Consider the following 57,671-nt stretch of genomic DNA (forward strand, 5'->3'; position numbering starts at 1 on the left):
TGTTGTAATCTTTTTTTTATGCTATCATTTATCCTTTGACTTTTGATTTGACCTTTGAAAATTTTGTCTCTCTCCGCCGCACTGTTTTTTAAATCCCGGGCAAGTTCAATCCTGATTTCCAATTCTTCTGGATTGAACTGGTGTTGTTTCCAAAGGGATTTTACAATCTGCATTGTTTCATTTGCTAACTGCGATACGATTGGGTTTCTTAGGTTTCGCTCTGCGTATTTTATATCGTGATAGTCTTTAATCTGAGGCTTTATGTTTTCTTGAGTATGTCTGCCGTATACCAGTGAACTCGCAAAAGCATACATAAAACCACCTGTTTGGAAGGCGTTTGGATTGTTTTTCACAAAACTGATAACATAATCCTCCAAGAGATTGTCATCTAAAATTTCTCCTGTCTCTATAAGATGTTCTATGTTTTCAAAATTTGCTTTTACTCTTTCTGTAACAGCAGAAGGATTTAATTGCATCAAAGGCAATATATTGATAATTGCTTTTTCAGAAAGGCTGGAATACTTTCTTGGAAATTTAATTGTCTGAGCTATTCTCAAAGCCATTTCCGTTACAAGTTCATTATTGTTTAAAGGCTTCAAAACTTCTATAATAGAAGAAACCTTTGGACTTTTGACATCGTATTCATTGCCATTATTGGCATTATCGAAAATAGCTTTCCATAGGTTATTTACGATAAAATTATCTTGTAAATAAAGTTCATCAAAATGTTCTCCCAGAGCTTTTTTAATAGTGATTACAGTATCGCAGCCTTTTAGCTTGGTTTTGGCATTCAATCCGTTCAAATATTCTGTTTTATCACTTTTCAGGTTGATGATTTTTGCTACATCAGAAAAACTGACTTGTTTTTGTATTTGTAGTCTTTGATAAATCTGCTGTTTTTGCTCTGTTGTTAAGAATCGGTCACTATATTGAAAAACGGTTTTGCCTTTTCTTTCATTCCATACTTCTTGCTTGGAAGTGATATACATTCTGTTAATCTGGTCCCAACATCTGAACTCTTGAAACAATGGGTGCGAATTAGGTAAAACTGTTTCTTCTTTCTCAAACTGACACTTGCTGATTAATTCCGTTTGTGGTTTTAAGGGGCGCTGATAATAAATTACCTGATTTTTGATGATGTATTTTAATCCTCCGTTAATAGCTTCTTTTCTTAATCTTCCTTGTGATTCACTTTTTCCTGGAAACAGGTAATTGGCAATTTTTTCCAATTTATCTTTCGCACAATCATTTAAAAAGGAGTAGTAATTACTTTGTGTTTTCCAAATGGCATCAAATTCCTCCTGATAGCGATTGCGAAGGATAACCCGGTTTCTGATTTTTGTCCATTTGTTTTGTTCCAAATCTTTTACAAATAACTGGCTCACCAAAAGATTTGATTGTTTTAAATCCTCCTCTGTTTTTTCCATTTGTTTGCGCCAGTTTGTTTTTTGGGGTAAGGCAAATACAACCGAAGTAGTTTCTGCTTTTTTGTTTCTTCTGATGCGGATTTCTAATTCTTCTTCCTGATTGATTTTTTCGCTCAAATTTTGTAGTTCCGTTTCCCCTTCCAATTCTTCGTCATCCAGTAAAACGGTTACATTGAATTTATTAAACTCTAAATCTTTATTTTTTCCCCTGCCTTTAAATTTTGTGTCTGATAGCTCTACGTTTTGAATGAGTACTTTTTGGGTTATTACTTCATATTTTTTTACACTTTCGTTTTCATCATCGAAATTGTCTTCCTGCTTATTCTTAGTGTTTTCCTCATTATTGCCTCCTGAGTATCCCCTAAGCTGATTAAACTGATATAATATTTTCCCGAAATCTTTAATATCAATAACATAATCAATTGCATTCGCTCTTAATTTGTAATGAGTAAGTGAATCCAACTGCAGCATTCCTTTCTTGATAGGCAATAATTCTAACTCCTGGATTTTGTTGGGTTCGGGAATACCATTTTTAAATTGAAATTGCTCTGGTAACATTTCCAATTCGTGAAGAATATAGAGTAGTTTATTACGGCGAAGCTTATAGCGTTTATTCATTTTGCGAATAGTTCGCTTGGTTCTCCGATCAGCATTTTTGGTTATTCCGATTCCCTTTTCATAGTCTTGTTTATCCGTTCCCATCGGAATAATCCTGCTTCCCATACCAAGAATCTCTCCTTGTTTATTGTCAAAATCCTGTTTTACTAACGCCCAACCAATCGAGTTTGTACCCAAGTCTAATCCAAGTATATGCTTTGTCATATCTATTAGTTTTTTGAAATTGTATAAAAATAAAGAGAAAAAAAGTAAGTATTTTGTGGAAAACCATAAAATAATTAAAAAAATAATTTTTAGATTTGTATCCGAAAGCAATTCACAATAAGGATTATTCCGTTGTGAAAACATTCAAGGCGGGGCAACTCGCCTTTCTTATTATAGGATTGTTGAATAATTTATAAATAAGCATTCCAGCCAGCGCAACTCCTATTCTTTGATTAACCTATATAAACAAAAAAGCCGCCTCACTTTTGAGGCAGCTCATCATTTCTAGATCAGGATAACAGCACCCACATGCACGCTATTACAAGCCACAGTTCCCTTCTCATTATGAAGGTAGCTCCAGACCTGGATCTCTTTTCCCATATACACTGCCGGAAACGTAACATCTTTTGTTAAGTCCGTGCGGATCCCTACGGATTCAAAGATTTCAAAGCGATCCAGCTCTTCGCAGTAGCAGATCACGTTGACCTGGTCGGTTTCGGAAGCATTGCCTTGGGTGGAATTATTCTCCCAGCTCAGCCGGATGATATTTCCCGTTTGCGGAACTGCTGCCACATTCTGAAAACCGGTGAGATCGCCTTTGGTAATCAACACCTTATTGTACATCAATTCGGGAACATCGCCCGTCATCTGTATTGCCTCACTGATGGTGTAGGATACCGCCATATTCACTCTGGATTTTGAACCGCTCCCCGATCCGAAATATTTCGTCTGAATACTTTTGAGCGGCTGGAGAAAGGCGATGACTGTTTTAAATTTCTCCTGCTGAAGCTGCTGCTTCTCACTCGGCGGCCTGTTGCTTGGTTTCGGGATGCTCCTGATGATGTCCTGTCCGCGCCAGTTCGCGCCTACGATTGTTCCTACTTTTCCTGAAAATCCTCCCAGGATTCCTTTGGTTATTCTTGCCATTTCTTTGCATTTTTAAAATTAACAAAACGAAGATAGAACGGAATTTTGCATTTTCGAGCACCTGTGAAAACTGTGACGGGATTTGACGCATTTTGACGGGATTTGACGGGTTTCCGGGGTACTTTCTTCGGGTCTTCTTCGGATCACCTTCGGGTCGGCTTCGGAAAAACGGTACTTTTTCCGAAGAAGACCCGAAGAACGCCCGAACGATTGTCGGAAAAAATGACGGATTTTGACGGATATTTTTTTAGAATTTCGCTAACAGGCATAAAAAAATGCTTTCATTTTCTGAAAGCATTTCTGAATTGAGCATCAATAACCCATTTGGGATAAAATATCTTCCGCCCGATCCTGATATGCGGAATTTCCTCTGATCGCCTGATTCGCAGCAACGTGCTGTCACTGATGTTCAGCATTCTTTTGAGAACTTTATGCAGTTATTATCTTTTGTAGTTAATTCTGAAATTAGTGTAATATCGAAATCTGATCTTTACATATTTATATAAAAAAACCGCCTTAAAAAAGACGGCTTCAACAATTTTATATCTAACGAACTTACTTCTTAGCTTTTACGTCAACAGCGATTTCGATGTCTTTGCTAATCATCCATTCTGCCGGATCAGCCTCGGAAGTTCCGAACTTGATACCCCAATCTGCTCTGTTTACAGTGAATTTAGCCTGAATAGAAGCAGAACTTTCTGTTACGTCAACTTTTGCAGGGAAGGTTACGTTCATGGTTTTTCCTGAAAGGGTAAGATTTCCGCTTACTGTTTTGTTAGCCCCCGCAACAGCATCAGCAGGTGCATTTGTAAGATCGGCTACATTGGTGATCTTAAACTCTGAAGTAGGATTTTTTGTCGTATCGAAGAAATCAGGGTTTTTAAGATGTGCTTCAAGATCTGCCGGTTTCTTATCTTTTTCAGTTACCGAAGCAGGATCTACTTTAAGAGAGTTCATATCAATAACAAAATTTCCTGCTGCAACATTTCCGTTTTCAATGCTTAAATCACCAGATTTTACCATCAATGTTCCCCAACGTGGTGCCATTCCTCCTTTGTGGAAAGCTTTCCAGTTTACTACAGATGTTGCCGTATCGACAGGCAGCACTTCTCCTTTACTTTCTGCTACCGCCTGCTCCTGAGCTGTTGCTGCATTTTCAGCAGATTTTTCTTTATTACATGATGTTGCCAATAATCCGACAGCTACAAGAGCTATAACACTCAATTTTTTCATATTATCTAATTGTTTTAAAAGTTTATTATTTATCAGCCAGAAAATATTTGAATATAAATCTAAAATATTTCGCTGTTGAAGTACAAAAATAGAAAACTTCATCAGGGAAGTCCTTATCATACATCAATAAATTTAAATCTCACTTAATTTACCTGTGAAAAAGCTAAAATAACAAAAAGATGGCTAACCTCAAATACTTTTCCCCATATTAAAAATGATTATTTTAGCCATTTAAATTTTAAAATGAACGTTACCCGATACATACAGAACCTTACAAACATTCAGGAAAAAAGCATCAGCTCTACCCTTCAGCTGCTTGCAGAAGACTGCACCATTCCATTTATCGCACGCTACCGGAAAGATAAAACGGGAAACCTCGACGAAACTCAAATCGAACAGATCTCAAAGATCAGCAAACAGTTTGAAGAGATCGTTAAAAGAAAAGAATCTATCCTAAAATCTATCGAGGAGCAAAACGCCCTGACTCCCGAATTAAGGCAAAGAATTGAAGAAAGCTTCGATATTCAGGAAATTGAAGATTTATACCTTCCCTTTAAAAAAAGAAAAAAAACAAAAGCAGATGCCGCCAAGGAGAAAGGCTTGGAACCTTTAGCTAAAATGATAATGAGCCAAAAAGTTCAGGATCTGCATTTTTTAGCTTCAAAATACCTCAACGATCAGGTAGATTCAGAAGAAGAAGCACTTCAGGGTGCAAGGGATATCATGGCAGAATGGATCAATGAAAACATGTATGTCCGCAAAAATCTCAGAAGGCTATTCCAAAGGAAAGCGATAATCACTTCAAAAGTGGTAAAAACGAAAAAAGATGAAGAAGCGGCTCAGAAATTCTCGCAGTATTTTGAATGGGAAGAAAGCCTCAGCAGAACGCCTTCGCACCGCCTTTTAGCGATGCTGAGAGCAGAAGCGGAAGGTTTTGTGAAAACAAATATCGGGATCGATAAAGATGAAGCCCTGGAATTTATAGAAAACGCCATTATTAAATCAGGCAACGAAACAGCAGAGCAGATTTCACTTGCGATAAAGGACAGCTATAAACGATTGCTGGAACCCACGATTTCTAATGAAACTTTGCAGGAAGCTAAAGAGAAGGCGGATAAAAAAGCCATCGAAATCTTTTCTGAGAACCTTACACAGCTTCTGCTGGCTCCGCCTTTGGGAGAAAAGCGAATTCTCGCGATCGATCCCGGCTACAGAAGTGGATGTAAAGTTGTATGTCTCGATGAAAAAGGAGATCTTCTACATAATGAAACCATCTATCCTCATGCTCCCCAAAACGAATCCGGAATGGCAATGAAAAAAATCCGGTCTATGGTGAATGCCTACAATATCGAAGCCATCTCCATCGGAAACGGAACTGCCAGTCGCGAAACTGAATTTTTCATTAAAAAAATTGCATTCGACAAGCCTTTACAGGTTTTTGTGGTTTCAGAGGCCGGAGCTTCGGTATATTCTGCAAGTAAAATTGCCAGAGAAGAATTCCCTACGTACGATGTAACGGTTCGTGGAGCCGTTTCTATCGGAAGAAGATTATCAGATCCTCTGGCAGAGCTTGTAAAGATCGACCCGAAATCTATCGGCGTAGGTCAGTATCAACATGATGTAGACCAGCCCCGATTAAAGAATGAACTGGATTCCACGGTGATGAAATGTGTAAATTCCGTAGGAATTAATTTGAATACGGCCAGCAAATCTTTATTAAGCTACGTGTCCGGGATCGGTGAGAAAATGGCAGAAAATATCGTGAATTATCGTGCCGAAAATGGCGCTTTTGAAGACCGTAAACAGCTGAAAAAAGTTCCGAGGCTTGGAGAAAAGGCTTTTCAGCAGGCAGCTGCATTTGTAAGAATTAACAATGCTAAGAATCCGCTGGATAATTCTGCCGTACATCCGGAAGCTTACGGAATTGTTGAAAAAATGGCTAAAGATTTAAGCATTACAACTCTTGAGCTTATTGCTAATAAAGAGAAAATCAGTAAGATTGATCCTGAAAAATATACCACCGAAGATATTGGTATTTTGGGAATTAAAGATATTTTAAAAGAACTGGAAAAACCAGGTTTAGACCCTAGAAAGGCAGCTAAAATTTTCGAGTTTGATCCAAATGTGAAAAAGATCGGAGATCTTAAAATTGGGATGATATTGCCCGGAATCGTCAATAATATTACCGCTTTCGGATGTTTTGTAGACTTAGGAATCAAAGAAAGCGGACTGGTGCATATTTCCCAGCTTAAAGACGGATTTGTTTCAGACGTAAACGAAGTGGTAAAATTACATCAGCACGTTCAGGTAAAAGTAACCGAGGTGGATGAGGTACGAAAAAGAATCCAGCTGAGTATGATTCTTTAATAAAGTATGATTTAATAAAGATCCCTGCCGTTACCGACAGGGATTCTTCTTATTTTTTAGATTCTTCAACAGAAACTTTTCTGAATTCTTTGAAAAGTTTGCTTAATTCTAAAGCTGATTTACGAGCTCTTGTTCCCGCTGCTTTATTTCCTTTTTCTGCTTGTTGGTTTGCTTCAGTTGCAAAAGCTTCAAATTCTGCGTTGATTTTTTCAATTAATTCTTTCATTATTTTTAAAATTTAGGCTGCAAATATATGTTTTATGGCAATTCCAGCCTAATACAGACGGAAAAATTTGTAATAATTAAGTAAAATTAATAATTACCTGCCCTTCTCCGTTTAATTTTTAAATGAAATAACGGTTTTTAATGATTTTTATACGGACTCAATGAAGCATTTTGCCTGCAATACATCGATCGCCGCATTTCTACTCTTCCTTTTCAATAAATTCCAGAATATCTTTGTTGATGGTCTGATGTTCCGTGGTTGGCATTCCGTGTGGGAACCCCGGATAAGTAATCAGTTGTCCGTTCTTTAATAATTTGGCAGATTTTATAGCAGAATTTTCTATCGGGACAATCTGGTCATCCTCGCCATGAAGAACCAGAACAGGAATATCTACGGCTTTCAGGTCTTCGGTAAGATCTGTTTCAGAAAAAGCTTTAATGCCGTCGTAATGTGCCACAATTCCGCCCATCATACCCTGTCTCCACCAGTTTCTCTGCACGCCGTCTTTTACATCCGCCCCTTCCCTGTTGTACCCATAAAAAGGAAAAGTAAGGTCATAGTAAAACTGGTTTCTGTTGTTTAAAGTCTGATCTCTGATACCATCAAAAACGGACATTGGTACTCCATCAGGGTTATTTTCGCTTTGTACCATCACAGGAGGAATTGCACTGATTAACACTGCTTTTTTAGCTCTTCCGTTCGCATATTTGTTAACATACCTGATTACTTCTCCACCACCTGTAGAATGCCCGATATGAACCACATCTTTCAGATCAAGAAATTCTACCAGCTCAGCGGCATCGGAAGCATATTGCTCAATGGTGTGATTATAAATATTCTGACTGGAACGCCCATGGCCTCTTCTGTCGTGTGCCACTACTCTATAACCTCTCTGCAGAAAAAAAATAACCTGCGCATCCCAGTCGTCTGATGATAAGGGCCAGCCGTGGTGAAACATCAATACAGGTCCTTCTCCCTGGTCTTTGTAAAAAATCTCAGTTCCGTCTTTTAATTTGAGTGTACTCATTTTGTTTAAATTTTTCTTGATTAATAACTAAATTCAAAATAAAATTACAAAAAAGCAACACTAAGAATACAATAAAGTTAAATTAATAATAAATTTTTAATATATATTAAAAATAGAAGAATATACGATCAGATTTATTTTAACCTTTCACGTCATCTTTGAATGTTTTTCGGCTTTTATGGTATTCAAATTTAACATCAGGACAAACTATTAATTTTGTGGCTTGCGGGTTTCATGATAAAAACGCAGCCTCCTGCTACAACAAATAAGATTCCTGCAAGAACAATCGCCCTGGATGGATTGCTGTCCAGAAAACTGTTAAAAATAAATCCGAAAGACAATGTCTGAATGAGCATCGGGATAACGATCATCATATTAATAACCCCCATATAAATTCCTCTTTTATTGTGATGAATGGACGGTGAAACCATTGAATACGGCAATCCCATCATCGATGCCCAGCCGATTCCCAGCGCTATCATGGGAATAAGCATAAGATATTCATCTTTAATAAATGGTAATGTCATAATCCCTAACCCTGTAAGAAATAAGCAGAAAATATACGTATTTTTTGAGCTGAATTTCCTGGCAAACGGAACCAGAAGTAATGCAGAAATCATTGTAACAATATTGTAGGAACCATTCATAAGTCCGGTTTGCCCGACAGCAACTTCCACCTGATGCAAAATGCTTTTTGCCCATGCAAGATCAGATATCGTAACAGAAATACCGTTTTTAGCACTTTCAAGAAGCTTATTTGCCTTTGTCTCTTCAGCTTCAGAAATTCCGTATAAAGACCATTTCAGCATCGGGGTCACAAATTGCCAGTACACAAAAAGCGCATACCATTGAAAAAGATAAACCAATGCCAGCTGCCACAGGATTTTCGGCATTTCTTTAATAGCTATTATGATCTCTACAAAAGGCGTAAAAAATGTGTTCCCTTCTTTTGATTTTTTTAGCTCCTCAAGTTCTTCTTCTGTTGGCGGAATTTCAGGGGTTTTGTAAACCGACCAAGCTACCGAGGCAATAGAACAGAAAGATCCCAGAAAAAATGAATAATAAACCCACACCGGAATACCGCCGTTCGAAGCATTTCCGCCGAAATATTTCTGAAAAACAAAAAGGGAAAGGTTAGCTAATGTAATCCCCGCTCCTACAAACAGGCTCTGCATCTGAAAACCGAATGTTTGCTGATCTTCCGGTAATTTGTCTCCGATGAAGGCCCGGTAAGGCTCCATTGCGGTATTGTTGGCAGCGTCCAGAATCCATAATAATCCGGCGGCCATCCAGATTGTAGAGCTGAACGGAAACAAAAATAAAGCAATGCTGCAAAATAAAGCGCCCAACAAAAAGAAAGGTTTTCTGCGTCCCCATTTCGGACTCCAGGTTTTATCGCTGATCGCTCCGATTAGCGGCTGTATAAGCAATCCTGTAATAGGACCCGCAAGATTCAGAATCGGAAGCTGCTCTGCGTGAGCACCTAAAAAGGAATAAATGGGATTAACAGCTGTCTGCTGAAGTCCAAAACTGTACTGAATGCCAAAAAATCCGACATTCATGTTCCAGATCTGCCAAAAGCTCAGGCGCGGAATGATTCTTTTTGCATTCATAGATTCGGGTTTACAAGTTCATAGTTTTTTCCGAGGATAAGATCTGTATTATTTTTGAAATTTCTGATAATCTGATGTTCTATTTCCAAAACTTTCTCTACAAAATCACTTTGCTCGTCACGATTGCGCTTCATACGGTTTTCGTACGTGTCTTTATAATTCCGGTCTATAAAAATTTTAAAATCAAATCCTTCCAAATCAAGAATATAAGTACCTTCCACAATAATGACGCTGTATTCCGAAATTTCAATTTTTTCAGTGCTGACAGAGTTTTCGTTGTAGTTTACCAAAGGCTTTTCTATTTCTAAGGTTCCTTTTTTAAAATCATTTATATTTTGTGAAAGCTTCCCCAGATTTACTTCATGAATCCCTACATTTTCCAGTGATTTCAGGCGGTTTTCGTGATTGGATTTAGGAGGAAGTCTAAAATAATCATCCATCTGTAAAACCAGACTTTTCACTTTTTCCCGTTCGAGTACTTTCTGGATGGCATAAGCAGTCACCGATTTACCGCTTCCGCTTTCTCCTGCAATACCGATGGCTATTTTTTGTGAATTGCCAAGTGGAAACTTTTGCTTTACTATTTCTATTATTTTTTGGGCTGTTGCCAAATGTTTTTCATGCAGTTCGATAATATCACCAATCATGTTGTCATTTTTTATCTTGTTGTTGTTTTTAGGTTCACAAAGCCGTTTTACACAGTTAAGATCAAGAAGAGTTAAGTTTTATTTCACGGATTTTCACAGATGATTATGCTTTATTATTTTCCTAAAGCTTATGTGTTCTTTCGTTTTCAATCTAAAACCTTTTCTCTGTGACTTATGTATAAAAACCTTTGTTATTTAATTCCGGCGTTCTATAAGAATTTCGGGCATCATCTTAATTCCAATTTTAATAGGTCATTAAAAGATATCCTGAAGCTGAAAAGCAAAGCTGCTCAGTTCCCAGCGGCAGTAATTTGTCGGTGGAATAATATTCCCTGAAATGTTCACCCTTTTCATTCATTAATCCTTCGTATTGCGCAAGAATTTTCTCAGGAATATCTTTAATTCCTTTTCTATTAAGAGCAAGACACAGCCATCCTAAAAATATCGGCCATGATCCTCCGTTGTGAAAATGATACGGTTCATTTTTGAAGCTGTAGCTGTAGTTGTTTTCCAGCAGTCGCCAGTCGTCGTCTCCCGGGAAAATAACAGGATAAAATGCAGGAAGCATCCAGTGTTTGAATTCGTCGCTTACAAAAGTTAAGAATTCTGAAAAATCTTTTAAGTTCAAATCAAAATCCAGTAAAAGAGCAAGGGCATTTCCGGCAAGATCAAAGCGTTCATCGTATCCATTGGCATTCAGGGAAGCCCAGAAATAAGGTTTTGCTGAAGTTCTGGCATACGCTGTTTCGTGATATTTCACCGAATCGGAAGTGTTTTTATAAAAATTGTCCTGGATCAGTTTTTTTGTTTTTACGGTGATATCTTTCAGTTCGTTATCATCGTAGATTTCAGAAGCATTTTTTATTGCCCAATATCTTAAAACATTGTCGTATAAAGTATAGCCTGAAGTTACATATTCATCTGCCCAGTTTCCACCGAGCGGGCTGTACACCAATCCTCTCTGGTTATATTCCCAGGTTTTAAGGCATGAAAGAGCCTGATAGATTTTGGATTTAAGAGTATTTTTAAGTTCTTTTTTTTCAGTTTTTTTCAGATATTCACAGGTAACAACCACCCACCATGTTGTGGCATCTGTTCTTCCGACGTGGGTTCCGAAGCTTGCTTTACCATTCACCACATTGGAGGGAATCTGCCCGTTTTCTGCCTGATGCTTCGCCAGGGTCAGGATCGATTTTTCCAATCCGGCAAGAATTTCTTCATCATTTACTAAAATACCGGCATATCCTGTCATCATGGAATCTCTTGCCCAGACTCTTGCATAATTGTCTCTCTGCTGCGCTGATGCCAGAATTCCTTCTTCTGTAATGGCTTTTCTGATGATTTCTATGGCTTGTTGTTTAAACATATCATTGTTTTTGGAAAAAATGTGAGATGAACAGATTTCATCTCACATTTAGTGTAAAGTATTAAAAATCAAATTTCACGCTCGCACTGTAGCTGCTTCCGGGAAGCGTTCTTGCTCTTATGATTCCGTTTCCTCCGGCGATAGATCCTTCTTCGGCTTCTGTAACTGCTATGGTATTGAAAATATTATTTGCATTTACACTTACCGAAATATTTTTCATTATCTGATAAGAGATGTAAGGATTTACAATAGCATAACCCGGCATTATCAGTTTGTTTGAATCCTGTGTATATGCTTTTGTCGCACCGATTAAATAAAACCCTATATTCAATTTATCCATATTGAAATTAGGATTTACAGAATACATGAATTTAGGAGTTCTTCTTGGCATATTTCCAATAATGGTAGGATCCAGTGCATTTTTGATTTCAGCATGAGTATAGGTTAGTCCTGCTTTTACATCAAAGCTTTTGGTAATTCTGTAATAACCGTCTAGTTCTACTCCGAGAGACTGGTATTTGTTTTCTGTTTTTCTTTGAGTCGTTGCTTCGTAATTGGCTTCTTTCGTTTCCGCATAGAAAAGTGTGGTGTTAAGGAAATATCCTGCGCCTCTTAATTTGTATCCGGCTTCCACCTGATTTACTTTGTTTACTTTTACAGCATCCAGCGCCGGATCATCATTATTGGTATAGTTATATCCTGAAAATAAAATTCTGTCTGCCGAAGCACTTCCACCCTGACTTACTCTTGCAAATACTGCATTTTTATTGTTTAAGGCATAGTTTGCTCCAACTGAATACCCGAAGATTCCGTATCTGTAGTTTACAGGAACGTTGATATTGTCATTTGAGCCAACCATCTGCTCAGGGATATCGATCACTCCGTTTCCGTTCATGTCGCGGCTGGTGTACGTTACCGTGGCTCCCGAGAAAGTTCCGGTTACTTTTCCGATATCATATCTTGCCCCGGCATCAATCGTCAGTTTATCAGTAGCATTGATTTCGATTTGTGCATGAGGCGCTGTAATATCGTATTTCGTATTATAGTCTCTTTTCAGGTTGCCCCAGTCTTTCATTCCATAATTCAGCAAACCATTGTCTGTAATGTAGGCACCTGATGTATTTTTTACATCTACCAGTCTTGCATTGCTGTCGCTTACTTCCTGAATGTAATTATTCCACATCCATGACATATTAACGTTTTGTGTAGCCTTATACAATCCTGCGTTAAATTTCACATTATTCCATTTTTTACTGATATTAAAATCGTTTACGAAATTGTTGAAGTTATTAAGCTTTACATTGAAAAGGGCTAATTTCATGTAATAGGCATTCATATCTACAGGTGTATTCGTTCCGGCATAAACCGCGCTTCCGAAATCGGTAAAGTTGCCAGCATTAAAAAAGTCACTTCCTTTGGTTACACTCGCCGGAAAAGGGGCAATAAACTGACCGCTGTTAGCCGCATAACGAATTTTTTCTTCAAACTTCCAGCCTTCGCCCAAATCATAATTAAATTCAGCTCCGATGGTTTTTGAAACAGAATGCATTCCGTCTGAAACGTCACTGTTGAAGATATTTCCGTCATTCCCTAAAGTTCTGTCATGCTGAAGATTAATCGTCTGCAAAGCACCGTTAAGAATATTATAATTGGAAAGTGAAGACCATTTTGGGTCTGCATCTGTTCCGGTGACACTCACAGGCATTGGCATATAGGCTGCCGTTCTGTCGTCCAAAACTTTTGCATAAATCCTGAAACTGCCTTTATCAAATTTTTTAAGTAAAGAAAGCCTGAACTGTCCTCCATTATTAGAGTTAAATCCTGTTTTTCTTGGTCCGTCCCCGATTCTGTAAAATCCGCCCAGCGCAACGTAAGTGTTCTCTGCGATCCTGGTTCCGTAATCGAAATCGGTTCTGTAGTTTTTGTAATTAAGCCCCAGTTGCTGCGTGATACTTCCCCCTTCTTTTTCACCTGTTTTCGTAATAAAATTGATGATCCCTGCCGGAGAGTTACTTGCAAAAACAGATGCAGAACCTCCTCTTAATGCTTCTACTCTTGAGACAAAAGAATCAAATCTTGTAAACTGATCCTGTGTACCAAATGCAATATCTCCAAACTGCATTACCGGTAAACCGTCTTCCTGAATTAATAAGTATCTTGAGCCTCCTGCTGAAACAGGCACCCCTCTTACCGTAATATTAGAATTTCCTTCACCTCCGGACGATTCTGAACGGATTCCCGGAATGGTTCGGAAAATCTCTGCAGTAGTTCTTGGCGCAGCATTTTCTATATCTTTCATTTTTAATGTAGAAATAGAAGTACTGGTTTTAATGGATGCTTTGGGATTAGAGTTTCCCGTAATTACCACTTCGTCGATGGCCTTACCCCTGGTAATGCTATCGTTCTGTATGTTTTGAGAAAACATAAATGCGGCTGTATTCATAGCTCCGAAAACGAGCAATCTGGTGAAAATTTTTGAGTCCATATTTAAGAAGTTTTTTAATTATGGTCTAAAAGTATTTTTTTTAGTATATTCAAAACATGGTTTTCATGGTGTGTTAAATTAATATTAATTTCAAACGTTTGCGCAAACGTTTGCGGTTAGTAAGTAATTTTCATTTTAACATTTTATTAACTTTTAAGACTTTAAATTTAACATATTTTAACTTAAAATTAACCACAAAACATCACTAAATTAACCCAAAAATCGCTTCAATTAACTTAAAAATGAAAAGAGTCACTATAAAAGACCTCGCTGAAATGCTTAATATCAGTGTTTCTACAGTGTCCAGAGCACTAAAGGATCACCCTGATATAAGTGCTGCTGTAAAGCTGAAAGTAAAGGAGGCCGCAGAGACCTTTAATTATATTCCTAATGATTTTGCCATCAACTTCCGAAAAAAATCATCAAGGGTAATCGGACTTATCATTCCGGAAATGTCGATGTTTTTTATTCCTTCTATTATTAAAGGAATATCTTCCGTACTTCATAGGGATGGATATCATTTTTTTGTTCTATCGTCTGAAGAATCTCTCAGTATGGAGGAAGAAAATATCACAACCTGCATCAACTCTCGTGTAGATGGTGTTCTGATTTCTCTTACCAGGCATACAAAAGATATTTCACATTTGGAAAAGCTAAAAGATATTGAAGTTCCGGTGGTTATTTTTGATAAAACGATTCCGCAAAATTTATTTGATGAAATTATTTTTGACAATAAACTGTATGCAGAAACTGCCGCTGAAAAACTGATAGAAAGCAAATCCAAAAAAATACTGGCCATTTTTGGCGATGAAAACCTTGAAATCACACAAACAAGAAAAGATTATTTTCTCTGGAAAATAAAAGAGCATCCTGAAATAGAAATCAAAATTATCTATTGTGAATCGGCAGACAACGTAAAAGAAAAACTAAACATTATGCTGGATTATGAGAATTTTGACGGATATTTTGCGATGAGTGACGAAACCCTTGCCGGATTACACAGTTCACTGATTAAGAAAAAAATACAGACTTCGGAAATAAAAGTTGTTGCCATCACAGAAGGTATACTTCCGAAATACCTCGACGAATCTTATGAGTGCATCATCAATGACGGTTTCAATATGGGAACGATGGCCGCATTGAAACTACTGGATATTATAAAAGCAAATCAATAATTTAGCCATATCATCATCTGAAAATAAACCATCTATTTTTTAATATTTTCTCTTTAATACATTTTAAAAAGCATTGTAAATAAGATTTTAACCTTTAAAAATAAAGTGGAATGTATAATTAAGTAAACTTTAACAATATTAAATTGCACACAATTTAATTTGGCGCTATTTTTGCATTGTATAATTCAAATAAAATAATTAACAAAATGTCATTAATAGAAGATTTAAACTGGAGACATGCCGTAAAAGCTTATGATCCAGCAAAAAAAGTTTCACAAGAAGATTTAAATAAAATTTTAGAAGCAGCAAGACTTGCTCCTACGTCATCAGGTTTGCAGCCATTTCGTGTGATTGTCGTTGAAAACCAGGAATTGAAAAAGAAAATGGTTCCGGGAGCCTTGAATCCTGAAGTAATGAGAGATTCTTCCCACGTACTGGTTTTTGCCGCCTGGGACAGCTATTCTGATGAAAAGATTGATAAAGTATATGACCATCACACCGATGTTAGAGATTTGCCAAGAGGGCGTTTCTCCAGCTATACGGATAAGCTTAAAGAAATCTACGGAGCACAAACTCCTGAGCAGCATTTTGCACACACTGCAAGACAGACGTATATTGCATTAGGACTGGCAATGGCACAGGCAGCTGAACTAAAGATAGACAGCACTCCTGCGGAAGGTTTCAGCAATGAGGTGGTAGATGAGATTCTTGGACTCAGAGAATTGGGATTAAAAAGCGTGAGTTTATTGTACCTCGGTTACAGAGATGAGAAAAATGACTGGCTTTCTCATATGAAGAAAGTAAGAATTCCAATGGAGGAATTCATCATTAAAAAGTAATAATATATTTAATTTCGATGTTATGGAAAATCAGGAATCTTTAAAACTGGAAAATCAGCTCTGCTTTCCTTTATATGTGATTGCAAAAGAGATTACGGGATTGTACCGTCCGTTTCTTGATGAGCTTGATATTACGTATCCTCAATACCTCGTGATGATGGTATTATGGGAAAATGACGGGCTTCCTGTGAACCATATCGGAGAAAAACTTTATCTGGACAGTGGAACACTCACACCGCTGCTGAAGAGACTTGAAGCTAAAGGCCTTATCCTAAGAAAACGGAAAAAAGAAGATGAAAGAGTCGTTGAAGTCTTCATCACGGAATCTGGGCAAGCTCTTCGGTCAAAGGCTTGTGAAATTCCTGAAAAAATGTACAGAAAAATTGATCTGTCACAGGAAGAGTGGCTTGATCTAAAAAAAAGTATTCAGAAAATATTAACTAAAATAGAAAAATAATGAAAACCTTATATACAACAAAAGTAACAGCAACCGGCGGAAGAAATGGTCATGTAAAAAGTGACAACGGAGTTCTAGACCTTGAAGTAAAAATGCCTAAAGCACTGGGTGGTGCCAACGATGATTTCGCCAACCCTGAGATGCTTTTTGCAGCAGGATATTCTGCATGTTTCGACAGCGCATTGAACAGAGTGATTTCTTTATCGAAAACCCAAACAGGAGAAACAACGGTAACAGCAGAGGTAAGCATTGGTCAGCTGGAAAACGGAGGATTTGGTCTGGCTGTTCAGCTTGATGTGAATATTCCTGAAGTTTCCTTAGAAGAGGCTCAGTCTCTAACAGAAAAAGCTCATGAAATCTGTCCTTACTCAAATGCTACAAGAAATAATATTGAGGTAAAACTTTCGGTAACGAATAATTAATTCAGATATTTTTTCCATACTATTTAAATCTGTTTCTTCGGAAGCAGATTTTTTTTGCTGAATACTACAATTATTCCGAATAAATACAAAAATATTAAAAATGTGTCTACGCAAAAATCATTAATTATGATTAAAATAATTTAATTTTGATTAAACTTTTTAAACATGATTACCACTCAAAACTTTTATATCCAATATCACAATGCGGATAAACTTGAATGCTATCCGACCGAAAATACTGATTTTAAGTCTTTAGTTTCAGATCTTACGCTTGATGATTCGCTAAAAGAAAAAAACTGGATTTATACAACTAAAAAAACAGTATTTAAAGCTAAAGGTAGTATTTGCTTCTTGATTGTTGGAAAAACTGAAAATAAAATTAAAAACTATTATTTGTGGTGTTATTTTACAATCAAAAATATTGAAGAAAATGCTTTTGAGATAGTTGCACGAGGCAAAGGTAAAGATTTTAAACATCCTATAATACTCAATAATTTAGAAAATTTTGACAGTTTTAAAAAATTCTGCGGAAACTTTGGAATTGGTTTTCAGAAGATTGATAATCATGATTTTTCTAAGACACTGAGTTTATATTTAGATGAAATTAAAGTAGATTATTTAATTCCCGATAGAAAAGTATTTCTAGAAGAAACCATTCAAGAATTAAATAATAAAATGCTATCTATCACACCGGAAAGAAAAGTATATATTATAAAAAGACTTATTCGAAAAGACAGCAAAATGGTTAAATTATTAAAAGAATATGTCGGATATAAATGTCAATTTCCTAATTGTAATTCTCATATTCCCCATAAGAAGTATGGAGTAAACTATGTTGAAGTTGCCCATATAAAAGCCGTAGCAGATGATGGACAAAGCACTATTGGAAATCTCATCGTATTATGTCCCAATCATCATAAAGAATTTGATTTGGGAGAACGAAATATTTTTGTAATAAATCATGATCAAATTTCAGGAAGATTAAATGAGAATAACTTTGAAATCAATCTATTCAACAACTACAGTTACAAAATAAAATAAGCTGAAAATCACCTTGTCACAGAATCACTTCTTTTGAAAGCATCCACTTTTTGATAGATATCGTTCTTTTCCTTTTCTTTTTTATCCGAAATTAAAACACCAAAAAGATGATCGATTTCGTGCTGGAAAATAACGGCTGTAAAACCTTCCACGATTTCGGAATGCTTCTTTCCTTCCAAGTCTGCATATTCCAACTGAATGACTTTGCTTCTGTAAAACTGGTCTCTGAAATTGGGGATCGACAAATCTCCTTCGGAACCAAGATTCTGCAATTCTGATCTCCAGACAATTTCCGGATTAATGAAATATTCCAATGGCTCACCAACCTTATCAAAACGCTGAACCCAGATTACTTTCCTGTTGATGCCGACCTGTGGGGCTGCAATTCCTACTCCGCCGTCGGTTGACAGGAGAGATTCCTTCATTCTTTTCACCAAAATTGCCGTGTTTTTATCCAGCGGATCAATTTCTGTGGAAAGACTTAGCAATGTTTTGTACTGATGCTCATCGGTTGTTTGGTAAATCGGTAATGCGGTGTTGATATCTCCCTGATTGATTAGAGAAATTTCTGCCGGCGTAAGTTTCTGAGCATTGATGAAACTGATGAAAAGTATAAATATAAAAGTAAGCTGTTTCATTGTAATGAAATAAGTAACAAATATAAAAGATGTTTTTAATTTTTGATATTATAAACCACTGATTTCACTGATTTGCACGGATGATTGGATTAAATTATTATACAAAAACAAGGTTAATTGAAACTTTCTGTTTTTATTTCAACGCGATAAGCGCAAGGTTTTATTTGAAATAATTGCGCATATTTTTTTGTCCGCAAAGGCGTTAAAACTCAGCAAATGGTAGCTAAATCTAGTATTTATTATAATTTTTATTCACTTGATAAGAATAAACAGAAGATTTACGAACGAAGTTCAGCTTTTTACCTTAAAATAGGAATCTATTTAATAAATTCCTTTTGTTTTATTCAGTAATAATCTATTCTCAAACTATTGCAGTTATTTTAAGAGATTCTTCACTCCGCTTCGCTTTGTTCAGAATGACAAAATGTGGGTATTTCGTTTTGTTGAAGATTCATATCAAACGAAAACCGACAAAGAATCTTAATACTTAAAAATTCAGTTATTTTTACTTTTTTCTTTTTCCTTTTTACCTGGCTCTTTTCACTTGTCTCTTCTAATACGTTTTCGTCATATCCGCAGGAATCACAAGATTAAAATCTGTCGGAATATAGTCTTTTTCAGGAATCTTCAGTGTAGGATCTTCGGATTCAAAAACGGAGATGACCGCCATTTTAAGAGTTGGATTTTTTTGTTTGATGTACCAGTAAATACCGCCGAATTCTTTGCTATGGTAATTTCCGTTGTAGTGAATAAAGGTATTCCCAAGTTGTAAATTTTTCAGGATCGATTCTGCCATGGTAGCATCTTTAATCGCCTGTGCCGAAATAAAATTCATCACTTTCATCTCTTCCGCATGGTCGCCCATCATCTTTTTCATTTCAGGATAACCGGGTGTGTCAAGAGTTACTTTTATTGGTAATTGGGCGATATAGGCTTTGTCTTTAGCCGGTAAATTATTTAACGATTCCAGTCCTTCTTTTGAGGTTTGGGAAGCGTATCTTCTGGGAACATTGGTAGCGATAAACGGTATTTTTTTATCTTTAGCGAAATCGACCAGCGGTTTATAATCGGTTGAAAAATTATTCCACAACCTTGCGGAATCTTTTAATGTTTTAGCATCAAATGTTCCATTTAAATATTTATTTAACTGTTCCTGATTGTCCCTTTCAAACATTTCGGCACCCAGAATAAGTTGTCCGTTTTTCTGTTGATATAATGCTTCGGTGATCTTCAGCTGCAGCCAATGGTTGATGGAACTGTTGTGGTTTTCACCAAAGAAAACGATATCGTAATCAGCGAGTTCTTTCACTAATTTTTCGGTGTTGATTTCTTTTCCTTTCTGGTTATAGAACTGATAGGCTTTAAAATCCTGCGCATTCAATGAACAGAAAACGGAAAGAAATAGTATTGAAAGAATATTTTTCATTTTATTTTTTTGTTTTTGAGCTTGTTTAAATTTTACTAAATAAATTTTTATAGTTTTTCCTTAATTATCTAAATTAAATAAGCTCTTAAAGACTATTTATATTTTTAACGTTAAGATATTAATATTTTTCTTAAAACCTGTTTAAGCTTTTATTTTACCACTGATTTCGCAGATTTTCACAGATCCGTAGAATGTTTGCAATGTATTATATACTTTGGACAATGCTTCATTTATATCAGACAAAGCCTTATCTATTTCGGAGGATGTCTTATCTACTTTAGCAGATGCTTCATATACTTTGGCAGATGCCTTATCTATTATGGAGGATGCTTCATCTACTTTGGAGGATGCCTTATTGATTTTGGAGGATGTAATATATACTTTAGAGGATGCCTTTTATATTTCTGCTGGTTTTGTTTAATTTAAATATTAAAAAAAAGCCGCCCTGTAAAAAACAAAAACGGCCTTAAAAAATGATCTAACTATTTATTTTTCAAGATCTGCAACAAGATCTTTCCATTCCTGCAATTCGGGGATTCCCGGTTTTCTTTTTCCGAATAGCTGTACGATGAAATCTCCTTCTTTATTGAATACTTCAATTGCCGTTACTTCCCCGTCTTCCGTAGGTTTTTTCACGATCCACGCTTCCGCGATTTTTGTTACATCAAGGTGTAAGTTGAAATCCGGATCCATCACATTGAACCATTGCTGATGCCACAATGTTTTCTTTACATTTCCTGTGTGGATCTGGATAATCCCTCTGTTCCCCACGAAAATCATGATCGGAAGTTCTTTTTCAGATGCATCTTCCAAAACGTTTACTACTTTTGAGCTATCGATTTTTTTGGTAAAACCTTCCGGCGCCAGTCTTAATGCCTGTGTTCTGCTTACGCCGAATTTTCTGGTCATCATGAAGAAATCGTGGGTATCTTTCAGTGATCTCCATGCATTTTGGAAACCTTCTACATCGATTTCAGCGTCAGATTTTTCTTCAGTTTTTGGAGCTAATGCTTCAAATTCGAATGATGATTGCTGGTCATCCGCTTTAAAATTTTCAACCAATGCATCAAAAGCAGCTTCATCGCTGTCTTTGGTTAAGTACATTTTATGTAAAGCCAAACCATCTTTTCCGAAGAACTGTAAGCTTTTTTTATCACCTTCTACCACAGCAAAAGCAAATTTCCAGTGGTTTAAGAAAATTCTGAGATCGATGTCTTCACCTACGAAAAGCTGTGCGTGCGGACTGCTGAAATCGCCGTTTAAATACGTTCCTTTTCTTTCGTGAACGCATTCGTCGTTACGCGTAAGAGCCATCACTTTCCCCAACTTTTCTGCTTCCGTTAAAATATTCTGAAATTCCGGCTTAAGAACCGTTACGCCTTCGCCTACATTTGTTGCTAATAATTCTGCTTCACTCACACCAAGTTCTGCAGCTGCATTTCTGATTCTCAAATGCGGGTTTTCAGCTTTAAGAGCTTCCCATTTTTCCTTAAGATCGTTTACTAATGTGCTCATTATTTTTATTTTTTAATGGTTAAAATCGTATAATTTCTTGTTATTGTTTCGTCTCCTGTTTTGCTTTTTACCTGCTCTTCTCTTTCGGAGATTTTCATTCTTTTAAAATGACTTTGTGAAACCGTTTCTTCCATTTCATCGGTATTATATAAGGTGAAACCGAATTTTGTAAATGGCAGTTTTTCCATAAAATCTCTTTGTCCAAAGGTTAGAACGAAAATTCCGGTATCTTTTAAAACCCGGTAGATTTCATTTAAATATTCAACAGGATTTTGCCAGAAATAGACCGTGTTTACGGTGAATATTTTATCGAAAACTTTATCTCCGAAGGGAAGTTTTTCTCCCGCATACAAAACAAAATTGGCTTTATCTTTAAAAGGTTCATTTAATTTCCTGGCTTCATTATGCATGGTTTCGGAAATGTCAATCCCGGTATATCTTATATGTTGGGCTTTATTCAGAATATTTTCAACATGACCTGCATTGCCGTGACCGATTTCCAGAATATTTTCTTTGTCTTCTACTAAAAGTGCGTGGATGCTTTCCAGCGTCATTCCGATGTTGGTATCATTCATCATCTCACCGATTTCGATGCCTTTTTCACCTTGTGGATTGGCAAGATGTTGTGCTAACATTTTTACATTTTCTTTGTCCATTATCCAAAAATTATCATTGGGTTATGAGTGATCGGATGGTCACAAACCGTACACGGAAAATTGTATGCTTCAGTAATTTTTTCAGCGGTAAAAACTTCTTCCGGTGTTCCATAAGCCGCTACTCTACCTGATTTCATTAACAATATTTTGTCGGCATATTGTGCTGCAAGATTCAGATCATGGAGAACGACTACCGCAGAATTTGCTCTTTGGGTAAAATTTTTAATAATCTCCAATGCTTTGTACTGATGTTTAACATCCAGATTATTCAGTGGTTCGTCGAGAAAAATAAGTTTGTGGGCAATTTCATTCTGTAGCTGCGCCATCACTCTTGAAAGGTGTACGCGCTGTTTTTCTCCTCCTGATAAGGTATTATATTCTCTTCCTTTCAGATGAAACACATCGGTTTCGTACATCATTTTGTTCATGGCTTCGTGATCTTCTTGTTTTGGCCGTGCATCAAAATATGGGTAACGTCCCATCATGACCACGTCTTTCACTTCAAGAGGAATATCGTTGCTGTTGTGCTGAGAAAATTTCGCTTTGTGCTTAGACAGCTCTTTCACAGGCCAGTCGCTGATATTTTTATCTTTAAATAAGATCTGCTGTTTCGACTTTACTTCATTCGCCAGGATACTCAAAAGGCTGGATTTGCCTGCTCCGTTGGGTCCGACGATGGCTAAAAATTCACCATATTCCAAATGAACATCCACTGAATCCAGAATATGAAATTCTTTATGCTTATAACTGATCTGATGCGCCTTTATCATGACAGTGATTTTTTGAATTTAACTAAAATCGCAATGAAGATCGGCCCTCCCATGAGTGCTGTCAGAATCCCAATCGGGAGTTCCGAAGGTTCTACAATGCTTCTGCTGAAAGTGTCTGCCGTTAATAACAAAATACTTCCGCAAACGGCTGATAATGGCAAAATAAAAGCATAATTGGATTTAAATAAAAGCCTTAAAATATAAGGTACAATAAGACCTACAAAACCGATCGTTCCTGAAAATGCTACACAACTTCCAACCATCAATGCGGTGATGATGATGATCTGTTTTTTTAATTTCTCTACATTAATTCCTAAATGCTGTGCATCTTTTTCGCCGAGCATCATGGCATTTAACGCTTTGCCTTTCGGCAATAAAATGATATAGGAAATGAGTAAGACAACGGCTAAAATGATATTCTTGGTCCATGTTGCGGCTGCTAGGCTTCCTAAATTCCAGAACGTTAAATCTCTCAATTGATCGTCTTTTGAGATATAAATTAAAAAACCGGTGATGGAAAAACCGATGGCGGTAATGGCAACACCACTGAGCAACATCATGACTACGTTCGTTTTTCCTCCGCTTGTGGAAATTCTGTACACCAAAAGCATGGATAAAAAAGAACCGATGAATGCAGCAATACCGACCAGTGAAAACTGTACTGCCTCAGAAAGATACTGTTTAAAATGTCCTCCTAAAACAATCGTAATGGCGGCGAGTAAAGTCGCACCTGATGTAAGTCCTATTAAATCCCCCGTTGCTAAAGGGTTTTTAAACAATCCCTGCAGGCTTGTGCCTGAAACGGCCAGCATGCTTCCGATCAAAATAGCCATCACAATTCTGGCTGCGCGTACATCCCAGACCACATATTTATCGCTCATTGATAAATCAGCATCTCCGTTGAGAACTTTTCCTAAGACTTCAAACGCAGACTGCCCGCCGAAATCATAAACTCCGGTATTAAGAGACCATACTGCTATGATGGCTAGCAGTATGGCACTTATAGTAACATAAGCGTATAATTTACTTTGTGTTTTCAATTAAGAGTTTGTTTAATCCTACAGCAGCTTCTCCCAATCTTGGTCCGAATCCTGAAACCAAGCCTCCGTCCATCGCAATAATTTTTTTGTTTTTACCGGCATTGGTCTGTGATACGCCCGGCATTTTCAGTGCGCCTTCATTTCCTCCTGCTCCTTGTAATCCGCTTGTGAAGAAAAATAAAACATCAGGATTTGCTTTTACTACAGCTTCCGGCGTTAAAGGTTTGAAATCTTCAAAATCATTGACTGCATTTTCTCCTCCTGCCAGTTCAATGAGAGAAGCCATTGGTGTATTTTTCCCTGATACCATCAGCATATTTCCTCTTGCATAGATGAAAAGTACTTTTGGTTTTTTGGCAATGGGCTGAACCTGTTTTAAGTCAGCATCAATTTTATCATTGAGTTTCTGATAATCAGTATTTCCAATTGCTTGTGCTACGTCTGCAATCAGCTTTTTAGTTCCATCTACCGTAAACTCCTGCTTAAATACTTCGGTTTTGATTCCTGAAGCTTTGATTTTGCCCATTAATTCTGGGTTTATATCTTTATCAGAAGCTAAAATCAAAGTCGGAGACACTGCCATAATTGGCTCAATCGTCATTGATCTTACGTGTCCTAAATCTTTCGCGGTAGCTTTCAGAGATTCGGGATAAGTACTGGTAACGTCGGTTCCTACGATTTCTTTTTCGTGACCTAAAGCAGCAACGATTTCCGTAATCCCTCCATTCAGGGTTACAATTTTATTGTTAGATTTTGGTGTTTCGGCATTTACTTCTGTTTTATTTTCTGTTTTTGCACCTTCTTCTTTTTTACATGAATATATGGCTACCAGCACAGAAGCGGCAAGAATGAATTTTTTCATGAGATACTTATTATTTGATTTATTTTGATTTCTTGATTATTATTCTTTAAATTTTTAACGCAAAGCTCACGGAGAATTTTTAACTCATTAAAATTTAATGATGTTAAATATCTTTATAAAGGTTTGTATTCAAATTGTGGATAGCCTCTCTCTCCTGAAGTACTTGTAAGCCTTGTGAATCTTAACTTAAAATAATATCCTTCGGCATCTTTAACTACGTAAAAGCGGTCACCATATACTTCAAGTCCGTTTACCCCGACAGGGTTTCTCCAGTTGGATCCAATTACGCGCTGGTCGTTGTAAATAAATTTAGACTGATCGATATCAGATGTTTTAAAACTGTTGTAAGCTTCTACTCCGGAAGATGGTGCAGGAACAACTACTTCATAAGCACCCGCTCCTCCCACATTATTAATAGTCACGAAATCTGCATAAATATAGCTTCCCGCCCCGCTAATTGTATTGGTGAATACGGTAAAGCAGATATCCCATTTTTTCTTTTCCGGCTGAATAGAAACTTCCTTTTTATTTTTTAAACTGATAAAATTGTAATTGTAGGCTGTGTTTTTAGTGATGGTAACCTCATAATAATTTTGTCCGTCAATGTCGGCAGATTTTACTTTATAACCTTCCCCGGCTCTTAAGATCTGTACTTTTTTCCATCCTCTGCTATCACCTCCTGTTGTAACAGAACCAGTAGGAACAGAACCTGAATAGATTTCTTTCCCCATATTTACCAGATAAACTGCATTGTCGGAATCCGTTGGTTTAATTTCTTCAATAGCTGTGTATCCTGAAGGGAAATCGCCATTGACATCATCTATATAAGCAACATTTGCCGGATTGAAATTTGCGACCTGAACCTGCGTTTTTAATGATGCAACCGTGGCCTCCGTCACCTGATTTAAATCCGTAACATTTGGAATTTTTCCTGCGGCCATCATGATGGATGAATTTAAAACTACTTTAAAAACAGATCCTGAATAGAATGCAAGATCCCAGTCGGTTCTTTTGGTAAGAATTTCCGTTTCAGTACCAAGATCAAACCATACCTGATTGGGCTGAGTGGGGCCTCCTACGTTCGGATCAACTCTGGCACCTTCAGAAGGAGCGATAGCAACCGGATCTTCATTATCATTGATGCACGACTGTGATATAAAAGATGCTCCTACCAACAGGCAAAAAAGTATTTTTTTCATTTTAATGTATTTAAAAATTATAATTTAATCTCACGAAATAGCTTCTTCCATAAAACAGATTCTGCTGATCGGCAGCGGCATTGTGACTGTTTCCTGATTGAATGGTATTTCTTACACTCGTTACATCAAAGATATTTTTAACTCCTGCCCCAACTTCAAAATGGTTTTTAAAGAATGGCTGACTTACGGTGAAATTCAACATATTGAAATCTCCGATTTCTCCTAAAATATATTGTCCGGGATCTTTAGGGTCGTTTTTATCTCCTTCGTGTGTGTATCGTTTCTGTGTTCCTGTATATTTGTAATACAGCGCAAACAAGGTTTTTGATGATGGTAAAGTATAATTGGCCGCAAGATTAGCTTCAGCATAATAATTATAATCATCCGGCGAAAGAAGATTTCCTGTATCTAAGGACTGTGAAATTCCCATGACGGAAACGCCTGCATTTAACGTTAAATCTCCTTTTCTTACATTTACTCCTCCTCCGAATAATATGGATTTGTAATTATCTACATTCAGGTAAGTGATTTGTAGTGGACTGTTGTTGATGACTACGTCTTCTATTCTGTTCTTTACATCCAGATACATTCCTGAAAGACTGAAATTAAATTTCCAGCCGCTGGAATTGGTTAAAGCATAGTCCCAGAATGCTCCGGCAGAATATCCGGTTTCCGGTTTTAGATTTTCATTTCCTCTGATATCGTGATTATTATCTACAACATAGGTATAAAGCTCCTCATAAATCGGGAATCGGTTGGCAGAACCAAAGACGGTACGAATGTCTGAATTTTCAGAAGTCTTAAAACGTAAAGTCCCGGAATAATTGTACTGCGAGTCGAATTTGTTGCTCAAGGCTAATCTCACTCCAGGACGGAATGACAGCCAATCGTTGATCTTCCATTCTGCTGATAAGAAATTGGCATAATTGAATATGGTGCGATCAATACTTTTCCCGTTATTATTGCTTTCAAAAGTGGATGCATCGGCAAAACCTTTTGTTCTGTCTAATTCATAACCCAGCTGAAAATTGATTTTTTCATTGTTTAAAAAATTGCTGAACATTCCTCTTGAATACAGCACATCCGATTTATAAAAAGTGATTTCAGAATCTCTTGACAATTCTTTCCTGTTGGGAACATCGTAAGTATATCCCTGCGATTTTCGTTCCTGACTCTGATAAGAAAAATCCCCGTTGTAGTTGATTCTTCCCATTTTGGTCTGGATATTAAACTGATGGATCCATCTTGTGGTATTATAATCTTTATCCTGTGAAGTGTACGTTCTATTGCCACCGCCGAGATAAAGTTCAGTAACTATGGGATTATAATAGTTTATTTTTTCGGTAAGGAAATTCAGTTTATAAAAGAAACTTGTATTGTTTTTACTGTACCGAATTGTCCCGTTTGTCGTCAACTGATCTTTGGGTTGCCAGTCGTAACCACGCTGTCCGTCATTGCTTTCACTGAAATATTTGTATCCGTTAAGAGAACCTTTATATCCCTGAAAATCATTATGATTAATATCTGCAACAACCGACCAGTTGTCATTTATTCTATATCCCAGATTCAATGATTGGATATGACGACCGTTTCCTTTTTTCATCCAGTCATAGTCTTTTCCTACGGTCTCTTCCTGCACAGAAGCTAATGCGGTGAATTTTTTACCATAACTTTTTTTGGTAATGATATTAATAACTCCGGCAACGGCATTATTTCCGTATTCAACCCCCATAGAGCCTTTTACCACTTCAATTCTTTCGATATTATTAACGTTGATTTTTGTAAGATCAACAAGATTTCCCATTCCTTCATCGCTTACCACAGGAATATTATCAATAAGGATCTTTGTATAGGCTCCGCTAAGTCCCATAATATTCGCGCTGGAATTTCCGGAGCTTTTGCTCGGTTCTATTAAAATATTAAGATTCTGATTCAGAACTTCGGCAACATTAGTTACTGCCATATTTTTAATTTGCTGCGCATCAATCACTTCAACTTTATAGATGGATTTGTTAATGGATTGCTGCATATATTGCCCTGTGATGACAACCTCATCGATTTCTTTCTGCTTTAAAGAATCTTTTTCCTGTGCATTCATCCATAAAATAGTGGATAATGATAGAATGGAAAGCACTTTCTTCTTCATAGGTGGAAAATTTTCGACAAATATATAACTTTATTTAGAACAGTTAAAAATAAATTATTAATTTTGTGGAATAATTCTAAATAAAAATAACATTATGAAATTAAAACTACTTTTAGGGACTTTGATGTTTGCAGCGGTTACCTCCCAAGCACAAGTAGCGACAATTAATGAGAATTTCAACAGTTTTACGCCAGGCCAGGGACAATCTGTTTTTCCACAAAATCAGTGGACTGCTATTTACCCTGCACCTGTCGGGAATCCTCCTCCAATGATGAATATAGTAGTGAATAACGCCACCGATAATTTTGTGCAGGCGTATTCAGGAGCCAATCAAAATAGTCCGGAATATTTAATTTCACCACAAATTGTTGCTCCCGCAGGAGATAAAACATTAACCTTTAAGGCAAGAAGAAATACAGGTTCTGCACCAGGATCAGTACAAGTAGGTCTGGCTTCAAGCCCAACTGACATGAGTACGTTTGTAGCTTTGGCAACTGCAACAACTTTAACAAGTGATACCTTCCAGACTATTAGCATACCTGTTACTGCTTCAAATTCACAATATATTGTGTTTAAATTTGTAGGGGCATTCGCTCCGCACACAGTACTTGAAATTGATGATGTTGTTTACAATCAGGCTTCTAGTCTTGGGATTTCAGATCAGATAAAGGCTAAAGAAGAGATTAAGTTTGCCATCAATGAAGAAAATACGGCATTACAGTTTGTCACTAAAAAAGATCCTAAAAATATCAGTATTTATTCCGCTGTCGGACAAAAAGTTGCTGAAGGTAAATTATCAGGAAAATTCTTTGATATCAGTACACTTCATACCGGCATTTATTATATCATCATTGAAACAGCGGAAGGTTCAGCAGTAAAATCAAAATTTATCAAAAGTTAAATTTTATCAGACCTCATAATTTTTTAAAGCTGACTATGATCTTCATGGTCAGTTTTTTTGTTTAGCTAAGTCTTAAGATATATATCATCATTTAAACAAAATTTAAAATAAAAACACGACAAAAATCATATTTTATTTAGAATAATTAAAAATAATTTATATAGTTTTGTAGAATAACTCTAAATAATAATTTACATCAATATTATGAAAACAAGATTACTTCTTGCAGCAATGCTTTCAGTAGGTATACAGGAGACTGTTCTGTCGCAGGTTGATGCCAACGGATATACAACGGTAAATATGTCTATGGGTTCAAGCTATCAAAATCGGGTATTTTTTGACCTGAGTGCCAACAATATGGTTTCCCAGCCTGCTAATTCATGGGATATAGCTTTCTACAGAAACTCAAGTATGAATTTCGGAACGAGAATTAATGATGCTCAGAATATCGAAGTGTATCAGGCTTCCAATAATCCAAGCGACTGGAGTAATATCACCACAAACAGTGTTGCTTCTTACGGATCGCCTTTGTACAATCTTGACAATACAACAACGATTCAGGAAGGAGCTTTTGAACAAGGCACCTCGACTTACGGATGGGGAGAATACAATCCCGCAAACCACCACATCGAAGGTAAAGTAATTTTTATCCTGAAATATGTTTCAACCAACACGTATTATAAATTCATGATCGAAGATTATTTCGGAGGCTATACTTTTAAATATGCTAAATGGAATACTACCACTTCATCTTGGGATGCTACCGTATCAAAGACCATCGCTAATGGAAGTGATGATGCTTATTTTAATTATTTTTCTTTTGCAACCGATGACAAAGTTGCCAACCTTGAGCCTTCAAAATCCAATTGGGACTTTATGTTCACAAGATACTGGACCGATTATCCTTATGTAGATCCAAACACAGGACAGCCCGCAACGATGAAATACAGAATGTCGGGAGTAATACAAAATACAAATATCAGTGTAGCAAAAGTTCAGCCCGAAACACAGGCCACGGCTAATTCAACAATTCCAGCTTCTACGGCTTTTTCAGGAAATATTACAGCAATAGGACACTCTTGGAAACCAACTTCAGGAGTTTATAGCGACGTTGTATATTACATTAAGCAAGGTTCAGAATATTACAGAATGTATTTTATTTCCAATGAAGGATCTCAGACCGGGAATATGTATTTTAAATTCAAAAACATCACTTCAACGTTGGGAACTACTGAAATTGCCGGTAAAAAAGCGTCATTCGGAATTTATCCAAATCCAACGACGGCAGACAGACAGGTGACGGTTTTATTTGATGTTAAAGAAAAACTCAGTAATAAAGGAAACGTGGAAGTTTATGATCTGTCAGGCAAAAAAGTATATTCTGCTGAATTGACAAACCAAACCGGTTTCTATAAACAGGACTTGAATCTTTCTCATCTCTCATCAGGAAATTACTTGGTAAAGATTACTTTCGGAGGAAGCACGGAAACGAAAAAGTTAATCGTGAAATAAGAAAAGTCAATAGTGAATGGTTAATTCTGAATTCTGAACAGTAAATTTAAAAATTAACTATTGACTATTCACAATTCACTTTCAAAATAATACTTTCTATTTTTTCTAATGAAAAGGCTGCTCGCCATGGCGAGCAGCCTTTTATATTTTATGATGAAGTGATTTAAAATAAGCTTAAAGTGTTTTAAATCCTTTGTAAACTACGGTAGAACTTTCAAGCATTTTTGAAACATCTTTTCTGAAATTCAGCAAATGATCCTGTCCGCTGTGATGGTTAAGATGCTCTTCAGTTTCCCAAAGCTCGATCATGAAGAATATTCCTTTATTATCTTTGTCTTCAATGAGATCGTATTTAAGACAACCTTCTTCTTTCCGGGTTTTTCTTACAAGGGTTTGAAAAAGTTCAACAGCCTCCATCAGATAGTTTTCATTAAACTTAAAAACGGCAACAACGTGTATGTTCATAATATTTTTTTAATGATGTAAAAGTAAAATATTTTCAAAAACAGAAGATATTTTTAATCCTTTTATTTTTCAACATACAAGTAGATTTTCATTAAAAAAAAGATTTACAGATCGTTATAGAACTCATTATGATAACTAGCAGTCCTATAACGATAAACATACTCTTTACAGGTAACTTTGCCGTAAGCATTGCAGAAAATGGTGCGGTAAATATCCCACCGATTAAAAGCCCAAGAATGATATTCCAGTGCTGAATGCCCAAGGTAAGAATAAAAGTTATTGCGGCTGTCAGCGTCAAAATGAATTTGGCTACCGTAGAACTTCCCACTGCAAATCTCGGTGTGAAAGAATTTTTAATCAACGTTCCGGTTACCAACGGACCCCAACCACCACCAGCAAAAGAATCGATAAATCCTCCTGCCAACCCCAGTCTTGTAAGGTTTGTTTTTCTCTTTAACTTCTTATCCTGCTTATCTTTAAATGCATTAGATAAAATTTGAATTCCTAAATATAAGGTATAAAAAGAAATCGCAGTTTTGGTTATTTTGGAATAATATTCACCCAAATATGTCAGCGAGACAGCACCTATAACAGCGCCTATAACAGCTGGTACCGCTAATCTTTTCACCAGACTTTTACTGACATTTTTCAATCTTATATGACTGATGCTTCCTGCTGCCGTTGTAAAACTTTCCGCCGAATGAATACTGGCGCTCACCGCATGAGGCGGAATTCCCAAAAATAAAAGTGTTGTAGTGCAGATCACCCCATATCCCATTCCCATGGAACCTGCCACGATTTCAGCAATAATGCCAACAAGCATCATCCAATAAAAAATATAGTTGTCTTTGGCAAGGATCGTGAAAAGCTCGTCCAGATATCCCAATTCATATACTGAAAATATGCTAACAGACAATAGTAGTACAGTAATTATAAAAATATTGAGTCTGAACTGAACTTTCCTGGAAATAATCATAGCTGTTTCATTTTTTAGTTTGCTAATGGTGATTTCTTACAGGATCATTACGGCACCCACCGTTGAATTACTGGTTTCATCGATCAGAATCGCATTACCCGTATTCCGGCTTTCATCAAAACTGTCAAACACCAAAGGGGATGCGGTTTTCAGCCTCAGCTTTACTACTTCATTGAGTTTGATGCTTTCCGTCACAGGAATTTTCTCCAAAGTGTTGACATCAATTTTATATTCAATTTCTTTCACAAGAGTTTTCAGCAGTTTGCTTTTATGTTGAATAAAATACTTGCTGCCTTCAGTCAGTTCCTTTTTATCAAGCCAGCAGACAACTGCTTCTATTTCATTTTCCACTTTCGGAAGGGTTTCAGATTTCACAAGAAAATCTCCACGGCTGATATCAACATCATCTTCAATATGAATCACGGCAGGCTGCCCCCCAAAAACAACCTCTACCTCCTTTCCGCCTGTTTCAAGCTTAGAAATCCGGGTCTGAATATTTTGTGGCAATACGGTAATTTCGTCGCCTTTCCTATATGTTCCGGAAATTACTTCACCCGCATAGCCTCTGTAATCGTGCAGCTCATCAGTTTGAGGACGGATCACATACTGTACTTGAAATCTGGAACTTTGAAACCCTTTATTGTAATTTATCTCTACATTTTCCAGAAAATCAAGTAAGGTAGAACCTTTATACCAAGGCATATTTTCAGATGCCTCAACGATATTATCCCCATGAAATGCTGAAATCGGAAAATAGCTCACATTTTCCAGTCCGAGTTTCTCTGCAACTGTTTCGTATTGCGTCTTTATATCATTAAAAATTTCCTGAGAGTAATTGACAAGATCCATTTTATTGATAGCTACCACTACGTTCTTTATCTTTAATAGAGAAGCGATAATAGAATGCCTTTTAGTCTGCTCGATCACCCCTTGTCTTGCATCAATCAGAATCACAATCAGCTGTGAATTTGACGCTCCCGTAATCATATTTCTCGTGTACTGAATATGTCCCGGTGCATCGGCAATAATGAATTTTCTTTTTGGAGTGGAAAAATACCGGTAAGCAACATCGATCGTGATTCCCTGCTCTCTTTCGGCTCTTAAACCATCTGTTAAAATCGCAAGATCTACTCCATTTTCGTTTTTGTTCTTCGACTGTTTTTCCAATGCTTCCAGCTGGTCGATCAATATATTTTTACTGTCATAAAGAAGTCTTCCGATGAGGGTACTTTTCCCGTCGTCTACGCTTCCGGCAGTGATAAATCTTAGTATGTCCACGTTTATTGTAGTTATAAGTGATAAATTATGGTTGATTAAAGCTTACAGCTTTCTGCTTACTGCCTAAGGCATTGCTTAAAAATATCCTCCTTTTTTACGGTCTTCCATAGCCGCTTCCGTTACTTTATCGTCAATTCGGGTTTCGCCACGCTCGGAGATTCTTGATGCAGTGATCTCGTTTACCACGTCATCCAGGGTTTCAGCAGAACTTTCAACAGCTGCTGTACAAGTCATATCTCCCACCGTTCTGTACCGTACTTTTTTATTGAGAACCGTATCATTTTCATCAATCCTGATAAAATCCGAAACGGCAATCAACTGTCCTTCATGCTCAATCACGTCACGATTATGCGCAAAATAAATGGATGGAAGTTGAATATTTTCTTTTTTGATGTAATTCCACACATCCAGTTCCGTCCAGTTGGAAATAGGAAAAACCCTGACATTTTCACCTTTATTAATTCTTCCGTTGTAAATATTCCATAGCTCAGGGCGCTGTAATTTCGGATCCCATTGCCCGAATTCATCGCGAACAGAGAAAAAACGTTCTTTCGCTCTTGCTTTTTCTTCGTCTCTTCTGGCTCCTCCGATACATGCGTCAAAGCCGAATTCTTCAATAGTATCCAGTAAAGTATGGGTTTGCAGCCAGTTTCTCGAGGCAAATTTTCCTTTAGGTTCAGCTAATTTTTTAGCTTTAATCGTATCTTCTACACTTCTTACAATCAGTTCTGCACCAATCGTTTCTGCAAGATAATCCCTGAATTTCAATGCTTCAGGAAAGTTATGGCCTGTATCGATATGAACCAATGGAAAAGGAATTTTCATAGGAGCAAAAGCCTTCTTTGCTAAATGAACTAAAGTAATAGAATCTTTTCCTCCGCTGAAAAGCAAAGCCGGTTTTTCAAACTGGGCTGCAATTTCGCGCATAATATAAATACTTTCAGCTTCAAGCTGTTCGAGATAGTCTAGTTTATATGTATTCATTTTAAATGTAAAAGATATTTGAATTAATGCGTGTGAAGACCGCATTCCTTCTGCGAATCTTCCCACCACCAACGTCCTGCACGCGGATTTTCTCCCTCCACAATTGGTCTTGTGCATGGCTGGCAACCTACGCTGATAAAACCTTTCTTGTGTAAAGACAGCTCCTGTACTTTATTTTGTTGCAAATACACAAGAACCTGCTGATAATTCCAGTTGATGAGGGGATTATATTTATAAAGTTTTCGTTCCTCGTCCCATTCGATGACAGGCATATTCTCACGGTTTTCCGACTGTTCGGAACGTAATCCGGTAATCCAAATTTCCGCATTTTCAAGCGCACGATTTAAAGGTTTAACCTTTCTAATAAAGCAGCATTCTTTTCTGTTTTCAACAGAATGATAAAAAGCATTAATACCTTTTTCATTCACATATTTTTCCACATCTGAAGGATCCGGGAAATAAACTTCGGTTTTTGTTTTGTACCTCGCGTTATTTTGTGAAAGTAATTCGTAATGTTCATAAAAAAGCCTGCCCGTATCCAGCGTAAAAACTTTTATCGGTAGCTTATTTCTGAAAATGATATCGGTAATAACCTGATCTTCCTGACCAAGTGATGTTGAGAAAACAGCGGTTTCCGGAAATTTTGATGAAATAAATTTCAATCCCTCCTCTGCTGAAAGCTGTTTTAGTATATCTGCATCTTCTTTTGAAATCATAAATTATCCATTTGAAGTGATGCAAATATCCAATAAAATTATTATCCCACCAAAAAAGTAGACTAATAAATTAAAAAAAGGATCAATCTCAGTCGACCAGATCCATTAACGTTTTTCTTTCCAGAATATTAAGCGAAGCGTCCCGAACTTCGATCAGTACGTCGTGCAGGCTGCAGTGATCTTCATTACAGTCTTCGCATTTTTCGTAGAAGTTAAGGCTTACACAAGGTAGCAAAGCAATAGGTCCATTTACCAGGCGGATGATTTTTGCCAGCTTTACATTTTCAGGATTTTCTTTAAAGAAATATCCTCCTCCTTTTCCTTTTTTACTATCCAGAATTTCCGCTTTTTTCAGTTCAAGTAAAATATTTTCCAAAAATTTCAAAGGGATTTTCTTATGAGCTGCAATTTCGGAAATAAGGATAGGACCGTCGTTCCTTTTCTCCACAAGGTACGACAGTGCTTTAAAAGCATATTGAGATTTTTTAGACAGCATTACAGCAAAAATAGGAAAATTGTTTGAAATGTATAAAATAATGTGAAGTCAGGAGATTAGAAAACGATAAATGCTTTATTATAAAGTTTTTTATCTGACTACAAAAGAAAAAATAAAAACCTGCTGACATGATGTTGTCACACACTAAGATTAATTTTGTGATGTAATTTAATATTTAAAACAATGAATTTATTATCGATCCGCATTATTACTGCTGACATGGAAAGGTTGGTAGCATTTTATAAGCAAATAACAGGATTGCAAATTGTGCAATACACCCCTGATTTTGCCGAGCTGAAGACCCCAACAACAACCTTTGCGATTGGAAGTACAAAAACATTACAGTTTTTTGGCGGAGAGGATGTGGCACAACCAGCACAAAATCGAACAGTTATCATTGAGTTTAAGGTAGATGATGTTGATAAGGAATTTCAAAGATTATCAGATTATCTTCAAGAAAACATTGTACAAAAGCCAACCATGATGCCGTGGGGTAACAAATCATTTTTGTTCCGTGATCCTGATGGGAATCTTGTTAACTTTTTTACACCGGCAACACCTGAAGCAATAGCAAAATTTAGCGAAAAATAATATTCTCGATTATCTTTTCGGATAAAGACATTTAAAGTCGTTCGGATTTCTGTCATTCATAAGCGGTATTCCATTCCAGTCAAAATACTTACTTTTGTCATATGTTCAGTAAACAGGAAGCACAGCAGTTAAAGAAAGAATTCTGGACGGCTTTTGGAAAGTCTTTCCCGAGAAAATGGATTTTGTATGATACTAAGATCAAGGATATGTCGTTCAAGTTTTATGCAGATAATAAAAAAGCCGAAGTCTCTTTGGATATTGAGATGAAAGATGAGATTTTCAGAAATGCTTATTATGAAAAAATATGGTCGCTGGAAGACATCCTGAAAGATTTTATCGGCGATTTTTACAAAGACGAATATTATACCCTGGAAAACGGAAAAGTAATGGCCAGAATCTGGGTTGAAAAGCATAACGTTTCCATTTTTAATAAAAATACATGGCAGGAAATTTTTCAGTTCTTTGTTGATAAAATGGATTGCTTTGAAACGTTTTATTATGAATATGAGGATTTTATAAAGGATGTTTAATTATATTCGTCTGTTTCATATTGGCTTCATTTTTTACCAAATGGCAAATGTCTGGAAATTTTCTTTCTCTAAATTGCATCTATGAAAGAATTATTTGATTTTATTCTGAGATTCGGCAATCTCAACCAACAACAGATGGATTTTATTGAAAGCAAAGCCACAGAGGTTAATTTTCATAAAGAAGAATATTTTTCTGAGGCCGGTAAAATTGCAAAACAGGTCGGGTTTGTAGTGGACGGAATTTTTCGTGTTTGCTATTACAACAACAAAAGCGAGGAAATCACCAAATATTTTATTGAAGAAAATAATCTCGTTGTAGATTTGGAAAGCTTTGATAACCAAATTAGTTCAAGCGCTTATGTTCAGGCAGTAACAGAATCTAAAATGATTGTTTTTCAAAGAAAAGACTGGCTTGAACTCTTGCAGACGATTGTAGGTTTCGATGCCATTGTCCATAAAATCATTTCAAGAGCTTTGATGCAGAAAGTGGAAAGAAGAAGTCCGCTTGTTACCGAAGATGCTACAACACGCTATCTGAAATTCCTGGAGATCTACCCAACTGTGGTTAACAGAATCCCGCTTTCTTATATTGCTTCCTACCTCGGCGTTACACAGTCTTCTTTGAGCAGAATCAGGAAGAATATCAAGCTTTAAAATTGTATTCTGGTGGGCTCACGTTCATTTTAAATCGTCCGACAGAAATTCTCTGAATTTTTATCATCCCTCCATAAGAATTTTATACCGGATAAACTAAACAAGCTTAAAAGATCGACTAAACCTTTAAATTCTTCTAACTACAATCCTCAAATCTCATTTATCCCTATCTTTTTGCCAAATGACAAATGCCTTACTGTTTTATTACCGGAATTTTACACCATTAATTTAAATATAAAAATGAAAACAGTATTAATTACAGGAGCCAACAGAAGTATTGGACTTGAAACTGCAAAACAGCTTTCAGAAGAAGGATTATTTGTTTACATCGGAAGCAGAAATCTCCAAAAAGGAGAGGAAACTGTAAAACAATTAACCGAAAAAGGACATCAGAATATTAAAGCTGTAGAAATTGACGTTACCAATCCCGAATCAATTAGAAAAGCAAAAAACAGTATTGAAACCGAACATGGAAAACTGGATATCCTGATTAACAATGCAGGAATTCTGGGCGTAAATCCTCAGACGGCGACAGAAACATCCGTAAATGATATCCGTATTTGACACCAATTTTTTTGGGGTGATTAATGTTACACAGATCTTTTTAGATTTGCTTAAAAGGTCGGATAGCCACGCATCAGCAACATTACTTCGGGATTAGGTTCACTTACCTTACATAGCGATCCGGACTGGAAATATTATCATGTGAAAAGTGCTGCCTATGGTCCTTCAAAGTCGGCATTAAATGCTTACACCATTGCACTGGCATATGAACTTAAAGACCTGCCGTTCAAAGTAAACGTGATTGATCCCGGTTATACTGCAACCGATTTCAACGGCCACAGCGGACCAGGATCCGTGGAAAGCGCCGCATCTTTCATCATTAAACATACCTTAACGGATGAAAACGGGCCTACCGGACAGTATTTCAGTAATGATATTGAAGACGAAACAGGTATTAGTCCTTGGTAATTATTCAATATGATGATTAAAGAGAAGCTTTTGGGTTTCTCTTTTTTCATTTTGTCGGAACTAAACAACAACAGCCTTGGCGAATATTCACGATTTGGATACATCATTCGTGGATCAGGCTACTTTTAAAGACTATCTTCTTTCCATCTTTGTACCATCATTTAAAACAAAAAAATAGTAAAGAAATGGAAACAAAAAAAGTATGGTTTGTAACAGGAGCGTCAAAAGGTCTTGGATTTGAACTGGTAAAAAAATTATTGTCTGATGGATTTAAGGTAGCTGCAACAAGCCGCACGGTAGAATCTTTAACAGATGTATTTGGTGAAAAATCGGATCAGTTTCTCCCCCTGAATATGAATATTACCGACAACAATGATGTAAAAACTGCCCTGGATAAAACAGTAGAACATTTCGGAAAAGTTGATGTGATTGTTAATAATGCCGGATATGGACAGCTGGGTACATTGGAAGAACTTAGCGACGCTGAAGCAAGAGCAAATTTTGACGTTAATGTTTTTGGAACATTAAATGTAATCAGAAATGCCATGCCTTATTTGCGTGAGCAAAAATCAGGGAATATTTTCAACATTTCATCTGTAGGAGGTTATTATGGAGGTTTCCCGGGTTGGGGCGTTTACTGTTCCACTAAATTTGCGGTAGCGGGATTTACCGAAGCTTTGGCTGAAGAAGCGAAAGATTTTGGAATTCACGCAACCGTTGTTTATCCAGGCTATTTCCGTACGGATTTCCTGACGAAAGATTCTGTAAGAACTCCTGAAAATTCTATTGAAGCTTATGAGGCGGCAAGAAATTCGGAGAAAGCGCATCTTGATGAAATCAATGGCAACCAGCCGAACGATCCTGTAAAAGCTGCTGATGTTTTAATACAAATCAGTAAAGAAGAAAATCCACCGGTACATTTGCTTTTGGGCGTAGGAGCTCCGGAATTTCTGAATAATAAAATAGAAGCAATTACAAAAGATGCGAAAAACTGGGAAGATCTCACTCTTTCTACAGGCATCTAAAAATCAGAGTTCATTAATAAACAAAAGCTTTATACTCAAAAAAGTATAAGGCTTTTTTATTCTATCAAAATAAAGAAAGCTGAATCGGTTTCGGAGGGGAAGGCTTCTGCACATCACCAAAAACAGTTTTTCCACCAAAGCGCCATGAATTCTGCCGTTCTTCTTCAATGACTTGCTGAATATCAAAACCAGGAGTAAAAGTTTGTTCGGTTTTTACTACAATATCGTGAAGCTTATTAATTGTCTTTAATTTATCTGAATTTCCAAGCTTGGATTTTTCAATTCCTTTTCTGATAATACTGATGCTTTCATCATAAATTTTGGTGGGAACCGGGAAAGGATGACCGTCTTTTCCGCCGTGAGCAAAAGAAAATCTTGCAGGATCTGTAAATCTTGACGGCGCACCGTGGATTACTTCACTGACCAGAGCAAGCGACTGCATCGTTCTTGGCCCTACTCCTTCCAACATCAGTAAATCTTCAAAATTCTGAGGCTGCTGCTCGCGGGTTACATATAAAAGTGCACCCAGACGCTTTAAATCAACATCAGAAGCCTGTACATCGTGATGTGCAGGGAGAATCAGTCTGGCAAAATCGCTCATAATTTCCGCAGAATCGGTATGGGAAATTTCAAGAATTCCTTTTCTGTTATCTGAAGCTTCAGAATCAGTAAGGTTTAAAATTTTACCTCTTGATATTCCATTAATTCCAGTGTGAGGTTCTTCTACAAAGGATTTAATATTTTCAGAGTGCCAGTGGTAGCGTCTTGCCGTACTGTCGGATTCATGCATTCCTTGCTGAACAACACTCCAGTTTCCATTATCAGCCAAGATAAAATTATGAAGATACAGCTGATAACCGTCCTGAATTGCCGTATTATCCACTTTTGCCGAAAGCTTGCTGGCTCTTACAAGTTCATTTCCGTTGAGTCCTGTTTTATCAGCAATCTTAATGAGTTCGGAAGGAGTTTCTCTTGAAAATTTTCCTTTACCTCCGCAAATGTAGAGTCCGAGTGATTGGGAATTGGGGTTTATGGAACGCTTCAATGCACCCATTACGGAAGTGGTAATCCCCGATGAATGCCAGTCCATTCCCATGACCGCTCCAAAGCTCTGAAACCAAAACGGATCTGCCAGCCTTCTCAAAACCTCATCTTTTCCGTAATCCATCAAAATAACCTCAACAATTGACAACCCAAGAATAGACATACGCTCATACAACCACGGCGGTACTTTGCCATAGTGAAGTGGTAAATCTGCTGTTCCGGAACGTTTCATCGGATAAAGGTACGGTTTTTATAGTGTAAGATTCAAAAGATTGAGGTTGATAGAGGCTAAGATTAAGGTTGAGGTTGAGCTGATGTTGAAGAAGAAACAAAGTTTAAAGCCCTGTAGATTTCCTACAAGGCTTTATTATAATAGCTTTATTTTTTTATTTATTTCAAAGCGGCTAAAGCAGCTTCATAATTCGGTTCGTCTGCAATTTCCGAAACCTGCTCTGTGTACACCACTTTATTATCTTCATCGGTAACAATCACAGCGCGGCTTAGAAGCCCTTTCATCGGAGAGTCTGTAATAGTCACTTCATAATCATCACCAAAACTACTTCTGAAATCTGAAAGTGTTTCTACATTGTCAAGACCTTCAGCAGCACAAAATCTTCCAAGAGCAAAAGGTAAATCTTTAGATACATTGATTACAACCGTATTATGCAATGCAGAAGCTTCTTCATTGAATTTTCTTGCTGAAGATGCACAGGTAGGAGTATCAATACTCGGAAAAATATTAAAAACTTTTTTCTTTCCTTTAAAATTATCAAGTGTTTTTACATGCAAACCCGAATCCACCAGGGCAAAATCTCTGATTGTAGTTCCTAAAGACGGAAGAGTTCCTATCGTATGTACTTCGTTTCCTTTTAAAGTGATTGTTGTTGACATAAATTTTGTTTTAGTTTCTCAAATTTAATTAAAAGAAAAGTTTTTACGTTCAATTAAAGGTTAAATTAATCTTAAAGTAGAAAATCTTAATTCGTATTCATCTAAAAAAATTAATTTTTAACTAAATTTGTGAGTCTTAAAAAAATCAAATAATAAATAACAGTATAATGTCAGACAAATCAAAAATCTATTACACCTTAACGGATGAGGCTCCAATGTTGGCAACACACTCGTTTTTACCGATTGTAAAAGCTTTTACAAAATCAGCAAACATTGAGATTGCGGTTCCGGATATTTCTTTGGCAGGAAGAATTTTAGCCAACTTCCCGGAATTTTTGAAAGAAGATCAGAAAATCGGTGATGCTTTGGCAGAATTGGGTCAGCTTGCTACTCAGCCTGATGCAAATATTATCAAATTACCTAACATTTCGGCTTCTGCACCTCAATTAGATGCTGCTATTGCTGAGCTTCAGGCTAAAGGTTTTGCCGTTCCAAATTATCCAGCCGAGCCTAAAAATGACGAGGAAAAAGCGATTAAAGCTAAATATGCCAAAGTTCTGGGAAGTGCTGTAAATCCTGTGTTGAGAGAAGGAAATTCTGACAGACGTGCTCCTAAAGCTGTTAAAAACTACGCCAAAGCAAACCCTCATAGAATGGGTGACTGGGCTTCTGACAGCAAAACAGATGTTGCTCATATGGAAAGCGGAGATTTCTACGGAACAGAAACTTCAACAACATTAGAAAATGCTACAAAATACAGAATCGTATTCAAAGGAAATGACGGCTCTGAAAATCAATTAAAAGATTTTGCAAACCTTCAGGCTGGAGAAGTTATTGACTCTTCTGTAATGAATTTGAATTCACTGAAAGCTTTTGTTCAGCAGGCAATTGATGAAGCAAAAAACAGAAATGTACTTCTTTCTGCTCACTTAAAGGCTACGATGATGAAAATTTCAGATCCTATCATTTTTGGGGCTATCGTAGAAACTTTCTTCAAAGAAGTATTCACTAAATATGCTGAAACGTTCAAGTCATTAGACATTAACCCGAATAATGGTCTTGCTGATCTTTTCGATAAAATTAAAGGAAACGAGCAGGAAGCCAATATTAAAGGAGATATCGAAGCGGCTTTAGCAAACGGACCAAGAGTTGCGATGGTAAATTCAGACAAAGGAATTACCAATTTCCATGTACCTTCTGACATTATTGTTGATGCTTCTATGGCAGCTTTGGTAAGAGGCGGAGGAAAAATGTGGAATAAAGAAGGAAAAGAGGAAGATACGGTTTGTATTATTCCTGACCGTTCTTATGCAGGTTTCTATCAGTCTGTAATTGATGATATGAAAGCGCACGGAAAACTAGATCCAACAACAATGGGTTCTGTACCGAATGTTGGTTTAATGGCTCAGAAAGCCGAAGAATATGGTTCTCACGACAAAACTTTCCAGGCAAGTGCTGAAGGAACGATTGAAGTTCAGGACGAAAACGGAAATATTCTGCTTTCTCAAAAAGTTGAAAAAGGAGATATTTTCAGAATGTGTCAGACAAAAGATGCTCCGATTCAGGATTGGGTGAAACTGGCGGTAAACAGATCAAGATTATCTGATACTCCGGCAATTTTCTGGCTGGATAAAGGAAGAGCACATGACAGAGAAATCATCAAAAAAGTTGAAAAATATCTTAAAGATTACGATACAAATGGTCTTGACATCAGAATTATGGATGTAAAAGATGCGATGACTGAAACTTTAAGAAGAGCAAGAGAAGGAAAAGATACGATTTCTGTTTCAGGGAACGTATTGAGAGATTATCTTACTGATCTTTTCCCGATCCTTGAGCTTGGAACTTCTGCTAAAATGCTTTCTATCGTGCCGTTGATGAATGGTGGTGGCTTATTTGAAACAGGAGCCGGAGGTTCTGCGCCAAAACATATAGAACAGTTTGTAGAAGAAGGCTATTTAAGATGGGATTCTTTAGGTGAATTCCTTGCTTTACAGGCTTCTTTAGAACATTTGGCACAAACTCAGAACAATACCAAAGCTCAGGTTTTGGCGGATGCATTGGATGAAGCTAATGCTAAATTCTTAGCGACTGATAAATCTCCTGCAAGAAAAGTAGGACAAATCGACAACAGAGGTTCTCACTTCTATCTTGCAATGTACTGGGCTGAAGCTTTGGCTAATCAGACAGCTGACGCGGAATTAGCAGCACAGTTTGCTCCGGTTGCACAGACTATGAAAGAGAATGAAGAAGTAATCAATGCGGAATTGATCGGTGCTCAGGGAAAACCTCAGGATATCGGTGGATATTACAAAACTGATAAGTACAAAACGTACTCTGCTATGAGACCAAGCACAGTTTTAAATGAAATCATTGACGGAATTTAATTCCCGATTTTTGATATAAAAATGAAAGCTCCTTTTTTAAGGGAGCTTTTTTGTTTTAAAACTTAACGAATAAGTTAAATGTGTTTTAAATATGTGCTTTACGAAATTTAATCATACTCAGAATAAACAATCCTAAAATGCCCAACACGAAATAACCTTCTGCCACTTCAAGCTGAATCTGCGGCTTGATTACCGCTACAATTCCATAGCTGATGGCTGAAGTAATGATGAAAGCAACTCCGCCCGTGAGGCCGCCTGCAATACCTGCTGAATTCGGGAATCTTCCGATACAGTAAGAAAAATAATTATTGAAAATAAATCCGGCCGTAACATGAATCAAAAATGCAAAAGCAACCAGACTGTAGATATTATTGGAGAAATAAGAAGCAATAAACATCAGAATAATTAAAAATAACTGAATGAAATTAGCATTCCGTATTTTAGGTAAAAATGCTTTATTGATTAATGCTTTTCCCAAGAAACCACCAGTCATCCAGGCAAATCCAAGAATCAGTGAAACATATCCTGCTACCACTTCAGAATAGCCCATTTTATGTTCGATAATAAACGATCCGCAGAGATTAAAAAACATAATCATCGAATAGCTCAGTCCGCACATAATCATTCCGTAGAAGAAATCTTTTGCTTTAAACATAGCATTGTATTCTTTAATGAGAAATTCGATATGAAACGGGTTTCTTTTTTTCAAGGTCTCCCCTGAAAATATCAGCTCTAATAAGAAAAGCAATAAACTATATCCTGCCAGTACATAAAAGTTCGACTGCCATCCAAAATTCTTCTGTAAATATCCACCGATAAACGGCGCAATAATAGGACCCACTGACCACACAATCGTCATAATACTGAGGTAATGCTTTCGTTCTTCCCCTTCATAAACATCCACAAAAAATGCTCTTTTGGCAACTACGGCAAATCCCGAAAGTACGCCCTGCAAAATACGCATGGCATAAATCACAAAAATATTCTGGGTTGTCGCAGTGATTACAAAAGACAGCACAAACAGAGCAAGGGATATCATCGAAATACGGTATCTCCCAAACGAATCTACAATGCTGCCGGCAAAAAACTGGGTCAGACCATAACTGATTAAAAATATAGATAATGTAAGCTGAATATTGCTTTCCGGCTGATGAAGTTCTGTTGCCATGCTTGGCATTGAAGGTAAATAGATATCCGTTGCCAGACCCGACATAGGAATGACGGCAAATGCTAAAACAGTTGCAATAAATTTGTTTTTTTCTTTAAGTGTAACCATGCTGTTTTAAAACTTTTTCAAAAAAATCAAAATCCTGAGGCAATCAGGATTCTGAATGAATAATATCTTTAGTTGTTGACCAATTTCATAGCGCCTTCACTGTATCTTTCTCCAATATTCGGATATTTTTTAAGAATGGAATTTATAGTTTCCAAATCTGATGAGGAAAGTTCAATATTTGTAGCTTCAATATTTTCTTCTAAATATTTAATGCGTTTAGTTCCGGGAATAGGAATGATATCTTGTCCCTGATTCAGTACCCAAGCTAGCGCAAGCTGAGTTCCTTTGATCCCTTTAGACTGAGCAAACTCATTGATTTCTCTCGCCAGATTTCTGTTGTTTTCAAGAAACTCTTCCTGATAGCGCGGTAACGATTTTCTGAAATCGTCATTTCCGAAATTCTGTGACTCATTGATATTCGAGAAAAGCCCTCTTGCCAGCGGTGAATACGGAACTAAAGTAATTCCGAGTTCTCTGATCGTCGGCAAAATATCTTTCTCAATATCTTTAGTTAATAATGAATATTCTGATTGCAACGCCGTAATCGGGTGAATTTTATTCGCTTTTCTAATAGATTCCGCAGAAGCCTCTGACAAACCAAGATATCTTACCTTTCCTGCCTTAACCAAATCTGCCATTGCGCCAACAGTTTCCTCAACAGGAATATTCGGATCTACTCTGTGAGCATAATACAAATCGATTTCATCAATATTCAATCGCTGAAGGCTAAGATCTACGGCCTTTCTGATCCATTCCGGTGATCCATCGAAATATGTCCCGGGTGCGCCGCTGTGTCCTGCTTTTCCGTCTTTAAAACGAAAACCGAATTTAGTGGCAATAAAAATTTTATCGCGGTTCGGAACCAAAACTTTTGAAATCAGTTTTTCATTATCTCCATTCGCGTACATATCAGCGGTATCTAAAAAGTTAATACCCAGATCCAACGCTTTATGAAGAGTTTTAATGCTTTCCTGTTCATCTGCTGGTCCGTACGCAAAACTCATTCCCATACATCCTAAACCAATAGCTGATAACTGCTCTCCTGTGTTTCCTAGTTTTCTAAATTTCATGATAACTTGTGATTTTAAAATTTGCTTTACAAAATTATGACAGCCATTCATTGATTTGAATATAGAATTCAAACGAAGAATTATAAAATTCAAACAAGATCCAATCGTACAGCGTTGGGTGTAATGCCTGTTTGCTTTTTGAAATAATTGGTAAAATAAGCAGGCTCTTCAAAACCTAATCCATAAGCGATTTCTGAAACGTTCCAATCGGTATGCTTCAATAATGCATTGGCTTCTTGAATAATTCTTGCAGCAATCTGCTGACTTGTCGTTTTGCCTGTAATCTCTTTCACCGAACGGTTTAAGGAATTAACATGGATTGACAAGCTTTCAGCGTAATCAACCGGACTTTTCAGATGTAAAGATCTTTCCGGACTGTCAATGGGAAATTGTCTCTCGAGTAATTCCATAAATAAAGACACAACACGTTGCGAGGCATTCTGATAAGGCTCAAAATTTTCTGCAGGCTGAATTTTCATGGTTTCGTGGATCAAAAGATGCAGATAAGCACGCAACATATCATATTTATGCAGATAATCTGATTGAATTTCAGTCATCATTTTAATGAAAATATCAGAGATTGTTTTCTGCTGTTCTTCATTGATGAAGAAAACAGGCGTTCCTCCAATTTTAAAAAGCTGAGATTCCTGAATATTACTTATCCGATTTCCGGCATGCATAAACTCATCGGTAAAAAGACAGAAAAATCCTTTCTGGTCGCTATCTTCTGCCTCCCACGAATAAGGAATAAGCGGATTTGAAAACAACAATGCCGGACTATCAACATGAATCCATTTATTGGCATAATGTAATTTCCCTTTTCCGATAATTAGTGAAATTTTATAATAATCTCTCCTGCTGTAGGGAGTAATCATTGCGCAGTTTTCTCTCAAAAAAACATTAAAATGTCCGACTCCCGGAGTTTTTATACATTCCAGGCCGATTCGTTTGTAAAAACCATTTACTGATTCATTTGATTCCATGGTTCAAAATTATAAAATTCAAACAAAATAATTTAATAAAATAATACTCATAGATAAAATAAAAATGACTGGTCCTACGATCAGTCATTAAAAAAATTGAATAAAAATTGATTAGTTATTTTTTATGATGCCCATTTCCGTGTTTGTATTTATAAACCTTCGATTTTTTACCCATATGTTTATAACGTTTATCATTGTTTTTGTTTCGGTTGTAAACTGCTACTGGATTCTGACCTTTATAATATCTGTTCTTAAACTTAATATATTTATCTCTTCCCAGAATTCGTTCTAGCTCTACATATCTGTCATTTCTCCATCTGTCGGGATGATTGACATATACACGATTCCACGAATTATAATCCCTGTAACGATCATTAAGTGCGTAAATCTGATTTGCCTGCGTTGCAGACAATACCAATTCGGAAATTACATTCTGCCAATTTACGTCTGTGATGCTTCTTCTATAATCATTATAATAATTCGACTGTGCATAAGAAAGGCTGAATGTACCAATTAACATTATTGTTATTAACTTTTTCATTTCGATCTATTTTAAATTAAAATATCAATAAAATTTTCAATTAAGATGCCAAATCGGTTTATTTATTGCCAATATTTGTTAAAACAATTTATAAATAATTGATTATCTTTAAAATATATTCATCTTAGGAACATCTTATTGATGATTGTATAAATCTTTAAAACTATCGTTTTTTTTCAGTTATAATTTGTAATTTTAAAAGGAAAAGATTTAAAAAATCATTTGTATTAACACAAAAAATCACGGAATCATGGAAAATGTAAAATTTGAAATATCTCCATATCAGGATGAATTGCAGATATTAATTGACGAACAAAAAGTAGGTTATATGTCCATTAAAGTCGATGGCAGATTATTAATTGTTTATTATACCAAGCTGAATGAGGAACGTGAAGGACATGGCTATGCAAAAATGCTTCTCGACGAATTAGTACGCTATGCTGAAGAAAAAGATTTTCTTGTAGATCCTGAGTGCGATTTTGTGCGGCAACAGTTTGAAAATCATCCTTCACGATATAAGAATATCTGGCACTCATAATTACTCAGTTTCCCACCAGTTACCGAAATGGTAACTTGAGCTATTAAGGTCCACCGGCTCGCCGATCATCGGAGTTAAAATATGTAAATCTTTATTTTTTGCAAGATTTGTCACTTGTTGCAGTGGCTCATTCCAGGGATGGAGTGCAAGAGCGAACTTGGAAGAGTGTACCGGGATGATATTTTTTGCCCTTACATCAATACTTGCCTGAATAACATCTTCGGGAAGTGCATGAATATATTTCCAGGCTTCATTATATTGTCCGTTTTCCATAATGGCAAAATCAAAAGGGCCATATTTTTCGCCGATCATTTTAAAATGCGTATCATAACCGCTGTCGCCGCCCAGAAATATCTTTTTGGTAGGTGTTTCGAGAATATAGGAAGTCCACAATGTAACGTTTCTTTTCATTTTACGTCCGGAAAAATGCCTTGCAGGAGTGAATATGATTTTACTGTTATTCTTCAGATTTACCTCGGCTCCCCAGTCTTCTTCCATCAGTTGATCGGCACCAAAACCCCATCTTTCGAGATGTGCCCCAACCCCTAAAGGAAGGATTACTTTTGTTACTCTATCTTTAATTGCTTTTACCGTGGGATAATCAAGATGGTCATAATGATCGTGTGTAATCACCAGATAATCAATAGCCGGAATATCTTCAGGCTTAAAAATATCAGCTCCTGAAAATGCTTTATTAAAAAATCTGAATGGCGAACCATAGGAACTTAGTACAGGGTCAATCAGAAATGAAATACCATCTGTCTGAATATAATAGGATGAATGTCCCAGCCATATAAAAATATCCTGGTCTTTCGGAAGGCTTTTCAAATCTGTATGAATTGAAGGGATTTTATCTGAAGGTTTTATAAGAGGATCTTTTTTACCAAATAAAAAATTAAACATAACTTTCGGCATCGAAAATCCTTCAGCTATTGCAGGAGTACAGGTAAGATTATGAAATTGTTCATTTTTAAAATTTGCAGAACGCTGCATTTTAAGAAGTCTTTCTCCTTTAGCCTCGGAACCAAAAACTTCCTGGCTCGTAATGATAAAGTATAATAAAACTATTAAAACGGCTATAGTAATAAATGTATAAATCATTTTTAAGATGTGTCAAATGTAAGACAGTAATAATTATGACGATTGATAATAAATAATCCTTTAATTTAAATGAAAATATTATGTCTTTTTTCCAAACATAATGGTTAAAATTTTAATTTTGAAATAAAAAACAAAAACATTGCAGAAAAATTATTTTGTCATCTTTCTCCTCTTGCTCATTACATCCTGTGCATCAGTAAGAAAGCATAATGAACAGCAGACTGCCTGTATTCCTCCGGAAAAACTGAGAGAGGATGTCGATTTTGCGTATTCTAAAATTAAAGAAATGCATCCTGATCTTTACTTATACATTTCAAAACAGGATCTTGACAAAAAGTTTGACAGTGTTAAAACTACCATCCAAGATCCGCTTACCCCACTTCAGTTTTATTTTAAACTGCAACCTGTTATTTCTGACATCAGAGAAGGGCATCTTTCTTTAAGGATTCCCTCTAAAAGAATTACAAAAAAAGAGATTAAAGATCTTGAAAATAAAAAAGGAATGTTCAGCCGCTTTGAGTATTATATCAAAGACAATCGCCTTTTTATCATCGGAAATAAAGATTCTATTGAAAATATAAAACCAGGAACTGAGATTATTTCTATAGACCACGTTTCTGTATCTTATTACACAAAACGATACCGAAAACTTATCAGTAGTGACGGTTTTAATACTACTTTTGCGCCTTACTTTCTAAAAGATCTTTTTTTCAGTTACTACGTGGCAGAAAAAGGCTATGAAAATAGAGCAACCATAGAAACGTTGTATAACGGAAAGAAAAAAGAATATAACCTGACGAGAGAATCCAAATCGAAAGCTGATTTAAAACGAGATAAGGAAAACAAAAAGCTCACAAAAGAGAAAAAAATCAACGATTATATTGCTTTTAATGATTCTTATAACAGAAACTTCAGGTTTCTTGATAAAGACAGCACAATTGCTTATATAAAAGTGAAAAGTTTTTCAGGAGATTATTCTGCAAAATTTTATAAAAACGCATTCGAAAAAATTAAAAATACGGAAGCCTCCTACCTGATTATTGATGTAAGAAATAACTACGGAGGTTCACTGGAAGAGATACACAAACTATATTCTTATCTTACCTCTGAACCCTACATCCTTATTAAACCTTCTCAGGTAAATTCTGCAACGACCCCTTTAAAAACAAACTACTTCAGGAAAAGCAATCTTCTGCAATATACTTTCAAGACATTTACGTATCCTGCTTTTTTCTTTGCGCAGACTTTCAGCACCTACAAAAAAGACGGAAAATTTTACTATAAAATAAAAGCCGACAAACCTGCAAAACCTGATAAGAATTCTTTTAAAGGAAAAATTTTTGTACTGATTAACGGAGCAAGCTTTTCGGCATCGTCTATTCTTACTTCAAAGCTTAAAAATGACAAAAAAGCAATATTGGTTGGCGAAGAAACAGGTGGTGCCAACGATGGAACAGTAGCAGGATTCTATTCTTACCAGATTCTTCCGAATTCTAAAATAGACCTTCCAATCGGATTGGTTCTTGTACAACCTGATATTGACTTCACCCACACAAAAAAAGGAGTACTACCAGATGTCGTTATAAAGGAAACGATGGAGGATATCATCCATAAAAAAGATCCACAGCTGGATTGGATTCTGACTGAAATAAAAAATGAAAAAGCAAAAAATAAGAAATATCTAATGCACTGATGGCAAAAAATAGTTTCGGCGGGCTGAAAGCCCGCCGAAACTATTGCCCGAGTTCTTTAACAAGATTTTTAATCTGAACAATATATTTTTCATAAAATTTATTGAACCACCACTTCCCTATGATGAAAAGCAGAGGCATGGTGATAACCATAGTACCGATAAGAGTAATGGCAATATGCAGATCCGATAACGGTACCGGTCGTGGAATAAACTCCAAAACAATAATGATTTCACATACCAGAAACGGTACAAAAGCGAGATAAAAAGACAGGTAATACTGCTTATTGAGTTGAAACTGATGAAGCAGATCTTTCAGACTTTCATAAGTATTCATCATCGGATTGCCCATATTCTTATAGAGCTTAAAAAACTGACTGTAAAAAAAGAAAGTCACAAAAACCATTGAAGCGATAAGAATGGTAATATAAAATTTAAACTTAAAAGGTCCGGGTGACACGGCGATAAGTGCAAAGGCAAAAACAAAAACACCCACCGTCGACCAAAATTCCATGCGCATATTCTTACGGATTTTCTCAAGCGGAAGATTAATTCTTTCTTTATGTTCAATGCTTATTTTAGGGGTTTCTTCAAAAGAATCATCCTGATTCCAGGTATTTTTCAGTTCATCTATATTCATGATAATTGATTTAAAATTACTATTTATTTGAGCTTAAGATATCTTTAAGTTTATTTTTAGCACGGTTCATTTTTACCCGTACATTTCCTTCGGAAATCCCCATTTGTTCTGCAATCTCCTTTCCGGAAAAATCTTCGAGGTAATAGAAAATAAAAGCTTTATCGATAGAATTCAGCTGATGAATAGCCTTGTACATCGCGTTGAGTTTTTCTTCCTTTTCATTATCAAATTCTTCATACGGGATTTTATATTCAACGAAATTTTCGCCTGTGATAAAATTTCGTTTTTTTTCATTTTTAAGAAAAACAATCGCTGTATTCAGGGCAATGCGGTACAGCCAGGTAGAAAATTCACTTTGTCCTCTGAAATTAGGATAAGACTTCCAGACCTGATACGTGATTTCCTGAAAAAGATCATCACGGTCATCTTTATCATCCATGTACATTTTGGAAATCTTGAAAATGATTCCTTTATGCATTTCGATTTTTTCTAAAAATTCCTGTTCCAATACATCCATGGTTTTTTACACTCTATTGAGTTAGTTTGCTTATGAAAAAAATGTTACAGCTAAAGATGAAAAATTACTATATAAAGTGAGAATAGCCTAATCATAAAAATCCGCAGCACCATTTCGTACTGCGGATTTACTGTATTATTTTTTTAAATATAATTCTGAATTCAGTTTAATTTATAAACATTTATCTAAAAAATATAATCTGTACTCAGGAAGTTGGAATCATGATCTCTAACAATCGTATTCAGAAGATCTTTATTGGAATCCGTTATCTTAGCCGCAACAAGAGAGCGAATGGAGAACGAACGAAGCGCATCAAATACTGACAAAGTACCTTCCGCACTGTCTTTTCTTCCGGTAAACGGAAAAACATCCGGACCACGCTGCGCCTGGCAGTTGATATTCACACGGCTCACAAGATTTACGAACGGATCTATTAATTTTGAAACTTCCAGCGGATCTTCACTGAAAATACTCACCTGCATTCCATGATTGGCGTTCACCTGATACTCGATCGGTTCCTCAATATTCTCAAACGGAACTACAGGAATTACAGGACCAAACTGTTCCTCATGATAAAGCTTCATCTCACTGTTCACGGGATAAACTACTGCCGGAAAAAAGAAAGATTCCTCCAGAAATCCTCCGTTTTCATTTAGAACTTTAGCTCCTTTTGCCACAGCATCTTCCAGGCATTCTTTTAAATAAGAAGGTTTATTGATTTCCGGAAGCGGCGTGATCTTCACATCTTTCTCCCATGGAAGTCCGGGTTTCATCGCAGCAACAGCAGCCGTAAGTTTTTGGGTAAATTCTTCCGCTACCTCTTTCTGAACGAAAATTAATTTCAACGCCGTACATCGCTGACCATTAAAAGAAAGTGATCCCAAAATACATTCGCTTACCGCAACATCAAGATTGGCATTCTTGGTAACAATGGCGGCATTTTTAGCATCTAAACTTAAAATAGCTCTCAGTCTGTTTACTTTCGGATGAAGCTTTTTCAATCCGTTAGCAACTTTGCTCGAGCCGATAAAAGCCAGAACATTCACTTTTCCGCTTTCCATAATCGGGGTGATAATCTCAGATCCTTTCCCATACAGTGTATTGACTGTCCCTTTCGGAAAGGCTTCTTTAAAAGCATTTAATAACGGATAATGCGCCAATACACCATGCTTTGGAAGTTTAAAGAGAATCGTGTTTCCCATAATCAAAGCGGGAATCAGTGTGGTAAAGATTTCATTTAGGGGATAATTGAACGGTCCCATACTCAACACCACTCCCAAAGGCGCTCTCCTGATTTGTGCAATCGTACCTTCCGCCTGCTGGAAACGGGAAGATTCACGGTCCAGATCTTTCAGCGCATCAATAGTCTGGTTAATATAATCTACCGTTCTGTCGAATTCTTTGGTAGAATCAGCGAGTGTTTTCCCGATCTCCCACATCAACAGCCTGATGATAAGGTCACGCTCCCGGATCATGAGGTAGACAAACTTCTGCATACATTTTATCCGACCTTCCACAGACATTGTCGGCCATTCGCCCAGCCCGTTGTCGTAAGCTTTTACACAGGCATCTAAAACTTCCATTGCTTCCTTTGGACCGATATTCGGGATGCTTCCCAGAAGCTTTCGCTCAAGTCCGTTTTCTGTAGAGATGCAAACTGGTGAATAAATCTCCTGTACATCACCGTCCCACTGAACCAGTTCACCATTTAACAGATATTCCCGTTGGTGGATTTCGGGAACTTTATATTCTTCGGGGATGTCGTTTTCAGATTTAAAAATTTTATAAAATGAAGGGTGATTTACTGATTCCATAGATCTTTTTATTGTATTAATATTTTAGCGTTAAAATTTGAATAGAATAAAGGTAGACCTAAAAATTGATTTTAAAAAGAGTACGTTAATAGATTTGTTCTATTTAAAGCACATTTGAATAAGAATTAATATAAAAAACTTGTTTAAACTAATTTTCAGGTTTAACCAAAAAAGTCTAAACAGACTAAAAAATAAGTTACTCTTTTCTTTTGCTTTCGATCACAATAACACCATGTTCACCGGATTCACCATATTTCTTTCGGGCACCGTCTCCGGAAAGGATCAGAACGCTTTTTACATTTTCCGGTTTTAATCTTTTCATTTTATCTTCAGAAATTCTTTTGTTGTCAAGCAGGATCATAGGCTTGAGAGATTCCATATATTCTTTAGATGGCATTCCCAGAACGATGCTCCGAGATCTTAATGTATCGCTTACTGTCTCTAAACCGTCAATTCCTTTCTTAAAGTCAATTTTCTTCACCTCCTCTTCTTTCAGTTGCTGTCCGTTTACGGTAAATACGGCACCACTGAATGCAAATAATCCGAAAGTAAGTTTGCTGATAATAGAAAAACTGAAATTCCGTCCCAACTGATAAGAACTGAATCTTCCACAGATATTTTGATCTGAACGCAGCTCATCAATAAGTTCATCATCTGGGGTATGGGTAAAATCTCTCACCGTTTTGGAACATACTGAGCAAAATCTTCCCTGCTCGTCAATACTCATCTGATCCCAATTTTCATGACATGGTTTTGGTATGGTAATTTTCATAGGATATCTTTTCTTATAAAGATGCTCAGCATATAAAAAAGGTTGGAAAGGATTCTGATTTTTTTCCAAATTAAAACATAATTTATTTTTAACATTAAGGAATTAAGCCACTTTAGCTTAAAAAACTTAATAAAAATCAATGAATTTGATTACTTAATTAAAACAGACTTTAATTCACTTAAATTCTTAATGTTAAATTAAACAAGCTCTTAATCTAAGTGATTATTATTTTTCCTGTGCATTTTCGTCACCCTTTCAACCTGATCCTTCGGGATTTGTTTGCCTGTTGTCACAAAGTATCAATTAAAAATGTAGCCAGATAATTACACTTTATATTAGAATATTCAAGCTCCTGGCAAAAAAGAAATTGAGATATAAATAGACCAATTATTAAGATAAATTTTCGCATGGTTTAAGTTTATGATTCGGTTATACAATTACTGACAAAAATTTACCGGAATCAAAATCATCAGAAACATTTACAGATGAAAATACCTGGGATCCGGATATTGAAACTCAAAATCCAGTTCAGCGATAAGTTTTGCGGGTGAGATCAGCCTGCCTTTATCCGTTCGCTCACCCGTATAAGGCAGATTTTTCTGGGCATTGATGATTTCCTGTTTATCCGGATGCACCGGTGCCACTACGTTATACACTTTGGCTTTAGATTGGTTGTCCAGCATTTTTTCCACTACCGAACAGATATCTGCATAATGAATATGATTTACCAGCTGATCCAGATTGGAAATATTATAATTCTTCAAAAGTCTCTGACCGCCCATTAATCCTGCCAGCCTCAGAATATTACACTGTGGAAACTGATGCAGGATAAAACCTTCACTTTCCACATTTTCTGCCGGCTGATCTTCTTCCGTAAATTCCTTTTCATCCTGAGAATATACTCCGGTAGAGCTCATTAAAAACAACTGTCCTTTATAATCTCCGAGAAATTTTAACAGGTTTTCCTGGCGGTCTTTCATCGAAATCTGCGTTCCTCTTATTCCCGAAAACGGAACCGTGATAATAACCGCATCCAGTTGCGGAATAACTTCCCAGGGCTTAATTTCAGAAGCCTGATCGGGAAAGTCGGCCAACGTTGCATGATACCCTTTTGCGGTAAATTCTTTTATTTTTGATTCGGACGTAGTGGTCACAAAAATTTCATATCGATTAGAAAGCCTTTCTGCAATATAATTTCCCAACCAGCCACAGCCGATGATTCCCAGTTTTTTCATTGAATCTTATTTTATTTCAAAAATATCACTTTTCATTCTAATATTTCAACAACAGGAATAATCCCGTGAAGTTTGTCATCCTGTATTCGCCTATACTTTCCATAAAAAAACTCAGCGGTATGCTGAGTTTATGGTCTATCCGTTTTGTGAGGGAAGATTTGCATCCCGGCTTTTTACTTCAGAATTTTTTGCTGCTTTTACCAACTCGTTGACATCACTGTAAACCATTTCCCAACCGGGAACACCTTTCAGGGCTTTCAGGAGGTTAAGATAAGTTCTCAGTGCCTGTTCAAGTTCTTTCCGGATTGCGGTCGCACTGGCCATCTGCCTAAGATCTGCATTCGCTTCTGCCTGGTCGGCAAAAATCTGTTCAAAAGCCTCATGCTTTGCCTTCATTTCTTTAAAAGCGACATCCAGGGAAAGAGCGGTGATCTTCTGCCTGTTTTCCGTAAGCTCCAGTGTTTCGATCAGCTTTTTCATCTGAGCGGTCTGGGAAGAATAGCTTAGGCGATCCAGATCCAGTCCGAAATCCTTAAAAACATTGTAAAGATCCTCCGCTGCCTGATGATTAGCCGCCGAAGGAAGCTGCCGATAGCCATTCAGAAACGCCTTGAGGTTGCTGTAGGCAATATCTCTTTCGTGATCTGCCTGAGCAACATCGGTTCCTTTTCCGCTAAAAGTCTGCTTAGTGTACACTTCGTCATATTCTGCATATGCATCCTGTAAAGCCTGCACCAAGGGATGATTGTTGACCACCGGATACTTACCCGATTGTGCATTAGTGATTGTTCTTTGGGCTAAAGTCGCAAGATTTTTCGTACTAAGACGCGCTAATGTAATTTTCATACTTAGATTGTGTTTTTAATGTTAATTATTTAATAAATTATCGGAAACAAATATAAAAATTTAGTATTTAAATCCAAACACTATTGGAGGAATTAAAATACAAGTGTATTTAAGTTCTCTTAAGGTTGTTTTAACCAAAAAACAATTGTATGTTGATAAAAACAAGCTTGTTTTAATTCAATGTATTTTGTATTTGAGTGCAAACAGGGTTGTTTGAGAGCTTTGTAAAAAGTTTTTATGAATTCTAGATAGAATACTTGTAAAATACGTAGTTACTTTTACTAATGCAAATTTTCAATTTTTCATGATATAAAATTAAAACACTTACTATAAGTAATTTATAGAAAGTTTTAATTATTATTTTATCCCATTTCTTTATATTTGAATGATATAATGTTTAGATTAGCGTAATGCATAAATCTCAGTATTAATATTAATATATAAAAATGAACCAACAAGATTATTATGAAATCGGAGAAAGTAAAAGATTACCGCTTCGCTGTCCAATTTTGAATTATTGTAGTCGAAGAGCTGTAACGATATACTTCAACTCTGATTATTATAAATCTAACTCTGATTTAACTGTAGAAGAAGCACTAATTAAAGATGGAACATTACCACAAGATTTTGAGTCAAAAAAAATCCAAATTCAAGGTGAACCTCCTTCATGGATAAAAGGTTCTTGTAATTACCATTTCGATGGTATGTGTCCAGAAGTAAATCTTTTTGATAATATGAATTCTTTATTTAAAGGAGTAGCTTGTATTTCTGCTGAGTATGATAAATATTATCCCGCTCCAAAACATAGAGTTTTAAAAACTCAACACTATTCTAAATGCTCTGAATTTAATTGGTATATGTTTGAAAGAGGAAGGCTAAAGATTTCAAATACAAAACCTA

The 57,671-nt window shown here is 36.5% G+C and carries 57 protein-coding genes (2 of these 57 cut by a window edge); 19 read left to right on the forward strand and 38 right to left on the reverse strand.

The annotated features are described in order from the left end of the window. The 4 genes from cas9 to BLR30_RS11240 form a co-directional block, all read right to left on the reverse strand. On the reverse strand, positions 1 to 2,249 hold the 5' portion of the coding sequence (gene cas9, locus BLR30_RS11225) for a type II CRISPR RNA-guided endonuclease Cas9 (RefSeq protein ID WP_175443652.1). The gene continues 2,053 nt to the left of window position 1, outside the view; the window shows 2,249 of its 4,302 coding nt (coding positions 1–2,249); its start codon is at positions 2,247 to 2,249; its stop codon lies off the left edge, out of view. 285 nt (positions 2,250 to 2,534) lie between these two features. Further along, the gene (locus BLR30_RS11230; protein WP_089858504.1) at positions 2,535 to 3,176 is read right to left on the reverse strand and encodes a DUF6266 family protein; all 642 of its coding nucleotides are present in this window, start codon (positions 3,174 to 3,176) and stop codon (positions 2,535 to 2,537) included. 281 nt (positions 3,177 to 3,457) lie between these two features. Beyond that, the gene (locus BLR30_RS11235; RefSeq protein WP_089858508.1) at positions 3,458 to 3,592 is read right to left on the reverse strand and encodes a helix-turn-helix domain-containing protein; all 135 of its coding nucleotides are present in this window, start codon (positions 3,590 to 3,592) and stop codon (positions 3,458 to 3,460) included. Positions 3,593 to 3,731: 139 nt separating this feature from the next. After that, positions 3,732 to 4,409 (reverse strand): YceI family protein, encoded by a 678-nt coding sequence (locus BLR30_RS11240; RefSeq protein WP_089858830.1) that lies wholly within the window; start codon positions 4,407 to 4,409, stop codon positions 3,732 to 3,734. Between the two features lie 243 nt (positions 4,410 to 4,652). Between BLR30_RS11240 and BLR30_RS11245 the strand changes: the two genes are divergently transcribed. Beyond that, on the forward strand, positions 4,653 to 6,776 hold the full coding sequence (locus BLR30_RS11245) for a Tex family protein (protein WP_089858514.1): 2,124 nt from the start codon (positions 4,653 to 4,655) through the stop codon (positions 6,774 to 6,776). A 49-nt stretch (positions 6,777 to 6,825) separates the two neighbouring features. On the opposite strand, the gene BLR30_RS11250 is transcribed toward BLR30_RS11245, so the two are convergent. From BLR30_RS11250 to BLR30_RS11275, 6 genes are all read right to left on the reverse strand, one after another. Beyond that, positions 6,826 to 7,002: a histone H1 gene (locus BLR30_RS11250; RefSeq protein ID WP_042720556.1), complete on the reverse strand. Its 177-nt coding sequence runs from the start codon at positions 7,000 to 7,002 to the stop codon at positions 6,826 to 6,828. A gap of 199 nt (positions 7,003 to 7,201) precedes the next feature. Then, a complete protein-coding gene (locus tag BLR30_RS11255) occupies positions 7,202 to 8,029 on the reverse strand; it encodes an alpha/beta fold hydrolase (protein ID WP_089858517.1) in 828 nt (275 codons plus the stop codon). A gap of 197 nt (positions 8,030 to 8,226) precedes the next feature. Next, positions 8,227 to 9,642, reverse strand: a complete 1,416-nt coding sequence (locus BLR30_RS11260) for an MFS transporter (RefSeq protein ID WP_089858521.1) — start codon at positions 9,640 to 9,642, stop codon at positions 8,227 to 8,229. Next, positions 9,639 to 10,289: a uridine kinase family protein gene (locus tag BLR30_RS11265; protein WP_089858524.1), complete on the reverse strand. Its 651-nt coding sequence runs from the start codon at positions 10,287 to 10,289 to the stop codon at positions 9,639 to 9,641. The genes BLR30_RS11260 and BLR30_RS11265 overlap by 4 nt, the downstream gene beginning before the upstream one ends. Positions 10,290 to 10,533: 244 nt before the next feature. Further along, positions 10,534 to 11,655, reverse strand: coding sequence for a glycoside hydrolase 100 family protein (locus BLR30_RS11270; protein WP_089858528.1), 1,122 nt, complete (start codon positions 11,653 to 11,655; stop codon positions 10,534 to 10,536). A gap of 61 nt (positions 11,656 to 11,716) precedes the next feature. Then, a complete protein-coding gene (locus BLR30_RS11275; RefSeq protein ID WP_089858533.1) occupies positions 11,717 to 14,140 on the reverse strand; it encodes a TonB-dependent siderophore receptor in 2,424 nt (807 codons plus the stop codon). Positions 14,141 to 14,382: 242 nt separating this feature from the next. Here BLR30_RS11275 and BLR30_RS11280 point away from each other — a divergent pair, with 242 nt between their 5' ends. From BLR30_RS11280 to BLR30_RS11300, 5 genes are all read left to right on the forward strand, one after another. Continuing rightward, positions 14,383 to 15,315, forward strand: coding sequence for a LacI family DNA-binding transcriptional regulator (locus BLR30_RS11280; RefSeq protein ID WP_089858536.1), 933 nt, complete (start codon positions 14,383 to 14,385; stop codon positions 15,313 to 15,315). Between the two features lie 206 nt (positions 15,316 to 15,521). Continuing rightward, positions 15,522 to 16,154 carry an NAD(P)H-dependent oxidoreductase gene (locus BLR30_RS11285; protein ID WP_089858539.1) on the forward strand — a complete coding sequence of 211 codons (633 nt, stop codon included), beginning with the start codon at positions 15,522 to 15,524 and terminating at the stop codon, positions 16,152 to 16,154. Between the two features lie 22 nt (positions 16,155 to 16,176). Further along, positions 16,177 to 16,611, forward strand: a complete 435-nt coding sequence (locus BLR30_RS11290; protein ID WP_089858542.1) for a MarR family winged helix-turn-helix transcriptional regulator — start codon at positions 16,177 to 16,179, stop codon at positions 16,609 to 16,611. Then, positions 16,611 to 17,033 carry an organic hydroperoxide resistance protein gene (locus BLR30_RS11295; RefSeq protein ID WP_089858545.1) on the forward strand — a complete coding sequence of 141 codons (423 nt, stop codon included), beginning with the start codon at positions 16,611 to 16,613 and terminating at the stop codon, positions 17,031 to 17,033. Before BLR30_RS11290 ends, BLR30_RS11295 begins: the two co-directional genes overlap by 1 nt. 165 nt (positions 17,034 to 17,198) lie before the next feature. Then, positions 17,199 to 18,074 (forward strand): HNH endonuclease, encoded by an 876-nt coding sequence (locus BLR30_RS11300; RefSeq protein ID WP_089858548.1) that lies wholly within the window; start codon positions 17,199 to 17,201, stop codon positions 18,072 to 18,074. An 8-nt stretch (positions 18,075 to 18,082) separates the two neighbouring features. On the opposite strand, the gene def is transcribed toward BLR30_RS11300, so the two are convergent. Then, positions 18,083 to 18,712 carry a peptide deformylase gene (gene def / locus BLR30_RS11305; protein ID WP_089858553.1) on the reverse strand — a complete coding sequence of 210 codons (630 nt, stop codon included), beginning with the start codon at positions 18,710 to 18,712 and terminating at the stop codon, positions 18,083 to 18,085. A 553-nt stretch (positions 18,713 to 19,265) separates the two neighbouring features. Beyond that, a complete protein-coding gene (locus BLR30_RS11310; protein ID WP_089858556.1) occupies positions 19,266 to 20,138 on the reverse strand; it encodes a ChaN family lipoprotein in 873 nt (290 codons plus the stop codon). Between the two features lie 214 nt (positions 20,139 to 20,352). Between BLR30_RS11310 and BLR30_RS11315 the strand changes: the two genes are divergently transcribed. After that, positions 20,353 to 20,559: a hypothetical protein gene (locus BLR30_RS11315; RefSeq protein WP_089858559.1), complete on the forward strand. Its 207-nt coding sequence runs from the start codon at positions 20,353 to 20,355 to the stop codon at positions 20,557 to 20,559. A gap of 65 nt (positions 20,560 to 20,624) precedes the next feature. Here BLR30_RS11315 and BLR30_RS11320 read toward each other — a convergent pair whose 3' ends face one another. From BLR30_RS11320 to BLR30_RS11350, 7 genes are all read right to left on the reverse strand, one after another. Beyond that, positions 20,625 to 21,653 (reverse strand): hemin-degrading factor, encoded by a 1,029-nt coding sequence (locus BLR30_RS11320; protein ID WP_089858562.1) that lies wholly within the window; start codon positions 21,651 to 21,653, stop codon positions 20,625 to 20,627. A 5-nt stretch (positions 21,654 to 21,658) separates the two neighbouring features. After that, positions 21,659 to 22,309 (reverse strand): class I SAM-dependent methyltransferase, encoded by a 651-nt coding sequence (locus BLR30_RS11325; RefSeq protein WP_089858565.1) that lies wholly within the window; start codon positions 22,307 to 22,309, stop codon positions 21,659 to 21,661. Next, the gene (locus BLR30_RS11330; protein ID WP_089858568.1) at positions 22,309 to 23,079 is read right to left on the reverse strand and encodes a heme ABC transporter ATP-binding protein; all 771 of its coding nucleotides are present in this window, start codon (positions 23,077 to 23,079) and stop codon (positions 22,309 to 22,311) included. The genes BLR30_RS11325 and BLR30_RS11330 overlap by 1 nt, the downstream gene beginning before the upstream one ends. Then, the gene (locus BLR30_RS11335; protein ID WP_089858571.1) at positions 23,076 to 24,119 is read right to left on the reverse strand and encodes a FecCD family ABC transporter permease; all 1,044 of its coding nucleotides are present in this window, start codon (positions 24,117 to 24,119) and stop codon (positions 23,076 to 23,078) included. The genes BLR30_RS11330 and BLR30_RS11335 overlap by 4 nt, the downstream gene beginning before the upstream one ends. Further along, entirely contained in the window at positions 24,103 to 24,981 is an 879-nt protein-coding gene (locus tag BLR30_RS11340) for a heme/hemin ABC transporter substrate-binding protein (RefSeq protein WP_089858574.1), read from the reverse strand. The genes BLR30_RS11335 and BLR30_RS11340 overlap by 17 nt, the downstream gene beginning before the upstream one ends. A gap of 113 nt (positions 24,982 to 25,094) precedes the next feature. Further along, positions 25,095 to 26,180 (reverse strand): HmuY family protein, encoded by a 1,086-nt coding sequence (locus BLR30_RS11345; protein WP_228400756.1) that lies wholly within the window; start codon positions 26,178 to 26,180, stop codon positions 25,095 to 25,097. Between the two features lie 10 nt (positions 26,181 to 26,190). Then, complete coding sequence (locus BLR30_RS11350) at positions 26,191 to 28,326, reverse strand: TonB-dependent receptor plug domain-containing protein (protein WP_089858581.1); 2,136 nt, start codon at positions 28,324 to 28,326, stop codon at positions 26,191 to 26,193. Positions 28,327 to 28,420: 94 nt separating this feature from the next. Between BLR30_RS11350 and BLR30_RS11355 the strand changes: the two genes are divergently transcribed. Together BLR30_RS11355 and BLR30_RS11360 are read left to right on the forward strand one after the other, a co-directional pair. Further along, positions 28,421 to 29,227: a T9SS-dependent choice-of-anchor J family protein gene (locus BLR30_RS11355; protein WP_089858584.1), complete on the forward strand. Its 807-nt coding sequence runs from the start codon at positions 28,421 to 28,423 to the stop codon at positions 29,225 to 29,227. A 204-nt stretch (positions 29,228 to 29,431) separates the two neighbouring features. Further along, positions 29,432 to 30,739, forward strand: coding sequence for a T9SS type A sorting domain-containing protein (locus BLR30_RS11360; protein ID WP_089858587.1), 1,308 nt, complete (start codon positions 29,432 to 29,434; stop codon positions 30,737 to 30,739). 174 nt (positions 30,740 to 30,913) lie between these two features. Here the strand turns inward: BLR30_RS11360 and BLR30_RS11365 are convergent, their stop codons facing one another. The 6 genes from BLR30_RS11365 to BLR30_RS11390 form a co-directional block, all read right to left on the reverse strand. Next, positions 30,914 to 31,204 carry a putative quinol monooxygenase gene (locus BLR30_RS11365; RefSeq protein ID WP_089858590.1) on the reverse strand — a complete coding sequence of 97 codons (291 nt, stop codon included), beginning with the start codon at positions 31,202 to 31,204 and terminating at the stop codon, positions 30,914 to 30,916. A gap of 91 nt (positions 31,205 to 31,295) precedes the next feature. Next, positions 31,296 to 32,180, reverse strand: a complete 885-nt coding sequence (locus BLR30_RS11370) for a sulfite exporter TauE/SafE family protein (RefSeq protein ID WP_089858593.1) — start codon at positions 32,178 to 32,180, stop codon at positions 31,296 to 31,298. 36 nt (positions 32,181 to 32,216) lie between these two features. Beyond that, the gene (locus BLR30_RS11375; protein WP_089858596.1) at positions 32,217 to 33,458 is read right to left on the reverse strand and encodes a sulfate adenylyltransferase subunit 1; all 1,242 of its coding nucleotides are present in this window, start codon (positions 33,456 to 33,458) and stop codon (positions 32,217 to 32,219) included. Positions 33,459 to 33,533: 75 nt separating this feature from the next. Continuing rightward, the gene (gene cysD / locus BLR30_RS11380) at positions 33,534 to 34,442 is read right to left on the reverse strand and encodes a sulfate adenylyltransferase subunit CysD (RefSeq protein WP_089858599.1); all 909 of its coding nucleotides are present in this window, start codon (positions 34,440 to 34,442) and stop codon (positions 33,534 to 33,536) included. 23 nt (positions 34,443 to 34,465) lie between these two features. After that, positions 34,466 to 35,158: a phosphoadenylyl-sulfate reductase gene (locus BLR30_RS11385; protein ID WP_089858602.1), complete on the reverse strand. Its 693-nt coding sequence runs from the start codon at positions 35,156 to 35,158 to the stop codon at positions 34,466 to 34,468. An 88-nt stretch (positions 35,159 to 35,246) separates the two neighbouring features. Continuing rightward, on the reverse strand, positions 35,247 to 35,654 hold the full coding sequence (locus tag BLR30_RS11390; RefSeq protein WP_089858605.1) for an RrF2 family transcriptional regulator: 408 nt from the start codon (positions 35,652 to 35,654) through the stop codon (positions 35,247 to 35,249). A 183-nt stretch (positions 35,655 to 35,837) separates the two neighbouring features. Between BLR30_RS11390 and BLR30_RS11395 the strand changes: the two genes are divergently transcribed. From BLR30_RS11395 to BLR30_RS11415, 6 genes are all read left to right on the forward strand, one after another. Further along, a complete protein-coding gene (locus BLR30_RS11395; protein ID WP_089858609.1) occupies positions 35,838 to 36,245 on the forward strand; it encodes a VOC family protein in 408 nt (135 codons plus the stop codon). 101 nt (positions 36,246 to 36,346) lie between these two features. Then, a complete protein-coding gene (locus BLR30_RS11400; RefSeq protein ID WP_089858613.1) occupies positions 36,347 to 36,775 on the forward strand; it encodes a DUF4268 domain-containing protein in 429 nt (142 codons plus the stop codon). A gap of 81 nt (positions 36,776 to 36,856) precedes the next feature. Next, entirely contained in the window at positions 36,857 to 37,429 is a 573-nt protein-coding gene (locus BLR30_RS11405; protein ID WP_089858616.1) for a Crp/Fnr family transcriptional regulator, read from the forward strand. Positions 37,430 to 37,669: 240 nt separating this feature from the next. Next, positions 37,670 to 37,993, forward strand: a complete 324-nt coding sequence (locus tag BLR30_RS18030; protein WP_317041392.1) for an SDR family NAD(P)-dependent oxidoreductase — start codon at positions 37,670 to 37,672, stop codon at positions 37,991 to 37,993. 141 nt (positions 37,994 to 38,134) lie between these two features. Further along, positions 38,135 to 38,401 (forward strand): SDR family NAD(P)-dependent oxidoreductase, encoded by a 267-nt coding sequence (locus tag BLR30_RS18035; RefSeq protein WP_317041393.1) that lies wholly within the window; start codon positions 38,135 to 38,137, stop codon positions 38,399 to 38,401. 185 nt (positions 38,402 to 38,586) lie between these two features. After that, positions 38,587 to 39,426, forward strand: coding sequence for an SDR family NAD(P)-dependent oxidoreductase (locus BLR30_RS11415; RefSeq protein WP_089858618.1), 840 nt, complete (start codon positions 38,587 to 38,589; stop codon positions 39,424 to 39,426). Positions 39,427 to 39,490: 64 nt separating this feature from the next. Here BLR30_RS11415 and BLR30_RS11420 read toward each other — a convergent pair whose 3' ends face one another. Together BLR30_RS11420 and tpx are read right to left on the reverse strand one after the other, a co-directional pair. Beyond that, positions 39,491 to 40,702, reverse strand: a complete 1,212-nt coding sequence (locus tag BLR30_RS11420; protein WP_089858621.1) for a DUF763 domain-containing protein — start codon at positions 40,700 to 40,702, stop codon at positions 39,491 to 39,493. A gap of 158 nt (positions 40,703 to 40,860) precedes the next feature. Then, positions 40,861 to 41,361 carry a thiol peroxidase gene (tpx, locus tag BLR30_RS11425; RefSeq protein ID WP_089858624.1) on the reverse strand — a complete coding sequence of 167 codons (501 nt, stop codon included), beginning with the start codon at positions 41,359 to 41,361 and terminating at the stop codon, positions 40,861 to 40,863. Between the two features lie 167 nt (positions 41,362 to 41,528). Between tpx and BLR30_RS11430 the strand changes: the two genes are divergently transcribed. Further along, entirely contained in the window at positions 41,529 to 43,748 is a 2,220-nt protein-coding gene (locus tag BLR30_RS11430) for an NADP-dependent isocitrate dehydrogenase (RefSeq protein ID WP_089858627.1), read from the forward strand. 85 nt (positions 43,749 to 43,833) lie between these two features. On the opposite strand, the gene BLR30_RS11435 is transcribed toward BLR30_RS11430, so the two are convergent. The 4 genes from BLR30_RS11435 to BLR30_RS11450 form a co-directional block, all read right to left on the reverse strand. Next, the gene (locus tag BLR30_RS11435; protein ID WP_089858630.1) at positions 43,834 to 45,024 is read right to left on the reverse strand and encodes an MFS transporter; all 1,191 of its coding nucleotides are present in this window, start codon (positions 45,022 to 45,024) and stop codon (positions 43,834 to 43,836) included. Between the two features lie 68 nt (positions 45,025 to 45,092). Continuing rightward, on the reverse strand, positions 45,093 to 46,094 hold the full coding sequence (locus BLR30_RS11440) for an aldo/keto reductase (RefSeq protein WP_089858833.1): 1,002 nt from the start codon (positions 46,092 to 46,094) through the stop codon (positions 45,093 to 45,095). A gap of 89 nt (positions 46,095 to 46,183) precedes the next feature. After that, positions 46,184 to 47,077 (reverse strand): helix-turn-helix domain-containing protein, encoded by an 894-nt coding sequence (locus BLR30_RS11445; RefSeq protein WP_089858633.1) that lies wholly within the window; start codon positions 47,075 to 47,077, stop codon positions 46,184 to 46,186. 115 nt (positions 47,078 to 47,192) lie between these two features. Then, positions 47,193 to 47,618 carry a hypothetical protein gene (locus BLR30_RS11450; protein WP_089858636.1) on the reverse strand — a complete coding sequence of 142 codons (426 nt, stop codon included), beginning with the start codon at positions 47,616 to 47,618 and terminating at the stop codon, positions 47,193 to 47,195. Between the two features lie 250 nt (positions 47,619 to 47,868). Here BLR30_RS11450 and BLR30_RS11455 point away from each other — a divergent pair, with 250 nt between their 5' ends. After that, positions 47,869 to 48,156 carry a GNAT family N-acetyltransferase gene (locus BLR30_RS11455; protein WP_089858638.1) on the forward strand — a complete coding sequence of 96 codons (288 nt, stop codon included), beginning with the start codon at positions 47,869 to 47,871 and terminating at the stop codon, positions 48,154 to 48,156. Here BLR30_RS11455 and BLR30_RS11460 read toward each other — a convergent pair whose 3' ends face one another. After that, on the reverse strand, positions 48,157 to 49,257 hold the full coding sequence (locus BLR30_RS11460; protein ID WP_089858641.1) for an MBL fold metallo-hydrolase: 1,101 nt from the start codon (positions 49,255 to 49,257) through the stop codon (positions 48,157 to 48,159). Positions 49,258 to 49,396: 139 nt separating this feature from the next. Here BLR30_RS11460 and BLR30_RS11465 point away from each other — a divergent pair, with 139 nt between their 5' ends. Further along, positions 49,397 to 50,950 carry a S41 family peptidase gene (locus tag BLR30_RS11465; protein ID WP_089858644.1) on the forward strand — a complete coding sequence of 518 codons (1,554 nt, stop codon included), beginning with the start codon at positions 49,397 to 49,399 and terminating at the stop codon, positions 50,948 to 50,950. A gap of 40 nt (positions 50,951 to 50,990) precedes the next feature. Here the strand turns inward: BLR30_RS11465 and BLR30_RS11470 are convergent, their stop codons facing one another. The 6 genes from BLR30_RS11470 to BLR30_RS11495 all read right to left on the reverse strand — a co-directional run bounded on the left by BLR30_RS11470 (position 50,991) and on the right by BLR30_RS11495 (position 56,771). Further along, positions 50,991 to 51,587 carry a hypothetical protein gene (locus tag BLR30_RS11470; protein WP_089858648.1) on the reverse strand — a complete coding sequence of 199 codons (597 nt, stop codon included), beginning with the start codon at positions 51,585 to 51,587 and terminating at the stop codon, positions 50,991 to 50,993. A gap of 19 nt (positions 51,588 to 51,606) precedes the next feature. Next, entirely contained in the window at positions 51,607 to 52,104 is a 498-nt protein-coding gene (locus tag BLR30_RS11475) for an RNA polymerase sigma factor (protein WP_089858650.1), read from the reverse strand. A gap of 185 nt (positions 52,105 to 52,289) precedes the next feature. Beyond that, positions 52,290 to 53,918 (reverse strand): NADP-dependent glyceraldehyde-3-phosphate dehydrogenase, encoded by a 1,629-nt coding sequence (locus BLR30_RS11480; RefSeq protein WP_089858653.1) that lies wholly within the window; start codon positions 53,916 to 53,918, stop codon positions 52,290 to 52,292. Between the two features lie 196 nt (positions 53,919 to 54,114). Next, positions 54,115 to 54,690: a hypothetical protein gene (locus tag BLR30_RS11485; protein WP_139164620.1), complete on the reverse strand. Its 576-nt coding sequence runs from the start codon at positions 54,688 to 54,690 to the stop codon at positions 54,115 to 54,117. Positions 54,691 to 55,169: 479 nt separating this feature from the next. Further along, positions 55,170 to 55,925, reverse strand: a complete 756-nt coding sequence (locus tag BLR30_RS11490) for a Rossmann-fold NAD(P)-binding domain-containing protein (protein WP_089858659.1) — start codon at positions 55,923 to 55,925, stop codon at positions 55,170 to 55,172. 135 nt (positions 55,926 to 56,060) lie between these two features. Next, a complete protein-coding gene (locus BLR30_RS11495; RefSeq protein WP_089858662.1) occupies positions 56,061 to 56,771 on the reverse strand; it encodes a DUF6261 family protein in 711 nt (236 codons plus the stop codon). Positions 56,772 to 57,217: 446 nt separating this feature from the next. On the opposite strand from BLR30_RS11495, the gene BLR30_RS17915 reads away from it, so the two are divergent. Further along, positions 57,218 to 57,671, forward strand: the 5' portion of a protein-coding gene (locus BLR30_RS17915) for an HNH endonuclease signature motif containing protein (RefSeq protein WP_228400757.1). Its footprint extends 242 nt past the window's final position; the window shows 454 of its 696 coding nt (coding positions 1–454); it begins with the start codon at positions 57,218 to 57,220; its stop codon lies beyond the right edge, outside the window.

This window comes from Chryseobacterium taeanense (assembly GCF_900099685.1).
Classification (GTDB): Bacteria; Bacteroidota; Bacteroidia; order Flavobacteriales; family Weeksellaceae; genus Chryseobacterium; species Chryseobacterium taeanense.

What these genes read in the sequence shown, in the direction of transcription:
- BLR30_RS11325 (WP_089858565.1), bottom strand. Translation starts at nt 22,309, where the DNA reads ATGGACAAAGAAAATGTAAAAATGTTAGCACAACATCTTGCCAATCCA.
- BLR30_RS11360 (WP_089858587.1), top strand. Translation starts at nt 29,432, where the DNA reads ATGAAAACAAGATTACTTCTTGCAGCAATGCTTTCAGTAGGTATACAG.
- def (WP_089858553.1), bottom strand. Translation starts at nt 18,712, where the DNA reads ATGAAACAGCTTACTTTTATATTTATACTTTTCATCAGTTTCATCAAT.
- BLR30_RS11415 (WP_089858618.1), top strand. Translation starts at nt 38,587, where the DNA reads ATGGAAACAAAAAAAGTATGGTTTGTAACAGGAGCGTCAAAAGGTCTT.
- BLR30_RS11270 (WP_089858528.1), bottom strand. Translation starts at nt 11,655, where the DNA reads ATGTTTAAACAACAAGCCATAGAAATCATCAGAAAAGCCATTACAGAA.
- BLR30_RS11450 (WP_089858636.1), bottom strand. Translation starts at nt 47,618, where the DNA reads ATGAAAAAGTTAATAACAATAATGTTAATTGGTACATTCAGCCTTTCT.
- tpx (WP_089858624.1), bottom strand. Translation starts at nt 41,361, where the DNA reads ATGTCAACAACAATCACTTTAAAAGGAAACGAAGTACATACGATAGGA.
- BLR30_RS11470 (WP_089858648.1), bottom strand. Translation starts at nt 51,587, where the DNA reads ATGAATATAGATGAACTGAAAAATACCTGGAATCAGGATGATTCTTTT.
- BLR30_RS11475 (WP_089858650.1), bottom strand. Translation starts at nt 52,104, where the DNA reads ATGGATGTATTGGAACAGGAATTTTTAGAAAAAATCGAAATGCATAAA.
- BLR30_RS11385 (WP_089858602.1), bottom strand. Translation starts at nt 35,158, where the DNA reads ATGATTTCAAAAGAAGATGCAGATATACTAAAACAGCTTTCAGCAGAG.
- BLR30_RS11275 (WP_089858533.1), bottom strand. Translation starts at nt 14,140, where the DNA reads ATGGACTCAAAAATTTTCACCAGATTGCTCGTTTTCGGAGCTATGAAT.
- BLR30_RS11355 (WP_089858584.1), top strand. Translation starts at nt 28,421, where the DNA reads ATGAAATTAAAACTACTTTTAGGGACTTTGATGTTTGCAGCGGTTACC.
- BLR30_RS11455 (WP_089858638.1), top strand. Translation starts at nt 47,869, where the DNA reads ATGGAAAATGTAAAATTTGAAATATCTCCATATCAGGATGAATTGCAG.
- BLR30_RS11400 (WP_089858613.1), top strand. Translation starts at nt 36,347, where the DNA reads ATGTTCAGTAAACAGGAAGCACAGCAGTTAAAGAAAGAATTCTGGACG.
- BLR30_RS11445 (WP_089858633.1), bottom strand. Translation starts at nt 47,077, where the DNA reads ATGGAATCAAATGAATCAGTAAATGGTTTTTACAAACGAATCGGCCTG.
- BLR30_RS11300 (WP_089858548.1), top strand. Translation starts at nt 17,199, where the DNA reads ATGATTACCACTCAAAACTTTTATATCCAATATCACAATGCGGATAAA.
- BLR30_RS11490 (WP_089858659.1), bottom strand. Translation starts at nt 55,925, where the DNA reads ATGAAAAAACTGGGAATCATCGGCTGTGGCTGGTTGGGAAATTATATT.
- BLR30_RS11250 (WP_042720556.1), bottom strand. Translation starts at nt 7,002, where the DNA reads ATGAAAGAATTAATTGAAAAAATCAACGCAGAATTTGAAGCTTTTGCA.
- BLR30_RS11440 (WP_089858833.1), bottom strand. Translation starts at nt 46,094, where the DNA reads ATGAAATTTAGAAAACTAGGAAACACAGGAGAGCAGTTATCAGCTATT.
- BLR30_RS11290 (WP_089858542.1), top strand. Translation starts at nt 16,177, where the DNA reads ATGGAAAATCAGGAATCTTTAAAACTGGAAAATCAGCTCTGCTTTCCT.
- BLR30_RS11460 (WP_089858641.1), bottom strand. Translation starts at nt 49,257, where the DNA reads ATGATTTATACATTTATTACTATAGCCGTTTTAATAGTTTTATTATAC.
- BLR30_RS11495 (WP_089858662.1), bottom strand. Translation starts at nt 56,771, where the DNA reads ATGAAAATTACATTAGCGCGTCTTAGTACGAAAAATCTTGCGACTTTA.
- BLR30_RS11240 (WP_089858830.1), bottom strand. Translation starts at nt 4,409, where the DNA reads ATGAAAAAATTGAGTGTTATAGCTCTTGTAGCTGTCGGATTATTGGCA.
- BLR30_RS11340 (WP_089858574.1), bottom strand. Translation starts at nt 24,981, where the DNA reads ATGAAAAAATTCATTCTTGCCGCTTCTGTGCTGGTAGCCATATATTCA.
- BLR30_RS11370 (WP_089858593.1), bottom strand. Translation starts at nt 32,180, where the DNA reads ATGATTATTTCCAGGAAAGTTCAGTTCAGACTCAATATTTTTATAATT.
- BLR30_RS11485 (WP_139164620.1), bottom strand. Translation starts at nt 54,690, where the DNA reads ATGAAAATTACCATACCAAAACCATGTCATGAAAATTGGGATCAGATG.
- BLR30_RS18030 (WP_317041392.1), top strand. Translation starts at nt 37,670, where the DNA reads ATGAAAACAGTATTAATTACAGGAGCCAACAGAAGTATTGGACTTGAA.
- BLR30_RS11430 (WP_089858627.1), top strand. Translation starts at nt 41,529, where the DNA reads ATGTCAGACAAATCAAAAATCTATTACACCTTAACGGATGAGGCTCCA.
- BLR30_RS11320 (WP_089858562.1), bottom strand. Translation starts at nt 21,653, where the DNA reads ATGAGCACATTAGTAAACGATCTTAAGGAAAAATGGGAAGCTCTTAAA.
- BLR30_RS11280 (WP_089858536.1), top strand. Translation starts at nt 14,383, where the DNA reads ATGAAAAGAGTCACTATAAAAGACCTCGCTGAAATGCTTAATATCAGT.
- BLR30_RS11395 (WP_089858609.1), top strand. Translation starts at nt 35,838, where the DNA reads ATGAATTTATTATCGATCCGCATTATTACTGCTGACATGGAAAGGTTG.
- BLR30_RS11480 (WP_089858653.1), bottom strand. Translation starts at nt 53,918, where the DNA reads ATGGAATCAGTAAATCACCCTTCATTTTATAAAATTTTTAAATCTGAA.
- BLR30_RS11260 (WP_089858521.1), bottom strand. Translation starts at nt 9,642, where the DNA reads ATGAATGCAAAAAGAATCATTCCGCGCCTGAGCTTTTGGCAGATCTGG.
- BLR30_RS11435 (WP_089858630.1), bottom strand. Translation starts at nt 45,024, where the DNA reads ATGGTTACACTTAAAGAAAAAAACAAATTTATTGCAACTGTTTTAGCA.
- BLR30_RS11420 (WP_089858621.1), bottom strand. Translation starts at nt 40,702, where the DNA reads ATGAAACGTTCCGGAACAGCAGATTTACCACTTCACTATGGCAAAGTA.
- BLR30_RS11310 (WP_089858556.1), bottom strand. Translation starts at nt 20,138, where the DNA reads ATGAAAAATATTCTTTCAATACTATTTCTTTCCGTTTTCTGTTCATTG.
- BLR30_RS11235 (WP_089858508.1), bottom strand. Translation starts at nt 3,592, where the DNA reads ATGCTGAACATCAGTGACAGCACGTTGCTGCGAATCAGGCGATCAGAG.
- BLR30_RS11245 (WP_089858514.1), top strand. Translation starts at nt 4,653, where the DNA reads ATGAACGTTACCCGATACATACAGAACCTTACAAACATTCAGGAAAAA.
- BLR30_RS11345 (WP_228400756.1), bottom strand. Translation starts at nt 26,180, where the DNA reads ATGAAAAAAATACTTTTTTGCCTGTTGGTAGGAGCATCTTTTATATCA.
- cysD (WP_089858599.1), bottom strand. Translation starts at nt 34,442, where the DNA reads ATGAATACATATAAACTAGACTATCTCGAACAGCTTGAAGCTGAAAGT.
- BLR30_RS11390 (WP_089858605.1), bottom strand. Translation starts at nt 35,654, where the DNA reads ATGCTGTCTAAAAAATCTCAATATGCTTTTAAAGCACTGTCGTACCTT.
- BLR30_RS11295 (WP_089858545.1), top strand. Translation starts at nt 16,611, where the DNA reads ATGAAAACCTTATATACAACAAAAGTAACAGCAACCGGCGGAAGAAAT.
- BLR30_RS11255 (WP_089858517.1), bottom strand. Translation starts at nt 8,029, where the DNA reads ATGAGTACACTCAAATTAAAAGACGGAACTGAGATTTTTTACAAAGAC.
- BLR30_RS11350 (WP_089858581.1), bottom strand. Translation starts at nt 28,326, where the DNA reads ATGAAGAAGAAAGTGCTTTCCATTCTATCATTATCCACTATTTTATGG.
- BLR30_RS11405 (WP_089858616.1), top strand. Translation starts at nt 36,857, where the DNA reads ATGAAAGAATTATTTGATTTTATTCTGAGATTCGGCAATCTCAACCAA.
- BLR30_RS11230 (WP_089858504.1), bottom strand. Translation starts at nt 3,176, where the DNA reads ATGGCAAGAATAACCAAAGGAATCCTGGGAGGATTTTCAGGAAAAGTA.
- BLR30_RS11330 (WP_089858568.1), bottom strand. Translation starts at nt 23,079, where the DNA reads ATGATAAAGGCGCATCAGATCAGTTATAAGCATAAAGAATTTCATATT.
- BLR30_RS11365 (WP_089858590.1), bottom strand. Translation starts at nt 31,204, where the DNA reads ATGAACATACACGTTGTTGCCGTTTTTAAGTTTAATGAAAACTATCTG.
- BLR30_RS11285 (WP_089858539.1), top strand. Translation starts at nt 15,522, where the DNA reads ATGTCATTAATAGAAGATTTAAACTGGAGACATGCCGTAAAAGCTTAT.
- BLR30_RS11265 (WP_089858524.1), bottom strand. Translation starts at nt 10,289, where the DNA reads ATGATTGGTGATATTATCGAACTGCATGAAAAACATTTGGCAACAGCC.